Genomic DNA, 51,741 nt, shown 5'->3' with positions numbered 1-51,741 from the left:
GAAATGTTAATATAAGCCATGAGATGCTCTTGTTGTGATGAGAAAATTAAAGAAAAACTAAGATATTAAGAGAAAATAAAAGATAATAGAGGGAGGCGAGAATATGAAACTTATATATCAAATAGGGAGATTCGCAAAAGATTTTATGGAAATGAGGGAGTTTAACTTTAAAGACAAAAGTTATAAAGAATTACTTTCAAGTTTTGCTATAAAAAGAGCGTTTCAAGAAGAGGGCTTTCAAACTGAAACTGCAAAAGTTGTTTTAATCTATCCTACGAGTCTTTTGCTTAATGAAACGGTCATCGATTGGCTTTTGAAGGATAAAGAAGGCAACCAGTATAGGGAATTAAACAAATTTAAAGAAAAAATTAGTGGTATAACTTCGAACGCGTTGGAAGAATATCTTTCAAGTCCTTATGATTTTTTTAGAATGCATCCCTATTCCAAAATTGCGGAGGATTTTCTAGTTATTTACTCTATTGGAGAATATAAACTTTTTGGTAAACCTGTAAAGTTTAATTGTTCCTATGATGATATAGTTTTACAAATTTTTAGTGACATGGCTATAAGGTATTTAAATGAATACAACAAAGATAATGGAGCAATAGAGTTTTATATTGACATATCTAGCGGACAAAATATGTATATTTCAGCATTGTTGGAAGCAGTGAGGCATTTTTCAGTATTTTCTGGCCTTTTAAATTGGCTTAAAAAAGAAAAAAGACCCAAAATATTTTTAGCGTTTTCAGATCCCATTTTATCAGAGTTAGAAAAAACTTATAAAATACATATCGAGGAATTGCGCTTTAGAACTTTCTTTTCTTCTCCTATTAAGAAAAAAGAGATTGAAGATTTTAACTTAGCGCGAAGAATAGCAAATGGGGAAAAGGAATTAAAAAATATTCTTCAAAAGCTATTTGAAAATTTTCTTATTTGCTTTTCTGCTATTAAGAATAATACGCCGCTTGTTTTGTATTATCGCAATTTTGATGTTCGGGAAGATGTAATTTCGTTTTTAAAAAATTTTTTGGAAATGTTAAAGCAAAAACTTTCAAGGTCATGGAATAGTTCCCCAGGTCTTTCAAAAGCTGATTATTTAAATACGATTCTGTCTTTAGGATTTTATGCGGGAATTTTAGAGGTTTTAGAGGCTAGGGGCATATCAAAATATGACTATGAAAAAGGAGTTGCACTAGAGGAGATAAAGCAGCTCTTTGCCTCTGAAGAGAATTCTATTTATGAACTGTTTGAGCTGGGAACACATGTTTCAATTTTAGGAAAGGAAATTCGCAATTTATGTTACGGAGGAAAAGAGAAATCTATTTTAAATCAAGCTACAGAAGAGTGGAATAAAGTTTATAACTTTATAGATGAAGGGGAACCCAGCTCCTTTGAGGACAGAAATTTTTTGGCCCATGCAGGCTTTGAGAGAAATGTCACAGAAGTAAGGAAAAAAGAGGGGAAATTGTATCTAAGATATGATAAAAATCTCGAGAAAAAATTTTTAGATTGTTTAAAAAAACATGTGTAAGTTTTATGTGAGAAGGTGAAAATATGAGAAATTATGAGTGTAAATTGCAAATAGTGACGCCAATAATAATGGGTAGCGCAAGAAAAAATTCGCTTGAACTGAGAGAGCAATCTATTAACGGTATTCTGAGGTGGTGGTTCAGATTTTATGGAGGCTTAAAATATCAAGATCTTCAGGACCTGCAAAAAAGGGAAAGTGAAGTTTTTGGTTCCACGAACAGAGCCAAAAGATTTTATATAAGGATACTTCAAAAGCCCCAAAGTACTGAAAAAGCATATTTGTGTATGAATGATAGAAGAAAAAAAGGAGAAAATGGCGCTGTAGCAAATTACAATGAAAGGGTAAGAACTTCTTATGCTCCTAATCAAGAGTTTATTTTAAATTTTAGATTTATGCCACATTTTCTAAAAGAATATGAAAAAGATCTCAAAAATTCAATATTGTGCTTAAGTTTATTTGGTGGTATTGGTGCCAGGTGGAGAAGGGGATTTGGGAGTATAGTTGTTGAAGAGTTTATCCTTTGTGGTGAAGAATTAGAGGATATTAAAAAAGAGATAAACGAAAAATTGATGGAGTTGAATATACAAAGAGATGTTTCAAAAATAAAGCCTTTACAAGAATTTATTAATTTTACCAATACAAAGATATTTCTAATTAAACCCAAAAATAAATTTTGGGATTCTTATGAAAGTGCTATGAATGACTTGCGTGATAATTTCTATAGAGCTCTAAAACATGAGTTAAAAACTTCAGAGGTTTCTTATTCTCCTAAAGGAAGCAAAAGAAAAACTTCGCCTTTAATAATACAAATCAAGAAAAATGCAAAAAATCATTACTTTGGAGTAATTTTGGTATGGCAAGAGTGGCCTCAGAAGAAACCAGTGGAAGATTTTTTAACAAAGTTAAAAAAATACGAATTTATAGAAGTCAATCCCCCAGGAGTGTGAAAGTGTATGATAAAGTTTAAAATTACCCCTTACGATGTGTTTTTCTTTGGCTCAGGAAGGCCTTTTAATGTGGGCGATGTAGTGTACTCCATTTTTCCTCATCCTCACACGCTTGCAGGAGCTATTTGTGCAAAAATCCATGCACATACAAAAATTGACACATCGAAGATTTTGAGAAGTATTTATGGCCCTTTTATTGAAAAAGGCGGAAAGCTCTATTTCCCTAAACCCAGTAATATTTTGGGGGAGAGAAAAAAAGAAGAAATCGAAAATATATTTCATGCTCGCCCTTATGAATTAAACACTAAACTTTTTAGGAAAGAAAATACTAATGCTGAATCTAACATTAGAACATTTCCGGTGTATATGGGTAAAGAGGATATAGGAACTTTTCCGGCTTTTATTTCTATAGAAGGGCTTAGGAAGTGGCTTAAAGGAGAGAAAATAGAAATACATGAAATACTTCAGTATAAAGAAATTTTCACAAAAGAAGAAAGAGTTGGAATCAAAATGGATAGCACAGTGAATGCAGTAGGGGGAGAAGAAGACGCACTTTATAGAATAGAATTTATGAGATTAAAGGAAAATGTAAGTCTTGTTGTATGGATAGAATTTGATTTTGAAGCTGAAGAGATTAAGAAAACAGGTTTTTCAGATGAAAATAAATTGATGGAAATTTTTAATCAACCGCCAAGAGCTTTAAAAATAGGAGGTGAGATGAAAAACGCCTTCTATGAAGTGGGGAGAGAAAATTTTCTGGAATTTTTGAGAGAAAATTTAGGAGTTTCACAAATGGTAAAAGTAAGACCTGGAGATATTGTAAAGGTTTTATTTCTGACCCCTGGAGTTTTTCCTGATTTTAAATTTTCCGTGGAAGGATTTGAAGTGTTTTCACTGGCTCTAGATAAATACACAATTCTAGGGAGGTACTCACCCAAATTAAAAATAAGGAAGACTGTGAGGGCTTTCCCAAGTGGCACGGTGATGTGGTTAAAAGCAAAGAGGGATATGCTTTTGGTGAATCCAGCTTTCATATTACATGAAGATGGTGGTTACTCTTTTAAAATTCCGAATGGTGAGCAGGACTTTATTGGTTCCAATCTAATTCTAATTGGCAAGGAGGAGGTAAAAAATGTATAAAGAGAGCGCTTTAATAACGTTTTACGCTGAAACGCCTGTTCATATGGGCGCAGGGCAGAGCGTATCTTATGTGGACCTGCCAGTCCAGAGGGAAAGACATACTGCTTTCCCAATTTTCTGGTCCAGCGGAATCAAAGGAGTTATAAGGGATACTTGCTACAGGATTTGGAGGGATAGAGACAAAGTAAATCTTATTTTTGGTCCAGAGGAAGATTCCGATTTTTCTAGTTGTATAAGCATTACAGATGCAAAGATTTTACTCTATCCAGTTCGTTCTGTCAGAGGCGTGTTTGCATGGATTACCTGTCCTTTTGTATTGAAGAGATTTAAAGATGAATTGGAAAGTGCAGGAATAAATGAAGTTAATAAAAATTTCGAAGTGATTGATAATTTACACTTAAAAGATGGAGAGGCAGTGATTCCAAAAGAAAGTATTTCAGTTTTAGAGATAAATGATAAACAAGTGGCTTTTGAAGAATTTGTATTTTCTATAAAAAACACGTCGCAAAATATTTCAGAAGTTGTCAAGTTTATAAAGAATTTGCTTCCTAAAACTTTCCTTACAACAGATATTGAAAAACATTTTGCCATTGTGTCAGATGATACCTTCAGAGATTTTGTAAATTATGCCGTTGAGGTGAGGACAAGAGTGAGAATTGACCAAAAGACAGGGACGGTGAAGGAGGGAGCATTGTTTACTGAGGAACTCATACCCTCTGAGAGCGTATTTTATTCACTTTTATTTATTAGTGACCCTTATTTTGGAATAGATGATGAATTTTATAGCTGCCTTCTTGAAGTGAAAGAAAAGACCCAGGGAAAACTTAACTGGGAAGAAGCAAAGAATAAGATTGAGAAAAAAGAATGGCTGGAAAAGGTAAAAAATAAAGAATTTTATCTTAAAAAAGCTTGGGAAGGGAATTATTTTAACTCTGCAGAAGTTTTAGATAATTTGCATGAAATATTAAATGGAACTATTCTCCAGCTTGGGGGAGATGAAACTACGGGAAAAGGGTTTATGAGAGTAAAGATTTATCCATAAATCTCTAAAAGGGAGGATAAGAAAGATGGTTGAAGGTTTGAAAGTTAAAACCCTCGAGCAAGAAAGAGCGAATTTTTGCCTTGAAGAAGTAAAAAATTTACCCAAAGAAAAAGATAAAAGAGACAAATACAAGGCAAATGCCAGAAGGTTGCCAGCTTTTATCGTTTCAAATGGTTTGATTTCCACCCTTGCTTTTTACAAATCCAAAGAGGAAACTAAGCCAGTATATTATACGCTAAACAAGTGGTTGCAAAAAAGAGGATACATATCAAAGGATAAGGATGCTTTTGATGAACTTGTGAACAAAGATTTTCAAATTCTGCGATTAGCTACTACAGAAATTTTAGCCTTAGCAAATTGGCTAAAGAGAACGGTTGAAATTGAAATACAGGAAGAAAAAGCTAATTCGCTTGGAGAGAGGGAGGGACAATGATAAAAAGTTTTTCGGATTTGGTAGGAGTTGTGTACAAAGATGATTCTAAGATTGCTTGGGATAAGTGTGAAAATTTTTCTCTAGCATCTTCAAAGCTAATAAGAAGGGAATTAATCGAAAGCGGGAAAGAAGGAGCCAAAAATGCATTTCTAACTAGCCTTGCCAGCTACTCCATGAAGAGTTTAAATTTTGATGCTTATCTTTCCAAAGTTAATCTTCAAGTTGAAGACCTTTCTAAGCAAGGCTACCAACCAATTTTAAGACAATACAAGATTACAACTGCTTCCAGATTGGTAATAGGTTTAGGTGCAGAACATCCTTTAGAAACTTCTCTTACAATACATCATCTATTTGGAATACCTTATATTCCTGGTACTGCTTTAAAAGGTGTTTGTAGGATGGTAAGTTTTTGGGATATAGCAATAGAAGAAGCAAGGGGTGAAGAGATAGAAGAAGGAGAAATTGAGAATTTACAAAAGGAGCTTTATGAAGGTTTGATTTTTGATAGATCTTCTTCTGAAGATAAAGGGAAAGAAGATTCACCAAAAAGAGTTTTACATAAATTGCTTTTTGGTACCCAGGATTTTAAAGGATTGCTTCTTTTCCTTGATGCTTTTCCGGTTATCAATAATAATGCTTCGCTTTTCGATGTTGATGTAATAAATGTACATTATAAAAGTTATTACGGCGATGATACAGGGAAAACGGCACCAGGCGATTGGGAAAACCCTATTCCTATACCTTTTCTGACCGTGAAGGAGAATACTAGTTTTCAGTTTAGTGTGCTTTTTGACAGAGTCCGTTTTGAAGAACTCATAAAAGAAAAAATTCCACCGGAAGTGAAAGGGGCAATAGATTTTTTGAACGATTGCACCCGCTTACAAAAGTTGGTAGAAAACTGGATAAAGAAAGCTCTTACTGAATTTGGTATAGGTGCAAAGACAAGATTAGGATATGGATATTTCAAAATCCTCTGAAATATGCTAAATTATAAATAAAGGTGTCTTGTGTGAAAGGGCATACTAAGCTACTTTCAAACACACCTTTATACGCTGTAAATTATCTTTTAAAAACATAAAATTTCACACAAGGCAGGGATAGCTTATGCAGTCTAATAAAATAATAGTTCTAGAAGACAGACTAAAAAGATTTTATGAAGTCTTGCAGAAAAGGCAAAAAGACTTTGTCGTCTTTGTGGATGATGTGACGAACGAGCACAATTTTTCAGCCATATTAAGAACCTGTGATGCCGTAGGGGTAATGAGAGTGTATTACTTTTCTGAAGCAAAAAAGGGCATAGAAATAAATGAAGCGGTGTCAATGGCAGCAAACAGGTGGCTCTTTATTGAAAGGGTTTATGACAGAGAAAAGGCGATAAAGGAGCTAAAAGAAAGGGAAAATTTGCAGGTTGTTGTCACTTGGCTGGATGAGTCCTCAAAAGATTTCCGGGAAATAGATTATACAAAGCCTACTTTATTGGTGGTTGGGAATGAACTAAAAGGCGTGTCGGAGGATATATTAAATCTTGCGGATGAAAGAATTGTTATACCTATGATGGGTATGGTGCAAAGCCTGAATGTATCTGTGGCGACAGGCATAATACTTTATGAGGCTTTAAGGCAGAGGCTTGATAAAGGCATGTATTTAAAGCCAACCCTTTCAGAAAAGGAAATTGAAGAAATTATAATGAAGTGGAATAATGACATAATCGCTAGGAGAAAAGAAAGGAGAAAATAAGAGTGCGAAGAGGGGAAGTGCTTGCTCTTTCCGCAGGTGCCCTGTGGGGAACGACAGGTCTTTTTGTCAGGATGATAGTTAAATTGGGTTTTACTACCGCTGATGTGGCTTTTCTGCGCATGTTTTTTGGGGCCTTACTTGCTTTTTCTATTATTGCAGTATTGAGGCAATCTTTTTCATTACCTCTGTGGTCGTGGAAGTATTTGCTTGGGACGGGCATTTTGAGCCTTACTCTCTTTAACTGGTCTTATTTTCAAGCAATTAAGCTTACTACACTTCCTATAGCTGTAGCTCTTCTTTACACTGCTCCCGCTTTTGTAGTGGTCCTTGCGCGAATTTTTTACGGAGAAAGGATAACTTTAAGAAAAAGTATAGCCCTAATCCTTACTCTTACAGGAGTTTTACTGGTTTCAGGCGCTTTAAGGTCTTTCATTACCGGTGAAGAAATATCGTGGCTTGGCGTTTTGTACGGGCTTTTATCAGCAGTTGGCTATGGTTTGTACACTATTTTTGCAAAGCCACTTTCAGGGCATATACCACCAGAGAGGATTGCAGCCTTTACCTTTTTGATTGCAACTATTGCTCTTGTCCCGATTTCTTCTGTATTAGCAAAGCCTTCCATCTTTTTTAATACCCATGTGATTCTTCTAGGGTTTTTATTTGGTGCCTTTTCTACTGCACTTCCGTATTTTCTTTACACTCGAGCTCTTACTTTTATGGAGGCAGGAAGAGCAGCGATATTTACCACTATGGAGCCTGTTGTGGCAACTTTAATTGGAGTTTTTGTATTAAAAGAGCCTTTTAATTTATTTGAATTTTTAGGGATAACTTGTATTATAAGTGCTGTTATTTTGCTAAGTTTAAGTGATAAAGTCTCTACCCCAAACATTGATAATTAATCGCAAAAAGTAGTTGTTTAATTTTTTTAATATGCTATACTGAAGTCAAAGTAATCAAAACAAGGGGGAAGTGCCGTGAGGATGATAGACCTTTCCCACTTCATCGAAGAGGGTATGCCTCAATACCCTGGTCAGCCGGAAATTAAGGTAGAAAGACTTGTTGAAGTAGAAAAGGACGGGTACCAACTTACAGAGCTGAAATATGTCGTACATTTAGGAACTCATTGCGATGCGCCGGCTCACTTCATAGAAAAAGGAGACACAATTGAAAAACTTCCTGTTGACTTTTATTCAGGAGAAGCTGTTATAGTAGATGTGCCTCATTTGCCAGATAGATTGATGAGGCCAGAACTTTTGGAAGGTGTAGATTTAAAAGAGGGAGATATAGTCATTTTCCGCACAGGAATGAGCAAATACTGGAGAGAAGAGGCTTATATAAAAGAATTTCCATACCTCACAGAAGAGCTCGCCCATTTTTTGGTAGACAAAAAGGTAAAGGCAATAGGGCTAGATACTATATCTCCTGACCCTGTGGAAACAGAAGATTTCCCTGTTCACCACGTTCTATTAGGGAACAAAGTGGGAATAATAGAAAATCTGACAAATTTAGAAGCTATAGATAAAAAGAGATTTTTATTCATAGCGCTGCCTCTTAAAATAAAGGGTTCTGACGGTAGCCCTGTAAGGGCTGTAGCTATACTCGAATGAGCATTGGAGGGAATTGAATGGGGAAAGTGAAAGAAGTGATGCCTGTAAAACTTTTTTGCGGCTTTATATACAAAGAAGAGGATGTAGTAGAGGAAGCGATAAAGAGCTTAAAGGAAAAATGGGGAGAAATAGACCTCGAGGCCGGTCCTTTTCACTTTGACTTTACGGATTATTACGAAGAAGAGATGGGTAAAGATTTAAAAAAGCGCTTTGTATCCTTTGAAAAACTTCTTAGTCCAGATGAATCGTATGAATGGAAGCTATTCACAAATTCTGTAGAAGAAATTTTTTCTAAGGAGGGAAAAAGAAAAGTCAATATAGACCCTGGTTACATAGACATGGCCAAAGTAGTGCTTTTTTCGACGAAAAACTTCTACCACAGGATATACCTTGGGAAAGGCATCTTTGCAGAGGTGACCCTTTACTATACAAAAGGCAAATATGAATTTCTTCCCTGGACATATCCGGATTATAAGACAAAAGAGTACACAGAGTTTTTCTTAAAATTAAGAGAAATTTATTCCCTCCAAATAAAGAATGAGGGGAGATGATGATGAAAAGTAAAGACCTTTTTATAAGGTATGACAAAAATCCTATACTTACAAAGGATGATATTCCCTATGATGCAAATGCAGTGTTTAATCCAGGAGTAATAGAATTTGACGGCTATGTCTATCTTTTATGCCGAGTAGAGACCAAAGACGGATTTTCTCATCTTACACTTTGCAAAAGCAGGGACGGCCTTACAAATTGGGAGATACCAGATAAGCCCACTCTCTTGCCAGATGAAAATTACAGTGAGGAGATGTGGGGGCTTGAGGACCCTAGGATTGTGTACTTAGAGGACATGGGAAAGTACGCCATAACTTATGTTTCTTTTTCTCCAGGTGGTCCTGTAATATCATTAATGCTTACAGAGGACTTTAAAAGATTTGAAAGGAAAGGAGTTTTGGTGCCGCCAGAAGACAAAGACGGCTGCCTTTTCCCCAAAAAATTTAAAGACGGATATGCCCTTATACATAGGCCAATAATTAGAGGAGAGGGACACATCTGGATTTCCTTTTCTCATGACCTAACCTACTGGGGCAAGCACCAGATTTTGCTGCCAGCAAGGCCGGGAATGTGGGACTGCCACAGAGTAGGATTAGGAGCACCTCCTATTGAAACTGAAGAAGGATGGCTGATTATTTATCACGGAATAAGGTATACTGCTTCAACTGCCGTTTATAGAGTAGGGCTTGCACTTTTGGATCTAGAACAGCCTCAAAAGGTCATAAGAAGAAGTAGAGAATGGGTTTTTGCTCCCGAGGAAGAGTACGAGAGGATTGGAAATGCTGTAAATATTGTATTTCCGACAGGGGCGATATATAAAAAGGAAGAGGAAAAATTAATTGTTTATTATGGTGCAGCAGATACTAGTATAGGAGTAGCTTTTGGAAATATGAAAGAAATTCTTGATTTCTTAAAAAATGAAAAGAGCTAGTTTTTACTTATTGTTTTTTTAAGAAGACGCTGAAGGATTGTTACTGACTATATGAGCATATCTCTGGCTCTGGTGAGCTGGTAGGCCATATACCCTGTCGAAAAGAGAAGCAGGAGAGAGAGTAACGGTGGAACTGTTATAAAAAGGCGTGCAACCTCAGGAGATTTTCCTGTAGCCTTTATGGTTTCCAACAGCACAGTCTGGTAGTCGACCAGGACCCTGTATCCAAAGCGCAGCCACATGGTCGATACTGCGAAAGATACAGGTACTATTAGCATTGCCAGGCTGTAGCCTACAGCTCGCCTTTTTTTGAGGGCATTGAGGCCAAGGAGTATGGGCACCACAAAGACCAACGAAAAAGCTGCTCCCAGAAATGGAGGGGAAAGGGCTATGAACAAGGCTGATGTGAAGGTGAAAAACCGAATCCCAATATTCAGAGGAGTCAGGGCGTTCATGAAATCGAAGTAGGCGGCGTTGGCGTATCGCAGGTAGGAATAGACCTGATCCTTTATTTCGCTTTTTTTGAAGTTCAATTTTTTCTCCAGCTCTCTGCCTTTTTTTACCAGAGCCTCGTAGACTCTTTTCTGTTCGTCGCTTTTTATCCCACTCGGATCGAAATTCCGGTAGCGTTCTTTGGCCTTTTCAACTTCATTTTTTATCTTATCAAGGTGGTATGCAGGGATATCGGTGAGCTTTGTCCATTTTTCGATAGAAATGAGTGTTTCAAATACTTCGTTTGCCAAAGTATCTCCTCCCAATCTTCCAAATTTTTTATTGCAATTTATTATATCATAGAAAAATTTTGTTGGAAAGTATACTGATAATTTCCTATCTAAATGGTGAAGCAAAATACATGATAGATTTTATGAAAACGCCATTGGAAGGCTTAAATTCCAAATAAAAACCATAACAACGGATGTGATTCTTTAACTGAGATTTCAGAAAATTTCCAAATGAATATATTGACAAATATTTAACAATCATTGAAAAAAAGACAGAACTATGATATATTTATTATATCCAGATTTAAATTAATGAAAAGGAGGGGTGTTATGGCGGAAAATAGAGAGACTTGGGGAACTAAACTAGGACTTATACTTGCTATGGCCGGGAACGCCATAGGTCTCGGCAACTTTTGGAGATTCCCTTACCAGGCTGCCAAAAACGGCGGCGGCGCATTCATGCTACCCTATTTTGCTGCACTGTTAGTCCTTGGTATACCCCTCATGTATGTTGAGTGGATGCAGGGCCGCTACGGCGGTAAGTACGGGCATGGGACCGTTGGCTGCATGACCTACTTGCAGGCCAAAGAAAAGCTCGGGCATTCCTCTGCAGCAATAATAGGTGCCCTAGCTGGTATGCTGGTGTTTTCAGTGACGACCCTTGTAAACGCATACTATACCCAGATCATTGGGTGGACCCTTGGCTACAGCTACCTGTCCCTGACCGGCGGCTACATGGATGCGAGTAAATCTACCGGTGAGATCTTCGTGAACTATATCCAGAATCCAGTCATGTCGATTACATTTTGGGTGATAGCGCTCGCTCTTCTGGCGTTTGCTCTCAGTCGCGGTGTCCAGAAGGGTATCGAGGCATGGGCCAAGGTAATGATGCTGCTGCTCTACGTGCTCGGCTTCATTTTGATCATAAGGGCGCTGACCCTCGGTTCGCCTATAAATCCCGACTGGTCGCCGATTAAAGGCCTCGACTACCTCTGGACTCCGAAGTGGAACGAACTGAATTGGCAATCGGCTTTGGCTGCTGCAGGCCAGATATTCTTCACGCTGTCCCTTGGTATGGGCATCATCCAGAACTACGCTTCTTATCTCAAGCCTGATGAAGACATTGTTCTTTCCGCTACGACCACGGTATTCCTGAACGAATTTGCTGAAGTCATCCTGGGCGGCACCATAGCCATTCCGATAGCCTACACCTTCCTCGGCCCTGAAGGTATAGCAGCCGGTGTCGGGCTTTCCTTCATCGCTCTTCCCAACGTGTTCCGTATGATGGCGGGTGGCCAATTTTTCGGTGCCTTATGGTTCCTGGTACTGTTTTTCGCAGGCTTCACGTCGGCTATAGCGATGTACAACTACCTGATAGCCATGCTCGAAGAGGACTTAAATATACCGAGAAAGGTCGGGGCTATACTGGTATTCGGGTTCTATATCCTGGTAGGTCTGCCGTCGGCCTTAGAACCCATTTTAACCAAGACTAGTGAACTGGTCTTCCTCACCGAACTCGACAACTGGGTGGGTAGTTACTTCCTGGTAGTCGTGGGCCTTATTGAAGCTCTGGTGGTGGGCTGGTTGTTCGGCGAAAAGAACGCGCTCGAAGAGATGAACAGAGGCAGCTACTGGAAGGTGTCCTCAGGGTTTTTCAACCTGATGATCAAATTCGTTACGCCGCTTTCGATCGTGATACTGCTCATATTCTCCACGAAGAGCTATATACAGAACGGTTATTTCAAGTGGGTACCCAGCTTTGTCGAAAAAATGCCGGAGCTTGTTCCCTGGGTCCAGGGTGCGCGGGTACTGCTCCTGGCAATACTTGTCATAGGTTTTGCTGAAGCCTACTACACCATTCAGAGGAAATACGGCAGCGCTCAGACACAAAAAGGCGCGAAAGCCTAAAAGGAGGCGTAAGCATGTCCGGAAGCGCATTGTTTTTCATGGTCCTCGCCTGGGCCGTAATACTGGGAGGAGTATATTATACCCTGAGCAACCTTTTAAAACACCAAGCGAAATAAAAAAGGCTGCGGATTTTCCGCAGCCTCAGACTGTGGATAAAGTGTAAGGGATCCACTTATAATAAGAGGGTCCCTCAATTTTTATGGCATAGCGAATTAAACAAAAGAGAAGAGACAATAGCAAAACACAATTAAATTTTAAATTATCCACAAGTAGTTGTGAATATGTTGATAACTTGTTGTTGGAAATTAAAGAAGTAAGAGAAGTGAATTATATCTTCTATGTATATCTTCTATGAAAGAATTTACACACAAGAAGGATGTGGATAATTTTTGTGGTATAATTTAGGTGTACAGACTGGAGAAAGGGGGATACCCGCAATGCGGGTATATTGGCTATGAAGTTTTGTTCCTTGAGGTCAGGAAGTAGTGGAAACGCTATTTACATAAATCATAAAGATGTACATATACTTGTTGATGCGGGTTTAAGTGGCAGAACAATTGAAAAAGCTTTATTAAACATAGGGGTAAATCCAAGAAGTCTATCTGCCATTCTTATAACTCATGAACATAAAGACCATATTCTAGGAGCCGGTGTACTTTCTAGAAGATACAATATACCTATATATGCCAATAAGGCCACATGGGAAGCAATGGAGAAGGATATAAAAGAAGTTCCAGAAAAAAACAAGCTTTATTTTACTACAGGAGAAGAATTTGAAATTGGTTGTGTAAAGATAATGCCTTTTAAAAAACCCCATGATGCTGCAGAACCAGTGGGTTTTTCGTTTAAAGCAGGTAGCAAAAAAATTTCCATTGCAACTGATTTGGGCTATATGACAAGAGGTGTTGCAAGCAATCTTATAGATTCAGATATTGTGCTTTTAGAAGCAAATCATGACATACAAATGCTTATTAATGGTTCATATCCTTGGCCTCTTAAAGCAAGGATTTTATCTAATTTAGGACATCTTTCTAATGATGCTGCTGCAGATGCTCTCATGAAGCTGTTCAAAATGAAAGCTATAGGGATAGCTTTTTTAGGCCATTTGAGCCAAAATAATAATAGGCCTGAGCTTGCCTTTACTACTGTAACGAATATGCTTAAAAAATCGGGAGTTAAATTTGAAGTGCGTATGGCGTTAAGAAATATTGAAAGCGATGTAGTGGAAATATAAAAATGCGGCAAAGTACGAAACTTTGCCGCGTTTTTACTATTGTTGCTGTCCATGGTATACCTGGAGCTTTAAATTTTCGATATTAATTTTTTGTTTAGTAAACGTAAACCGCTCTTGATTTTTTGAATTTAATGTGATAAAATGTATTCTATACATGGATTGATGTCCATAAAACAAAGACATGGAGGTGGAATGATGGGAGAGGACGGGAAGCTCTACATAGTAAGGGAGGAAATTCTTTCTGATTCAATCAAAAAAACCATAAAGGTGAAAGAACTTTTGGAGTCAGGGAAAGCCAAGACAATAAATGAAGCGGTAAAACAGGTGGGCATATCAAGAAGTGCTTTTTACAAGTACAGGGATTATGTATTTCCCTTTTCTAAGTTCAGCAAAGGAAAAATTATAACTTTTTCCATGGTCTTGGAGCACATGCCTGGGGTGCTCTCTTCCATTCTCGATGTGGTTGCCAAAGAAAGGGGAAATGTGGTCACAATAAATCAGAGCATTCCTTCTATGGGAGTGGCGAGTGTCACAATCTCTATTGATACACAGTACATGGAAACAAGTATAGAGGATTTCATAGAAGAGCTTTCAAAACAGCCAGGAGTTAGAAAAATAGAAGTTTTGGGAGAATAAGGAGGAAGAATATGAAAATTGGACTGATGGGACTAGGTACTGTAGGAACAGGTGTAGTTCACTTGATAGATCAGAATGGAAGAAATATTGAAAAAAAGATAGGCGAAAAAATTGAGATAAAGAAAATACTTGTAAAAGACCCCAATAAAAAAAGAACTCCTCTTGCAAAAGGGAAGATAACTTTTAACGCAGAAGATATTTTGGAAGACGAGGAAATAGATGTTGTGGTAGAAGTGATGGGGAAAGAGCATCCCGCTTTAGAATATATAACAAAAGCATTACAAAAAGGCAAACATGTGGTAACTGCCAATAAAGAAGTCATAGCAAAGCACGGAAAAGACCTCATAAAGCTTGCTACAGAAAAGAAAGTGCACCTTCTTTATGAAGCCTCCGTAGGAGGCGGAATTCCCATCATAAGGCCTTTGAAGCAGTGCCTTGCTGCGAATAAAATATACGAGATAAAAGGAATTTTAAACGGTACTACCAATTACATTTTGACGGAAATGAAAGAAAAAGGCCTTGACTTCGATGATGTTTTAAAAGATGCGCAGCAAAAAGGGTATGCAGAGGCAGACCCCACAGACGATATAGAAGGTTTTGATGCGGCGAGAAAGCTTGCCATTTTGTGCATGCTGGCTTTTAACAAATTTGTTCTTCCAGAGAAAATCTACACAAAAGGGATAAGTTTTATTTCTAAATCAGATATACAGTATGCAGAAGAGATGGGTTATACCATAAAGCTTCTGGCCTATGCCAGAATTGACGAGAAAGAACGCTTAGAAGCCTGGGTTCATCCCGTCATGATAAGAAAGACCAACCCTTTAAACGGAGTCAATGGCGTTTTCAATGCAATACTTGTGGATGGAAATGCGGTAGGAGAAGTTATGTTTTACGGGCAGGGCGCCGGCATGATGCCTACTGCCAGCGCAGTGGTTGCCGACATAATGGATGTGAAAAATCACATAGTAATACAAAATGGATGTGAAGAGGTAGACTTAATACCTATTGAAGATACTTTTTCTAAATACTATATAAGGCTTATCGCTTTTGACAGGCCTGGTGTCATGAGCAAAATCACAGGAGTTTTGGGAAAAAAAGGGATAAGCCTTCTTTCAGTAGTTCAAAAAGGGTCTTTGGGAGAGACAGCGGAAATTGTATTGGTGACTCACATTGCAAATACAGGTAAGGTTTTGGAAGCTTTAAAGGAGATAGAGGAGCTAAAGGAAGTAGAAAAAATAGAAAGTGTGATAAAAGTGAGGGAAGATTAAAATGGCGTACGAAGGAATTATAAAAGCTTATAGAGAGTTTTTGCCTCCCATAAAGGATGAAAATATTGTCACGTTAAAAGAGGGCAACACACCTTTAATTGAAGCTTTTAACCTCCAAAGAAAATATTTGCCGGGTATAAGGGTGTATCTAAAATACGAAGGGCTAAATCCCACAGGTTCTTTTAAGGACAGGGGAATGACGGTAGCGGTATCTCAAGCAAAGCAAGAAGGGTCTAATGCAGTTGTTTGCGCCTCAACAGGCAACACTTCTGCTTCTGCAGCAGCCTATGCAGCAAAAGCAGGCCTTAAAAGTGTGGTATTAATTCCTGGCGGTAAAATTGCTCTGGGGAAACTCGCACAGGCAATTGCTTATGGGGCAGAAGTTATTGCAATAGATGGAAATTTTGATGATGCCCTGAGATTGGTAAGAGAAATTTCACAGAAATTTCCAATTACGCTGGTAAATTCTATAAACCCCTATCGCCTGGAAGGTCAAAAAACGGCAGCTTTTGAAATATGTGATGCTTTGGGAGAAGTACCAGACTATGTCTCTCTTCCTGTGGGCAACGCAGGAAATATAACTGCTTACTGGATGGGATTTAAAGAATACTACCGGAAAGGGAAGATAAAAAAGCTTCCCAAAATGTTTGGGTTTCAGGCGGCAGGAGCGGCTCCTATTGTGGAAGGAAGAGTAATAGAAAATCCCGAGACGATTGCCACGGCTATAAGAATTGGCAATCCTGCCAGCTGGCAGAAGGCAGTGGCTGCAAGGGATGAGTCGGGGGGGATAATTGACAAAGTTACGGATGAGGAAATACTTGAGGCTTATTCAATTTTGGCAAAAACAGAGGGGATTTTTGCAGAGCCAGCCTCTGCAGCCTCCATAGCGGGTGTGATAAAGAAGTACAAAGAAGGATTTTTTAAAGAAGGAGATTCTGTGGTGTGTATCCTTACTGGGAATGGTTTAAAAGACCCTGATACTGCTGTTAAACTAGGGGGAGAGGTAAAGAGGATACAGCCAAATCTAAAGGAATTGGAGGAAGTTTTGTATGGATAGTGACATGTCAGGCGGAATGGTAAAAGTGATGGTGCCGGCATCTACGGCTAATTTGGGCCCGGGTTTTGATGTGCTGGGTGTGGCTTTGAACCTTTATACAGAGGTTTCGATGGAGTTCATAAAAGATGGTCTGGAGATTTTTGTAGAAGGGGAAGGGGTAGAAGATATAGAAAATGACCAAAATAATCTGGTCTATAAATCGGCAGAAGTGATTTTTAAAAAAATAGGGGTTTTTAATAAAGGGTTGAGGATAAAAATAAAAAATGAAATTCCACTGGGAAGGGGATTAGGGAGCAGTGCAGCAGCCATTGTAGGCGGGCTACTAGCTGCAAACGAATTGACAGGAAGAGTATTGAAAAGAGAAGAAATACTCAATTTGGCGGCTTCAATAGAAGGACATGCGGACAATGTCACAGCCGCTTTAAATGGAGGGTTGAATGTATCTATTTTTGATAAAAATAAAGTTTATTATGCAAGAAAAGCCTTGGAGGATGACATAGATTTTTTAGCCTTTGTACCTCAGGAAATGGTAAGGACAGAAATTGCAAGAAAAGTCTTGCCTGAAAAAGTGGACTTTAAGGATGCTGTATTTAACACGGGAAGGACGGCTTTTTTAGTGAGCGTATTGATTGAGAAAAAGTATGAACTTTTAAAAATTGCCACCCAAGACATGCTTCACCAAAAGTATAGAGCTAAGCTCGTTCCTTTCATGGAGGAATGCTTTGAAAAAGCATTGTTGGCAGGTGCTTATGCTGCTTTTTTAAGCGGTGCAGGTCCGACCATTATGGCCATCTCTTCCCCGGAAAACTCTGAGAGGGTTTTAAAGGAAGTTGGAAAAGTATATGAAGAAAGAGGGCTTTTGTACAGGGCCTACAGGTTAAAATGCGAAAACAGTGGAGCACAAGTTTTAAAAGCGCCTTCATTTGTTTGAGGCGCTTATTTTTATATAATGTGCTATAATAAACTGAGAAGAATTTTGTTGAGAAATGGAGGTTTTGAAGGAATGAGAAAATTTTCTATTAGAATTTTTACACTTCTGCTCATCTTCTTCTTAGCATTTACATCCTACACTTATGCCGAAGTATCTACGCAAGACCAGGACTTTTACAACGAATTAGCAGATATTGGAGCTATAATGAAATACATAACTGATAACTACATTGACAATGTCACCTATGAACAATTGAAAGAGGCTGCTTTAAAAGGAATTTTTAGCAGTCTCGACGAATACAGTACATACTTTACAAAAGAAGAATTTTCTCAATTTGAAAGGGGCACTTCTGGAACTTTTAGCGGCACAGGGATGGTGCTTATTGAAAAAGATGGGAAAATTGTTGTAGATTCAGTGATTGAAGATTCTCCTGCTGCAAAGGCTGGTGTGAAGAGCGGTTACATCATAAAAGCAGTTGACGGCAAAAGCGTGGAAGGGATGAAATTGACAGATGTAGTAAACATGATACTGGGAGACCCCGGCACAAAGGTGAAAATCACTTTTGACGTAGGAGGTACTCTTAAAGAAATCGAACTTATAAGACAGGTCATTCACATCAACCCTGTCTCTTACAAACTCCTTGAAGAGGGAATCGGGTACATAAAAATAACAGAATTTAATGAAAATACTACAGCCAATTTGGCAAAAGCTTTACTTTTTATGGATAAAAACAACGTTAAAAAGCTTGTTCTCGATTTAAGAAACAATCCTGGAGGGCTTCTCACTGAAGTGGTGAGCGCTGCAAACTTTTTTGTGCCACAGGGCATTGTTGTTACAATAGAAAGGAGAAATGGAGAAAAAGATGATTATTACTCATACCTGACTAAGCCTAAATATAAACTAGCTGTTCTTGTCAATAAAGGCACTGCCTCTGCTGCGGAAATACTGGCGGGAGCAATACAGGACACAAAGGTAGGATTTTTGGTGGGAGAAAATACATATGGAAAAGGGACTGTTCAGTCAGTAGTACCTTTGGAGGACGGCAGTGGCTTCAAACTTACAATTGCCCGTTACAAACTTCCTTCAGGAAGGTATATTGGAAAAGAAGGTTTAACTCCTGATGTCTATGTGAAAAATGTGCAGTACACTGCTGATATAAAATTTGCCGGAGAATTGAAGATTGGCTCAAGGGGAAATGAAGTTAAAATATTGCAAAAATATCTCAATTTGCTCAAATTTAATGCCGGACCGGAAGATGGCATATTTGGACCTAAAACAGCAAATGCTGTAAAAGAACTTCAGAAAAAAGCAGGGCTTTCCCCAACAGGTGTATTTGACAAGAACACGTACAATGCCCTTTTAAAAATGATAGACAGCTTAAATAACAAAGATGCTGTCCTTGAAAAAGCTTTGGAGCTTTTGAGAAACATGTAGGAGTGATGCGCATTTGAAAATACTGCTTGCACCGGATTCTTTCAAAGGAAGTTTATCTTCAAAAGAAGTATGCCATGCTATGGAAAATGGCATAAAAAGAGTTATTGACGCAGAAATAATATCTATTCCAATTGCAGATGGAGGAGAAGGAACAGTTGAAGCACTAGTTTACGCTGTTGGAGGAGAGATAATAAGATCAGATGTCACTGGCCCTTTAGGGGAAAAGGTTGAGGCTTTTTACGGGATTTTGAAAGATGGCACAGCTGTCATTGAAATGGCTGCCTGTGCCGGTTTATACCTTGTTCCTGAAGAAAAGAGAAACCCCCTAAAGACGACAACTTACGGAGTGGGAGAGCTTATAAAACTTGCTTTAGATAAAGGATGCCGCAAATTTATAATAGGAATAGGTGGGAGTGCCACAAATGACAGCGGGGTTGGAATGGCTCAGGCACTGGGAGTAAAATTTTTAGATAAAGATGGCAATGAAATAGGCTTTGGAGGGGGGCAGCTTCACAAAATTGAAAAGATAGACATAAGCTCTATTGATAAAAGAATATATGAAAGTGAATTTATTGTGGCATCAGATGTTGACAATCCTTTATGCGGTGAAAAAGGGGCATCTTATGTTTATGGTCCTCAAAAAGGCGCAACGCCTGAGATGATAAAAATACTAGATGAAAACTTAAAGCACTTAGCTTATGAGGCTAAAAAAGTTATTGGTAAGGACTACTCAGAAGTGCCCGGAGCAGGAGCTGCAGGAGGATTGGGTTTTGGGTTGATGGCTTTTTTAAACGCCAAACTAAAAAGAGGGATTGAAATAATAATAGAGACTGCCAGACTGGAAGAAAAAATAAAAGAAGTAGACTTAGTCATAACAGGAGAAGGCAATACAGACTTTCAGACAGCCTTTGGGAAGGCTCCAGCAGGCATTGCCAAACTTGCGAAAAAATATAATAAGCCTGTGATTATCCTCTCGGGCGGTTTAGGGAAAGACTATAAAAGTTTGTACGACATAGGTGTAACTGCTCTTTTTAGTATAACTAATAGACCTATGTCTTTAGAAGAAGCTATGAAAAACGTTTATCAGCTTATATCAGACAGAATAGAAGATATTGTAAGGACTTTTCTTGCTTCAATAAAGAGGTAAAATGTATTATTAAAACTAAAATTTTTGCCTATCATCTAAAAAGGTCACAGTCAAAACCTGTGGCCTTTTTAATTTTTGTAAAATGCAGGAAATCCTGCACGCCAAAAAATTAATAAATAAAAAATTTTAATTTTCCAAAGAAGGAAAATCATGATTTATGTAGAATAATATTGAATGTAGAGTTACTGTTTACAGTACTTTCTCTGAATTTCAAACTTTAACAAAGGAAATACCAGGAACAAATGTCAGTTTATTCATTATAATATACATAAACATTTCTGAACGAGTTCCCTTAAAAAACCGATTAATAATATTAAAATTTAACTTTAAAACAAAAAAAGAAACACAAGATAAGCAATAAAACTTAGGAATGTGAAAAAAGGAGGTGGAAAAGAGGTAAAAAGCTTAAAGAAGTCTAATCATTTTAGGTTAATTAAAGAGGGAAAAGGGGGATTAGTGTGAAAAGGTTGATGGTATTTTTTATAGCTTTTGTACTATTATTTACTTTTGCTGCACCGCAATTTGGATTTGGTGATACATTGAAATCTGAAGAACTTCCTTTTACTGTTGTTTTTGTAGATGAAACATTGCCAAATAACGCTTCAGAGATTATTAGAGAACTTGGAGGGGAAGTTATTTACGAAATTCCGGAAATTGGAGTCATACAGGCAAAAGCTCCTGCATCTTTTGTGAAAAAGGCAGTAAAACATCCCTCAATTTTAGTAGTTACTCCTTCCCTGATAACAGAATTACCGGAAATAAAAAGTATTCCTTTAGAAATGGACGGTGTAAATCTAGAAAAAGCTGTGTATTACAATATGTATCAGTGGGATATAAAGCGTGTTACAAACAATGGAAAGAGTTTTGAATTGGGTACAGGCAATCATGAAGTAGTGGTAGGAATTATCGATTCTGGTATTGATTTAAATCATCCAGATATACAAGCTAATTTGCTTCCAGGGTCAAAAAATTTTGTACCAAAGGGCGGCATTTACGGAGTTGACCTCTCAGAAACAGGTAATTTGTATGATGTACAGGATAGAAATGGCCATGGAACTCATGTAGCCGGAACCATAGCCGGAAACGGAGTAATTTTGGGAGTGGCGCCTGATGTCGGAATCAGAGCTTATCGCGTTTTTGGTGCAGAAGGCGGGGCTTATAATGTTTGGATTATAAAGGCTTTAATTGCTGCAGCAAATGACGGGGTTAATGTGATTAATATGAGCCTTGGCGGAATATACATAAAAGGACAGGTTTGGTGGACTGACCCTGATACAGGTGAAAGGATAAAGCTTGGAAATGATGTAGCTGATTATGTTGCCTACATGAGGGCAGCCAAATATGCCGAAAAGAAAGGAGCATTGATTGTCGTTGCAGCAGGTAATGATGGATTAAATGCTACAAATAGAAAAGAAGTTATAGACTATGCAAATGAAAAATATGGTCCATATGGATATGAATTTAAAGGTGCGGGTTTTTATACGCCAGCTTCTCTGCCAAATGTTGTAACTGTATCTGCTACAGGGCCCAATGACGAATTGGCTATGTATTCCAACTATGGTGCTGGCTTTGTGGATGTAGCTGCGCCGGGAGGCAACTTGGAATTATATTACAAATATCTGAACGAAGGAAGATTTGATGAATATATAAACCAACGTTTATACACTAAGGAATTTAATTTAAGCTCTGTGCCAATTGTTCAGTATCAGTACAATGACAAAGGTCAAATAATAGGGTATACTTATGTAAGGCCCGGATACAGCTGGTATGTTGGTACTTCAATGGCAACTCCAAAAGCTTCTGCAGTGGCGGCGTTGCTTTTTGCTAAACATAAAGATGCGAGTCCTTCACAAGTAAAAGTTATGTTGCAAAATTCAGCTGAAAAGATTGGGAAACCAGGAAAAGATATATATTTTGGATATGGCCTTGTTAATGCCTATAGGGCACTGACAATGTATTAATTGAATAACAGTCTGGCGGCTCCTTAAGACAGTGTCTTAAGGAGCCGTTTATATTTAAAGCTTTTGTCCTCACTTCACGGACACATGTATTTTTCACTTGCATTTTTCACTTTATTGATTTATCATATTAAATATACACCGAGTGGTGGGGAGTGAGAAAATGGAAGATATGCTACTTATGACGCCAGGGCCGACAATGGTGCCAGAAGAAGTGAAGAGAATTGCAGGTATGCAGCCTTTTCATCACAGGACAGAAGAATTTTATCAATTGTTTTCTAGACTTAACGAAAATTTAAAGAAAATATTTCAAACAAAAAATGAAGTTATAACTTTAACTTCTTCAGGAACGGGCGGAATGGAAGCCGTTGTAGCTAATCTTTTCTCTGCAGGAGATAAAGTTTTAGTTGCAAGTATAGGATATTTTGGAGAAAGATTTTATGATATAGCAAAGGCGTATGGGCTTGACGCTGAAATTTATGACTTTGGCTGGGGAAATGAAGTAGATTTAAATATATTAGAAGATAAACTTAAAAGATGGAATTACAAAGCCCTTTTAGTTACACACAATGAGACCTCAACAGGAGTGACAAATGATATAGAAAATATAGCAAAAATTGCAAATAGGTACAATGTTCCCGTGATAGTAGATGCGGTAAGTTCATTGGGGGGAATACCACTTAAAATGGATGAATGGGGTATTGACGCTGTCATTACTTGCTCCCAGAAATGCTTAATGTCACCTCCTGGCTTGAGCTTCATCGCCTTAAGTGACAGGGCGTGGGAAATGACTAAAACATCCAATCTTCCAAAATACTATTTTGACCTTATAAAAGCGAGAGAAGGAGTATTAAAGCCTAAGCCTGATACGCCTGCAACTCCTGCTGTATCCACAATAATGGCTGTAGCAAAGGCGACAGATATGCTTTTAGAAAAAGGATTAGATAATGTATACAAAAAACAATCCGAGTATGGCAAAAAAGTTAGAAAATATGTAAAGGGATTGGGTTTAGAACTCCTTCCTAAAGAAGAAGTAGCTTCTGATTTAATTACTGCTATAAAAGTTCCAGAAAGGTACAAAGCATCAGATATAATAAACTATATAAAGGAAAAGCACAGGGTTTTAATCACAGGGGGACAGGGGCCTTTAAAAGGCAAGATTATTAGAATTGGCCACATGGGTTATCTGACAGATGAAATGTTAGATAAAGCATTATATGCCCTAAAAGATGCCATATCCTCACTGTGAATTGAAGAAAGGGGAGGGAAAGGATTTTGAAGATAATTGTCACAGAAAAAATTTCAGAAAATGGTATCGATTATCTTAAAAAATACGCTGATGTTGACGTAAAGACCAATATTTCTAGGGAAGAGCTTTTAGAGGTTATAAAAGATTACGACGCCATAATAGTTAGAAGTGCCACCAAAGTAGACAGAGAACTTATAGAAAAGGGAGAGAAGCTGAAAGTCATAGGCAGAGCTGGTAATGGTGTTGACAATATTGATGTTGACGCGGCAACAGAAAAAGGCATTCTAGTTGTAAATACTCCTGCAGGAAATACTATTGCCGCTGCTGAGCTCACTATTGGCCTTATGCTTGCCATTGCCAGAAATATACCACAGGCATACCATGCAGCTTTAAACGGAGATTTCAGAAGGGATAGGTTTAAAGGAGTAGAGCTAAACGGTAAAACGGTTGGTATAATAGGATTAGGTAGAATTGGTTCTTTGGTTGCATCTCGCCTTGCGGCCTTCAATATGAGAGTGATTGCCTATGACCCCTACATGCCAGATGAGAGATTTGAAAAGTGCGGTGTCAAGAGAGTTACATTGGATGAGCTATTAGAGCAATCGGATTTCATCACTATTCACATTCCCAAGACTGAAGAGACAAAAAAGATGATAGGAGAAAAAGAATTTAAAAAAATGAAAAAAGGTGTGAGAATAGTAAATGCTGCAAGAGGTGGCATTATAGACGAAAAAGCGCTTTACAACGCTATAAAAGAAGGTATAGTGGCAGCTGTGGGGCTGGATGTTTTAGAAGTAGAGCCAAAGTATAATGTGGAGCATCAGGATTTTCACAATCCTTTGTTAGAACTTCCCAATGTGGTTTTTACTCCTCATTTAGGGGCTTCTACTTATGAGGCGCAGGAAAATATCAGCATAGCAATTGCGCAGGAAGTCATATCAGCGTTAAATGGCAATCTCTATGGCAACATAGTAAATCTTCCCGGACTTAAATCAGATGAATTTTCTCAGTTAAAACCTTACATGAAATTGGCAGAAGTGCTGGGAGCCCTTTATTACCAGATAAATGAAACACCTGCAAAATTAATTGAAGTCATATACAGAGGAGAAGTTGCAAAAAGCAATACAGAAATTGTTACCTTGTATGCTATTAAAGGATTTTTAAAGCCTATATTAGAGGAAGATGTAAGTGTTGTGAATGCAAAGTTAAGAGCAAAAGAAATGGGCATAGAAATTGTAGAGGGAAAAATTGAAGAGATAGACCACTATTCAAGCCTTGTCATTTTAAAAATTACAGATACTAATGGCAAAAGGACACAATTTGCTGGAACAACATACGGAGAAGAATTGAGAATTGTGGAGTATATGGGGCACAAAGTGAATTTTGAGCCTACAGAGTACATGCTTTTTGTCAAGAATAAAGACGTGCCGGGAGTTATAGGCCACATAGGAAATGTATTAGGAGATTTTGGCATAAATATTTCTACTATGCAGGTAAGCCCCAATAAAAATGACGGTACAGCCCTTATGCTTGTAAGCACCGATAAAGAAATTCCAGAGGAGGCCGTGGAATCTTTAAACAAACTAAATAGCATAATTAAAGCAAAAGCGGTAAAAGGGTTGGTGTAAAATAATCTTGGGTTAGGGTGATATCAGTGAGCAATAGCTACATGGTAAAAAAACTTAATGAGGTAATTAAGTCATTAAATGAGCGTGAATTATCTGAGGTAATTGATTTTGCTGAATATCTTAAAAAAAAGAAAAAGGAACTTTTAAAAAGGTTCAATGAATGGGAAAAAGGACTTGATTTAGAAGAAATTGACATAGAGGAAGAAAAAATGTTAGAACAATTGAATGAGGATGAGGAAGATTATGTAACACTTGAGGAAACGAAAAGAATACTGGGAATAGATGACAATGAAGTTTGAGTACAGAATTATCGTAAATAAGAAAGTATTAAAAGAATTAGAAAACACAATAGAAAAACTGTCGAGAGAGTTATTAAAGCTATAGAAAAATTACCGTTTGAAGGTGATGTTAAAAAATTAAAAACTTCTAAAAAAGAAAAATTATACAGACTAAGGGTAGGAGATTATAGGATAATTTTTGAAATTGATAATTAAGGGGATGTGTACAAATAATAAAGGAGCAAGGTTATTCTTGCTCCTTTAAATATTGTAAGGTATTCTTTTTCTCCCCTCAAAATAATAAAGCCTCTTTATACCGAATTCTTTTACATAGTTATAGGCTTTTTCAAATTCATATCCCACATGTTCAGGATAGTGGGCATCGGAATTTACTACAACAGGGATATTGTATTTCTTAATCATCGCCATTATCTCTTTTGAAGGATAAATTTCTCCAACAGGTTTTCTCAATCCCGCAGTTGAAACCTCAATCACTATGCTAGTTTTAGAGATTTCTTCAATATTTCTTTCTATCTTTTCAAAAACTTTATAATTGGGTCTAAATCCAAAAATTTTCACGAGGTCAATGTGCCCTATTATGTCAAAAAGTCCTGTCTTGGCCATTTTCTCAATTATATTAAAATATTCCAAATATACTTCATCAACATTTCTCCTGTGCCATTCCTGTATTGATTCTTCAAGGTCTATTCCCCAATCGTCAATCCAGTGAACAGAGCCTATTATAAAGTCCCACGGGTAAGGAGGTAGGAAATCCCTTATTTCTTTTTCCTTTCCCGGAAAATAATCGGCTTCAATTCCCAGCTTGACTGGAAGCCCCATTTGTTTTGCTTCTTTGATAAGTTCCACGTAATCTTCAATGCTTTGGTCCATGTAAGTTTTTATCCACTCTGTTCTGAATCCATCGCTTTTGTAAGCCTTAAAACCTTCTTTAAACCTGTGACCGTGTTCAGAGATACCTATTTCTTTTAAACCTCTTTTTAAACCTTGATTTACAAATTCTTTGAGCCACTCAATAGTAAATGGTCCGTTTTCTATGTGTACATGGTAATCTGCTGCCATAAAACCACTTCCTTTCTTATCTCTTTAGTGCCATTATAATATTTTGAAAAAAGGAAATCAATTTGTGGTATAATAAAATAAATATTAAACGAATTTGTTTAAAAAAGTCTGTGTGAGAATTTTAAAGAAGTCTGTTTGGTAGAGTTACAATCATATTATACGTGAGGTGTGTACAATGAAAGAACAAAAAACTACTATAGAACTGGAAATTCCCAAGCAGCTTTTTGTCGAAATAGATGCTTTTTCCTCTTTTGTATCACTTGATAAAGTATTAAAAGAAGCTCTTGCAATTGGTTTATATGTAGAAAAGGTAATAAGTTTAGGTAAAGCTGCAGAATTAGCAGGTTATAGTCTAATAGATTTTATAGAGCTTTTAAAGAACAAAGGGATTCCAGTAAAAAATTACTCTAAAGAAGATTATGAATTGGATTTACGTATAATGGAAAAGTATGAAGGGAATGAAAAAAGTGAAAATAGTGTGTAACACTAGTCCTTTAATTTTTCTTAATAGCATAGATAAGTTAGACCTTTTAGAGAAGCTTTTTTCTGAAGTATACATTCCAAATTCTGTATATGATGAAATTAGAAAGAAAGGAGAAAAAGAAAAAATCCTTGTTAACATTAATCATTTATTGCAAAAAGGCAAATATAGATTGTATGTAGTAAAAAATCAAATGGCGGTGCTATCTATGTTAGGAAGACTCCACCGTGGAGAAGTGGAGGTGATGGTTTCTTATCTAGAATTAAATGCAGATTTTGCCTTATTAGATGATTTATTAGCAAGAAATAAAGCACAATCGATGGGAATAAATACAATTGGAACTTTAGGTCTTCTTCTTTTAGGATTTAAAAAAGGTTACGTCAACAATTTAATGAGCTTAATAGACCAATTGATATTAAAAGGATTTTGGATATCAGAAGATGTATATGGAAAAATAATGGAAACTGTTGAAAGACTTAAGTAGGGGCTTTACTTTTCCACCCAAATCCTATATAATGAGAGAGTATGTATGGGTTATGAGGTGTCTTTCAATGGATAAAGATAAAGTTTTAAAACAGAAAAGCACACCAAAAATTTTTTATTAAAGGGGTACAAGTCTCTATTTTTCTCAAAAATAGAGATTTTTTTATGTGTTAAAAGAGCTAAAAAATTATTATCAAAAAACGATATACTCATCAAGAGGTGAAAAAAGATGGCAAAGTATATTTTTGTAACAGGAGGAGTAGTCTCCTCTTTAGGTAAAGGCATAACTGCTGCATCATTAGGAAGGCTACTAAAAAGCCGCGGGCTGTCTGTTGCTATGCAGAAATTTGACCCGTATATAAACATAGACCCTGGGACAATGAGCCCTTATCAGCATGGAGAAGTATTTGTAACAGAGGACGGAGCAGAAACGGACTTGGACCTGGGACATTATGAAAGATTCATAGATGTGAATCTCACAAAAAACAGCAATGTCACTGCAGGCAAAGTATACTGGTCTGTTATCACAAAAGAGAGAAAAGGAGATTATCTCGGCGCTACTGTTCAGGTAATACCACACATTACTGATGAAATAAAAGAAAGAGTGTACAGAGTAGCAAAAGAAAAAAATGTAGATGTGGTTATAACAGAAATTGGTGGGACAGTGGGGGACATAGAAAGCCTTCCTTTCTTGGAGGCAATAAGGCAGGTGGCTATTGAACAGGGAAGAGAAAATGTTATGTTCATTCACGTAACCCTTGTTCCACATCTGGGTAACACTGGAGAGCTAAAGACAAAGCCTACACAGCACAGCGTAAAAGAATTAAGGTCCATAGGTATTCAGCCGGACATGATAGTCTGCAGAACTGAGCTTCCCCTTCCTCAAGAATTGAGAGAAAAAATTGCTCTATTCTGCAATGTAAGTGTAGAAGCAGTGATTGAGAATAGAGATGTAGAATCGATCTATCAAGTTCCTCTGGAACTTGAAAGGCAGAAAGTAGACGAATATGTGATAAAAAGGCTGAATTTACCCCTTGGGCAGTCTGATTTAAAAGAGTGGAGAGAATACGTTGAAAAAGAGAAAAATCCTGAACATCAGGTAGAGGTAGCACTTGTAGGCAAATATGTTGATTTACATGATGCATATATAAGCGTTGTAGAAGCTTTAAAACATGCAGGGGTTTATCACAAAACAGCTGTCAACATCCGATGGGTTAATGCAGAAAAAGTAAATGACAAAACAGTTGATGAACTTTTAAAAGGGGCAGATGGAATACTTGTTCCCGGCGGCTTTGGAGACAGAGGAATAGAAGGGAAGATAAGGGCTATTCAGTATGCAAGGGAAAATAAGATTCCCTATCTGGGGCTGTGTCTTGGAATGCAATGTGCGGTCATAGAATTTGCGAGGAATATGGCAGGGCTTAAAGGGGCCAATTCCACCGAATTTGACCCCAATACCCCTCATCCTGTAATTGACCTCATGCCCGAACAAAAAGACATAGATGAAAAAGGAGGTACAATGAGACTAGGGGTGTATCCTTGCAAAGTCATTGAAGGTACAAAGGCTTACGAGGCTTACAAAGATGAGCTTGTCTATGAAAGGCACAGGCACAGGTATGAATTTAACAACCAGTACAGAGAACTTTTAACCTCAAAAGGACTTGTCATCTCTGGCCTTTCTCCTGATGAAAGGCTTGTTGAAATAATAGAGCTAAAAGACCATCCTTATTTTGTAGCAACTCAATTCCATCCAGAGTTTAAATCAAGGCCTTTAAAACCCCACCCTCTTTTCAGAGATTTTGTAAAGGCAATGCTTAACTTAAAAATAAATAATGCAGAGTAAAGGCTGGACTCCCCAGCCTTTAAATTTTCCTTGAATAATCAAATCAAAAACGATATAATACATTTAGAGATTAATTTTAAGATTAATCTATGGGGTGATACAAATGGAAAAAGTTATTGGAATAGACAAATTAAGGCCCAAATTAGGGGAATATTTAAAAGAAGTCGAAAAAGGGGATGTAATAATTGTTTCTTCCCGATCTGAGCCAAAGGGAGTGCTAATTAGTTATTCTATGTACAATCAATTAAAAGAGTTTGAAAAAAAAGCAAAACAGCTGGAAATCATGCAAATCTTAAATGAATTTAGAGATAAAGCAGAAAAAGCAGGACTGTCTGAAGAGGACGTAGAAAAAGAGATAAAGGAAGTAAGAAAATGAGAGCAGTAATTGATACGAATGTATTAATTTCCGGTATTATCAGTAAAAAAAGCTATCCTGCAAAAATAATTAATTATTGGATTTTGAATAAATTTGACCCTGTAGTAAGCCCAGAAATTGTAGAAGAATACGCAGAAGTTTTAACAAGGGATAAATTTTCTGCCCTAGGGACTGTTTCAATGCGCCTTGATTTTTTAAATAAGTTCCTCTCTCTTGATTGGGTTTTGCTCGTTTATCCAAAAGAAAAATTTAACATAATAGAGGAAGATTCGAAGGACAATATTTTTCTAGAATGTGCTTTTGAAGGTAGATGCGACTTTATAGTCTCAGGAGACCACCATTTACTCAAACTGAAAGAGTATAAAGGCATAAAAATAATAACAGCGGAGGAATTTGTAAATCTACTCGCATAATGTAGAATTTTTTTAGTTTTTGTAACCATATTGTAATGCTTTTGAAATAAAGCTGTAACATAGGTAGCCTACAATGGAGTTAGAATAAAAAACAAAAGAGGAGGGGAGTAATTGAGAAGAAAAATAAAATATTTTTTTGGATTTATTCTGGGAAGCTTTTTTCTAATCCACAGCATAGCTTCTGTGTATGGCGCTGAAGTGTACAATGTTAACGGCAAAAATGTCTACTACAATTACCCGCCCATAACAATCGTGATAAACGGCGAGAAACAGAGCCCTCCAATGAAGCCTCTCATGTTTGATGACAGAGTATTTGTTCCCGTGAGATTCGTATCAGAAAAAATGGGTGCCAAAGTTGATTATGACAATACAAAAGTCACAATTACCTACATGGGAGACAAAATTACCCTCTACTTTTACAAAGACACGGCATATATAAATGATAAGCCCATTAAACTGGACGCTTCAGTCAAATTAATAAATTACGGCTATACATACGTACCTCTGAGGTTTATCGGGGAAGCTTTAAAAAATGACGTTAACTGGGATGGTAAGACAAAAACTGTATATATAACTTCAAAAGAGCAAAAAATTTCAATGGACGTGGTAGTAAATGGAGATAGAGTGAATGTGCGAACGGGTCCTGATACAAAGTATGATGTCATAACAACAGTAAGCAAAGGGGAAGTACTGAAAGCCTTAGCAAAATTAGGAGATTGGTATAAAGTTCAATTAAAAGACAATAAAGCGGGCTGGATTGCGGGGTGGCTGGTAATTCCAAAAGACCAGGCGCAGCAGTCTTCTCAGAATCCCCCCAAAGAAGAAAATAGTCCTAATACCACTTCTTCACAGCAGAAGGATGCTTCTTTGCCCAAATATTACACTGTTGAAGATATAAAATTTAACAAACAAGGCGATTTGAAACAGGTAGTCATCTCTACAAATTCTTCGGCTTACAAAGTGACAAAAGACTCAGCGAAAAGCGCTATTCTTGTAAATTTGGACAACACGGTTTTGAAAGAAAGTTTTCCAGCAATGACACTTGACGATGATGTAGTAAGAGGTATTATCCCAAGCCAGGTATCATCTACAGCTGTTCAAATAGCAATTACACTTAATAAAGATGCCAATTACGATTTAGTAACGCAAAATGGCAAATTGATAATAAACATAATTCCAAGTGTACAAAACGTTCAAAACCCTCTTCCACCTGCTGATACTCCAAAGCTTTCTCTACCGCCTCTGATGGTGAGTGGAAGCGTAGTAAACATAAGAACTGGTCCTGGAACTCAGTACGATATTATAACACAGGTAAATAGAGGAGAAATTTTAGAAGCATTAAATAAATCAGGAGACTGGTATAACGTTCGCCTTAAAGACGGTACAGTAGGTTGGATTTCAGCTCTATACGTTACGGTTTACGATAAAGCGGAAAAGAAAGATTACGTGGTAGGAGCAGACAGGCGTACAGGTACCACACCTTCTAGAGGAGATATAGGCCAGGCGCTTTCCATATTGCCTTATGCTGGAAAAGGCGTGTGGTACAGCATATACACTACTCCACCTACAGCGTCAGATATAAGCCTTTTTGCGGCTTCCAACATAACTCACATTTATCTTGAAGTTGCAACCTCCATATCAGGATTTCCTGATAAGTGGAAGGCATGGCTAGACAGTGTGCTTCCAGCAGCTCACAGAGCAGGCATAAAAGTTATAGCTTGGCTTTACACTGACCTAAAAAATCCCTCTTATGACGCTGACCTGACAGTACAGGTAGCGACATACGTTACCCCCAGCGGCCATACAGTGGATGCTGTTGCAGCAGATATTGAAGAGTTGCCTCAAAAAGACCCAGTAAAAGCTGCTCAGATAGTTGAGGACTATGCGAAAAAAGTGAGAAGTAAACTACCTTCAAATGTATCCTTTATAGCAATCACTTTCCCGCCTCAGTATAGGCCAAGTTATCCTTATGCCACAATGGCAAAATACTTTGATGCAATAGCTCTTATGGACTACTGGAACATATCGAACAGAACTTATACTTATGATGATGCAAAAAGCTTTGTAATGGACTCTGTAAATATTGTAAGGACATTGGCTGGAGATGATGTTCACATAGAAGTGATATTGCAGGGCTATGCAGAAAAAGGCTTAAGCCTTCCAACTTTAGAGGAGCTAAGAGGAGGAATTGACGGAGCAAGAGAAGCAAATGCAATAGGATATTCTGTCTACAAATGGAACACCCTCACTGATGAACACAAAAACTTATTTGCAAATTATTAAGGAGTAGCTTTTTGGCTACTCCTTAAATAATTTTATCCAGCAATACTGCTAACTCTTCTCTAGTCAATGTCTTTTCAGGCGATTTAAACATATTTTTATCAAGACTATTTAAATCAAAAAACTTCTTTATAACATCAAATGCTTCTTCCCAGGTGACAGGTTTTTGAGGCCTAAAAGTATTGTCCTCATATCCCTTCATAATTTCGTTATTCACTACATTTACTACAGCTTTGTAATACCACGCATTTTTAGGCACATCTTTAAAATACACTTCTCTTTCTAAAACTTTTTTCTCCTTCAAAAAGATTTTATTTATCAAAGAAGCAAATTCTGCCCTTGTGACAGGTTTCTCAGGTTTAAAAGACCCGTCTTCATATCCTGCGAAAATTCCCTTCACTATTGCGCTTAAAATATCTTTTTCAAACTGCCTTCCTTTAATATCCCAAAAAGGGATAAAATTTATGCCGTGACTTAATTTGTTAATTTTTTCCACTATATCCTGGCCTGTATCAGAATCCCGAACAGTGATTCTTTTAAGCTTCATTATGTTATCCCCGTAATAATTTACTCCTTCCTGTATTCTAAATGCCATCTCAAAGCCCACTTTTCTCGCTATTTCATCGCTTATCTTATTTCCTGCCCCAAAGGGATATGCCAGGCATATAGGTGCTCTTCCTATTTTTTCTTTAATTATCTCTCTTGAGCGCAAAAAGTCTGTATAAAGCCTTTGCTTATATTCTTCCATTGTTTCAAGATGTCCATTTATTATCACAGGTCCCATCACCTTAGGAATTTTCTTGAAGCCATTTGATCTGTAGTCGTGAAGGTCATAAGTATGGCTTTCAATCTCTATAACTCCACTATCTGCCATTTCTTTTGCCTGTTTCCACGTAAAATGGGGCACAGATACACTTGGCTTTTGTTTATTTACCTCATCTGGCACATAACTCACTATGATGTTTATAGCTGCTTTCATACCCAGCTTTTTAAGTACAGGATAAGCATAAGTATAATTACTCAAGTACCCGTCGTCAAAAGTTATTACAATAGGCTTAGGAGGTAAAGGCTTATTATAAAGCACAAAATCTCTTAGCTCTTCTAAAGTTATAGTATGATATCCCGCTGCTTTCAAATAAAGCATTTGCTTTTCAAATCTTTCAGGGTCAACTATCACTCCTCCGTATTTTTTTGAATCAAAAGTTCCTTCCTTTTGAAGGTGATGATACATCAAAACGGGTACAAAAGGCCTGTTTGACTGTGCTTTTAGCTCTATTGTTGGTACTGATACTGCAAGAACCAATGCAACTGCTACTACAAAAAAAATTAACCTTTTCCTCATACTCTTCAACCTCTCCACAAATTTATCACCAATATATCACAAGATTATCACAAATATGTTACAGAAATATTAAAAAAATATTAAATCGAATTTAGGAAAGAGGAAAAATTGACTAAATGGCGAATAATATATTATCAGTACCATCTGTTGACGAGGAAATAAATAATGTTAAACCAATATTACAGAAATATTACAAATTGGTAACAATTATTGACTCGCAGTAGGGGGGATGATATAATATAATCAGGTTGCGTATCCAGTAGCGTACCAATATCTCTAAAATGTACTTACATAGGTAAAAATTTTTGAAAGGCGCAAGCCTTTCAAAAACAAAAATAAAAAACCCTTTTCAAAATTAAAGTACAAGGAGGAGGATTAACTGTATGAAGAGCCTCAAAAAGTTAATAGCGTTCGCCGTAAGCTTCGCATTGGTGTTCAGCGCTATGGCAGTAGGCTTCGCAGCAACAACGCCGTTCACCGATGTGAAGGATGATGCGTCTTACGCATCAGCAGTGGCTCGACTGGTGGCTCTTGATATTACAAAGGGTGTTGGGGATGGCAAATTTGGAGTAGACCAACCAGTTACAAGAGCCCAAATGGTAACATTCGTCAACAGAATGCTGGGCTATGAAGGCTTGGCAGAAATGGCAAAAGCAGAAAAATCAGTATTCAAAGATGTACCACAGAATTACTGGGCAGTAGGTCACATCAATCTCGCTTACAAGATGGGATTAGCTAAAGGTGTAGGCGATGGCAAATTCGATCCAAATGGACAATTAACTTATGCACAAGCATTAGCATTTGTGTTGAGAGCTTTAAATTACAAGAATCTTGAATGGCCTTACGGATATATTGCTCAGGCACAAAAATTAGGATTAACAGCAGGTATAAATGTAGGATACAATGACATAATTAAGCGTGGAGACTTGGCAATAGTATTAGATAGAGCTTTGGATTGCACAGTTGTAAGTTATGATGCAAGCGGGAACATTGTAGTAGATCCTAATACAGGATTGCCAAAGGGACAAACATTGTTGGCATCAGGTTTAACATATCTTGGATATACCCAAATAACAGGTGTAGTTACAAATGTAACTGCAACACAGGCTACAGTGGGTTCAACGACTGTTAATGTTGGTTCTGTTGACTTTAAGTCATTAATAGGACAAAATGTAACGGTCTATGTGAAAAACGGTACTGCACTTATAGCGGTTCCAACTGGCAATACAATAATCACAACAACACAAATTACTAATGATACAGTAGCGGGAACGATATACTATGTTGCATCTGATAATACAGTAAAAACAATACCTGTAGCAGATAATAATGTAGTGATATACAATGGCCAAACTCTTACGACAAAGCTTTCTGATTCTACTACATTGGAATATGTAAAAGGTTCATCAGCAACCTTAATTGACAATAACAATGATGGCAAGGTTGAGTATATCATTGCAACTAAATATGCTGCTCCTGAAAAGATTAGATTTATTGACGCGACAAATAAAGTAGTATATGCTAATGGCACATATAATTTAGGTGCAGCAAATGTAACTTATACAATAACAAAGAATGGTAAGGCAGCTACTTTTGCTGACTTAGCAGTTGGAGATGTAATCCAAGTAGCAGCATCACCTAACAATTTAATATACAATATATTAGCTTCCAGCAACACAGTAACAGGGAAAGTAGTAGAAGTAAAACCATTAACTCAGACTATTAAGTTGGATAATGGTGCAGAATATGGATTTGCTACAGGTGCCCAAGTAAACACCAGCAATTTTACTCCCGGTAACACCTATACATTATACCTTGATCCTAATGGCAAGATATATGATGCAAAAGCCGTTACAACAACATATGCAGCTAATTATGCATATGTAGTTGCTAAAGGTTCTACAACAGACGCATTTGGTAATACAACATATAAATTCAAGATTGTAAAACCAGATGGGACAACAGCAGTATATGATTTAGTAAATAATGTAACAGCATATGATGGTACTGTACAAACTGATGTATACCAAAACATTTATAGTGTAGTAGATATAAACTCTCCGATAATCTATGATGTAAATGCAAATGGTCAATTTACAAATATAAAGAAAATAGACTTAACTGTAACAGGTACTGCTGCTGTGAATCAGACTAACAAAACATTAACAATCAATAATACAACTTACTATGTAACAGATAGTACAGTAATTTATCAAGTATATGACACTACTGTAAAACCGATCAAATTTGCTGACATTGGTACAGGTGATAAAAAAGTTAAACTTTCCACAACAGGCTTATTCAACCAAGTACAGTATTTGGAAGTCAATGATGTAATAACTCCGATAACAACTGCAACAGTTGGTGTGTACAAAGGATATGCATTAGTTGCTGGTGGTTACAAACTCTATGTAAATGTCAATGGAACAGATACTGCTTATACTGTATTGACCACTACAACACCTACATTTGTATACGGCGATATTATCACCTTTAGTGTTGATTCTCAAGGAAATGCCTATAATATAGCTCTTGCTCCTGCTGCAAATACAGTAAGTGGCGAAGTATATGCAATAAGCAATGCATTTATTAACATTGCCGGAACTGTAAAACCAATAGATCCAGCAGTTAAGGTATTTAAGCTTGTGAAAGATACAAGTGGCAATGTAACGGGTGTAACAGCAGCAAGCTTCGGTGAAATAGTACCACAACAGACAGATATAACAGGTGCAGTTGTTATAAATGGTTCAAATGTAAAAGCATACGCGGATCCAACAAGCGGAAAAGTTACTATTATAGTAATTCAATAAGTAGTTTAAAAAGAGTCCTCCTCCTTGGAGGACTCTTTTATTGCTCTAACAGGCTTTACGCCTGTTTTTATTTTTGGTTCTTTGTCAATAGTTGGGGTGGGTATTTTTTCTGAATGCCCACCTATAAATTTTCTTACGTTATATGATAATATTTGTAATTATTGGTTGCAATGAAAGATATAGCTAGAAATGTGAGCAGGTATTTACCTATGCTTTTTTGTCGAAGCTCTATAATATCCTTAAATATTCTCGTTGCTAAAAACACTGTTATATCAAGCATTGCAATATAATATCCTTTTCCTGAATCGGTAAAAATTTCTATAGCCGTATGCAAGTCTTTTTAGTACTTTAATTTTATTGTTATAGCCTTCTGTTACAGAATTGGTGTAAGGTATATCAAAGGCATTTGTTATTTCTTCAAACCAACGGTTAAATACCTGTATGCATCTTTTAAATTCATCAATTCTGCTTTCTTTAGTTAATTGCATCCATCTTTTTAGTTCTATTTTTGCTTCCTTTGAATTTTTGCATTTTAACACTCTATTACTAAATTCTTCTTTTAAAAAGTGTGCCATTCTTAAGTCGTCACTGTACCAAAACATTATTTCCAGCTTTTCTTTTTGTTCGGGCGTTAAGGTATCATATTTTGCAAGAAGCAGCTTACGGCTTCTTTTAAAATATCTCCTTTTATCTCTTGCTAGCTCTTTTTGCACTCTTTTCCTTACATTTTCTATCGCCCAATATACGTACCTTGTAAAGTGAAATTTGTCTATTGCTATCTTAGCTCCTTTGAAATATGTTTTTACTGTTAATAAAAAAGGTTTCCACATGTCTATAATAACCCACTTCACTTTCTTCCTGTCTTTAAATCTTTTGAAATATTCACTTAGATCTTCTTGTTTTCTGTCTTTTAAAATATCTAGTATTTTTCCTCCTTTTGGATCGACAATAATACAATGATATTTCCTGCCTCCAGAGTTTCCTTTAAATTCATCTATACTGATAACTTCAGGCAATATCTTATAATCAGGTTCCACTCCTACTGTATCTAAAAGTCTCATCACTGTCGTGATTGATACTCCTGTAACTTCAGATATCTCTTTCATGCTTTGTTGTTTTTTCAGTTGTTGTAGTATGTAAATAGATAGTCTGTTGGTCATTCTATGGTAACGTGGTAAATAGTCTAAATGTTCATAGAATCTTTTACCACAGTGTTTACAAACATATCTCCTCTTCTTTAGTACTATCACTGTTGGTTTCCCGAATAATGGCACATCTTTTATTCTTTGTACTCTATAATCAATGAATCTTAGACGTTGTTGCCCCGCACCTTGGACAAATATGTGGTTTCTGTTTCATCTTAATATGTAGCTCTATTCTGTTGTCATTCTCTATTATATCTTCCCAAATTATATCTTCAGATTTTAAGAAATTTGTGATATAATTACCTTGCACTTATTCTGATGCCTCCTTTTGTTGGGTTGTTTTTAACCACTTCTATTATAGCAGGCATTCAGAATAAGTGCTCTCTTTTTTATAGATTTCTTTTTCCCCACCCCAACATTTATTATAGAACCTTATTTTTTGCCTATTGACAAATCAAAATCGGTAGTATATAATCAAAATTAAGCAAAATCATTCATATTTGAGCGGAAATAAATTGAACGGATGTGAATGAATATGAGTGTATCTGATAAGATGTTTGGAGAGGAAAGGCGTCTTAAAATTGCGGAGATTATAAGTAAGGATAAAAGTATAAGCGTGGCAGAGCTCAGTAAAATCTTTAACGTTTCTGAGTCTACAATAAGAAGAGATTTGCATGTGCTGGAGGAAAAGGGTTTCATACAGAGGACTCACGGTGGAGCTATTTTAAAAACTGGTACTCACTATGAGCCAGCCTTTTTTGAAAAGGAAGAGGTGGAGCTTGAAGCAAAGAGAAAAATAGGAAAAATTGCTGCATCCCTCATTGAAGAAGGGGATACTATTCTTTTAGATTCAGGGACAACCACCTTGGAGATTGCGAGAAACTTAAAAAATATGAGGCTTACTGTTGTCACCAATTCTCCTTTAATTGCAATAGAGCTTTCAAAATATGAAGATATTGAGCTAATCGTTACAGGTGGCATACAGAGGTGGAGGACTAGGGCTTTAGTTGGTCCCATTGCAGAGATGGTAATAAGGCAGTTTAAAGTAGACAAGGCTTTTATAGGTACAAATGCTATATCTTTTGAGGATGGGCTTATGACTCCAGATTTGATTGAAGCAAATACTAAAAAAGCGATGATTGAAGTTTCAAGTTTAGTTTATGTAGTGGCAGACCACACTAAGTTTGGCAAAAAGTCTTTTGTAAAATTTGCAGATCTTAAAGATATCACGGCAATAATAACTGATGATGAGATAGATTATGAGGTTGTGAAAAAGTATGAACAGGCAAATGTAGAGATACTAAATTTTGAAAGGGATGAAGATGATGATAACAACAGTGACAGCAAACCCAGCAATTGATAGGACAGTGATTGTGGAAAATTTAAAGCCTGGCAGTGTGAACAGGGTGATTCGCTCAAGAGTTGACGCTGGAGGGAAGGGGATAAATGTAGCAAAAAACTTAAAAAACCTCGGGGATGAGGTAGTTGCCTTGGGCTTTTTAGGTCCCAATGCTAATTATATAATTGACTGTCTTGAAGAGGAAGGAATAAAGAGCGATTTTGTGAGGATAAAAAATGATACGAGGACGAATATAAAGATTTCCGATATTTCAAGAGGAGAAGTGACTGATTTAAATGAGTATGGTCCTGAGGTAAGTGAAGAAGAGATAAAGCTTCTTAAGGAAAGCATATTTAAATATGCAGAAAAATCTAAAGTGCTTGTACTATCGGGAAGCCTACCACTGGGAGTACCTAAGACTTTTTATAAGGAAATAATTAAAGAATTAAAAAACAGCAATTTAAAAATTATTCTTGATGCTGACAATCAAGCTCTTTTGTATGGCATAGAAGAAAGGCCTTTTATGATAAAACCTAATGTGCATGAGTTGGAGGATGTGGTAAGAAAAAGGCTTGAGACTCTAGAAGAAATTATTGAAGAGGGGAAAAAACTAAACAAATTGGGCATAAAAATAGTTGCAATTTCTATGGGAAGCAAGGGAAGCATTGTTATAACTAATGATGCTGTATTTAGAGTGAAACCTCTAAAAGTTGAAGTGAAAGGAACTGTCGGGGCAGGGGACGCATACGTTGCAGGCTTTGCCCATGGGATATATAGAGGACTTTCTCTTGAGGAGACAATAAAAATAGCTGCAGCGTTGTCAACTTCTGTTGTCATGAAAGAGGGTACAAGAGCAGGTACTATTGAAGAAGTAAATGCATTAAAAGACAAGATTGAGATTGAGAGGATAGAAAGGTGAGGAAAATGGAGATAAAAGATGTTTTAGATGAAAAGATGATGGTTTTTGATTTAAAGGCAAAGACAAAGGGAGAAGTACTAGAAGAGCTGGTTAAGGTTTTAAAGGAAAATGATGTAGTAGATGATGAAAAAGGTTTTTTAGAGGTTGTTAAGAAAAGAGAAGAGGAATTTTCTACAGGAATAGGCTATGGAGTAGCAATACCTCATGGGAAGAGTAATCTTGTAAAAAAGCCAGCAATAGTATTTGGGAAGTCTCGCCAAGGAATAGACTATAACTCAATGGATGGCAAACCTGCCCATTTATTTTTCTTGATTGCTGTGCCAGACAATTCAAATGAGCTACACCTTAAAGTTTTGGCTGAGCTTTCAAGGGCTTTGATGCATAAGGAGGTGAGAGAAGCGCTGGAGAAAGCTTCTACACCGGAAGAAGTCATAAAAGCTTTTGAAAATTAAAACTGAAAGAGGGGAGTAAACATGAAGAAAATTGTTGCGGTAACGGCTTGTCCTACAGGTATTGCCCATACCTATATGGCGGCTGAAAACCTTCAAATGGCAGCAAAAGAGATGGGAGTTGACATAAAAGTAGAGACTCAAGGGTCAATAGGTGCAGAAAATGCTCTTACAGAAGAGGACATAAGAGAAGCGGATGCTGTTATAATTGCTGCTTCCACTAAGGTGGACAAATCAAGATTTGCTGGGAAACCTGTTTTAGAAGTTGGCGTGGAAGATGCTATAAAAGATGCAAAAGGGCTTATTGAAAAAGCTTTAAAGATGGAGAAACCTACTGACTATGTGGAGAAAGTACAGGAGATTCACAGAGAAAGAGCTGCTCAGAGAACAGGAGCTTACAAGCACCTCATGACAGGCGTTTCCTACATGATACCTTTTGTAGTTGCAGGCGGTATTTTAATTGCGCTTTCTTTCTTCTGGGGATACAAGGCTTTTGAAGTGGAAGGAACTCTTCCTTGGGCCTTGATGAAGATTGGCGGTGGTTCAGCATTTGCGCTGATGGTACCAATTTTGTCAGGGTATATAGCATTTTCTATAGCAGATAGACCTGGCCTCGTTCCTGGTATGGTAGGTGGTATGCTGGCAGTATCAACAGGTGCCGGATTTTTAGGCGGTATCATTTCGGGATTTTTAGCAGGATATACGGTAGACTATTTGAAGAAGTTAATAAAACTGCCTAGGACTTTAGAAGGTTTAATGCCAGTATTGATATTGCCGGTATTGTCTACTTTAATAGTAGGACTTTTAATGATATATGTGATTGGTTCACCAATGAAAGCTATTATGACATCTTTGACTAACTGGCTTACAGGGATGAGCTCTACAAATGCGGTTATTTTCGGAGCAATATTAGGACTTATGATGGCTTTTGATATGGGTGGTCCTGTTAACAAGACAGCTTATACCTTTGCAACAGGACTTTTGGCCTCCAATGTTTTTACTCCAATGGCAGCAGTTATGGCAGCTGGTATGACACCGCCACTTGGGCTTGCACTTGCAACAGTCTTGTTTAAAGATAGATTTACAAAGGAAGAGATAGAGGCAGGTAAAGCAGCTTGGGTATTGGGAGCATCTTTTATAACAGAAGGTGCTATACCTTTTGCAGCAGCAGACCCATTTAGAGTAATACCTTCTATAATGGTGGGTTCTGCAGTAACAGGTGCACTTTCAATGCTTTTCCACATTGAATTAAGAGCTCCTCACGGAGGCATATTTGTGATACCTATAACTGTTTCAAATCCACTTCTTTATATTGGTGTGATAGCAGTCGGTACAGTTGTAACTGCCTTAATGGTTGCACTTCTTAAAAAGAAAGTAGAATAAAAATTAGGGCAAGCTCTTGTTTGCCCTCATTTTTTTATTTGTTAAAAGGATTTTGCACTCTTACTTTACCAAAATACTGCCCTGAATTTAAATCCTCGCTCCATATTATTTCACAATCAAGATTAACTGCACTGACAATTATCAACGAATCCCAAAAAGAAATCACATAGCGTTGGGAAACTCTAATTGCTTCCAGGATATCTTTAATATCTATCACACTCAATTTCCAACTTCTAAGGTCCGAAATAATTTCTGCAGCTTCTAGTCATAAAAATTGACAAACGGATTTAAATATGTTAGAATTTTCGATAGAATATATACTTTTTTAATTCAAGGGACGATGAACTTATACACAAAGGTTGAAAGCCCCTTGGTGGGATTCGCTCACTGCAAGACTAAAATCAGTCTTGCATAGTTAGACGCCGAAACAATGGTGTGTATAAGTGAGTTAACCAATCAAGAATTAAAAAGTATTCCCCAAAGCATTAGCAGAGGGGATAGAGGGTGTGGGGTTACACCCAGTTAGGCTGAATATAGCCTAACAAAGAATAGTGTTTAATAAAATTTTGAACAGTTTTTAATACTTTAAATACTATTCATAACCTAAATCATCTCTGCTCCACGTGATTTTGCCTTCTGTACCCAGGTCAAAACCTTTTTCTAATATGCTTATATGACGCAGCTTAGCTCTCTCATACAAATCTTCTTTTCTTACTATTTCTTCTAGTGTTTCTGTTAAAAGGCCGGATACTGATGTTTGTCTGTCTATGGCTATATGTTTTATCTTTTGCAATAAATCCTTAGGTAAAGATAGTGTGATATTTTGCATTTCCTTTTTTCGTTTACTTTTTTTCATAAAATTCCCTCCTTCCACGTAATCTAGTATATCACATTTTTACGTGTAACTCAATTGACAAATTGTATTTTCCCTAGCGTATAGATTTTCTTTACTACTGACGGAGTACTACTATATGCATAGTATACATGGTATAATATCTATAAAGTAAATTTGTTGTATGAGTTGAGGAGAGTTGAAAGCATGAAATTTATTAGGAAGGTTGCAAATAGTGATATATTGGCAGATATAATGGAGATTCCGGAAGAATTAAGAGGGAAAAAGGTTGAAATAATTGTCCTACCATACGAAAATATGGAGGATGTAGATTCAAAAGAGCAAAAAAGACGACTGCGAGGAGCATTATCAAAATATAAAAATGAAAAGCTTATAGAAAAAGAGAATGAAGCTTGGGCAAGTGCGGTGATGTAAAACAGTAAAAGTAAAAGAGGCAAGCAGTAACTTGCCTCTTTTACTCTATATCAATTCTTCTTTTTTTTGGCTTGCTCGGATGGAGTTTTGGCATTGTGATTTTGAGTATTCCATTTTCAAATTTAGCTGTGGTCCTTTCAGGGTCCACTTCTGCGGGTAACTCAATTCTCCTCGCGAAGCTTCCATAATATCTTTCTCTGATGTAATAGTTTTTGTCCTCTTTTTCTTCGTCTACTGAAGTCTGCCCTTTTATTTCCAATATGTTGTCGTAAACATTTATTTCTATATCTTTTTTGTCAACTCCGGGAAGTTCAGCGGTTGCGATTATTTCTGTTTCTGATTCTACTATGTCTACTCTTGGCCTTGAAAACAGACCGGATAGGGAAGGGAAATTTATGTCAAAGATGCTGGGCAGGTTTCTTATATTGATGTCAAAGGGCCAGTCCCACCAGTCTCTTCCTCTTCTCATTAAGCTCATTTTACATCACCTCCATATTTTTCTATTATTTATTATAGCACATTGATAAATTTTTGCAATTATTAGGATTCACAAAAACTTCACATTTAATTCTTATTTTTATATTCTTTTTGTGGTAAAATTTATGAGGGCATGTAGAAAAGATATGAGGAAGTGGTGGAATGAGGCCGGATGAAAAAGAGGTAGGCAAGTTGTACTTTTCTGTTATGGTTCTTTTCATAACTTTGGGATATCTGGTTCAAAAAGCGTCATTGTACATAGGGATATTGATTACTGAAATTCTATTTGTGTTAATTCCTGTAATTGCTTATCTCTTAATTAAGCGCTATGATGTAAAATATGTGCTAAGGTTAAATCCTTTAAAAAGTGAATTTGTCCTCCTTCTTGTACTCATTGCTGTTGCTTCCTGGGGTGTGTCAGGATTTCTGGCAGTTCTGACAAATTATTTTCTTTCAAAGCTGGGGAAAGTTCCTGTGATGCAGATTCCTCCTGCTCAGGACCTTAATGAACTTATTATTCAATTAATAATTTTTGGGCTGGTGGCAGCCTGCTGTGAGGAAATTTTTATGAGAGGCCTTGTAATGAGAAGCTTTGAAATGAGAGGATCCATAAAGAGCGTTGTTATTACAGCAATTTTATTTGCCATGCTTCATTTGAATGTGCAAAATTTTTTAAGCATATTGTTTTTGGGAACTATACTGGGGTATGTGGTTTACAGGACGGATTCTATATTTGCTGGAATGATAGTGCATTTTACAAATAATGCTATTTCAACTATTTTGTCTTACTTTATTTCTCAGTCAGGTATGGCTAATGTATCAGGTGTGGAAAGAATAAGCATACCTTTTTCGGCGGTTTTATTCTACGGTGTCATTGCAGTTTTTTCAGGGATGATTCTTTATGCTCTTTTGAGAAGACTTACTGCTATGACTACACCGTATGTGATAAGAGGAGGTACAGGGGTAAAAGAGGATGTAAAAGTCTTTTTATACTGGCCTTTTTTCTTTTCTATTTTAATATTTGTGTATAGAGTCACGTGGCAAATGGTAAAAATAGCCCAATAAAAGGTGTTGACCTTTGTGAGATAATAGGGTAGAATATAAGTAAATACGGATGCAATCGGTTTCATATAGGTGGTGATGAGAATGAATGTTACAATTAAGGATGTAGCGAAAAGAGCTAATGTAGCGCCTTCTACGGTTTCCAGGGTTATTGCGGACAGCCCTCGCATTAGCAAGGAGACAAAGGAAAGAGTCTGGAAGGCAATGGAAGAACTGGGGTACTACCCAAATGCCATTGCCAGAAGCCTTGCCAGCAAGGTGACAAATACTCTAGGGCTTATTATGCCCCGTTCAACAGAAGAAGCTTTTTCCAACCCCTTTTTCCCTGAGGTCATGAGGGGTATAAGTGTTGTAGCTCACAGGGAAAAATATGATTTGCTTTTGTCAACCTCCGGGAATAAAGAAGAGGAAAAAGAAGCGGTTATCAGGATGGTAAAAGGGAAAAGGGTGGATGGGATAATTCTTTTGTCCTCAAGAACTACAGATGAGCTGATACCGTGGTTAAGGGATGAAAAATTTCCTTTTGTGGTGATAGGCAAACCTCTTGATGCTAGAGGTGTTTACTGGGTTGACAATGACAATATAGGTGCTTCCAAGCTTGCCACAAATTACTTGATAAAGCATGGGCACAGGGAAATTGCTTTTATAAGCGGTTCGCTGGAGTATGTGGTGAGTTTGGATAGGTTGGATGGTTATAAGCTGGCTCTTGAAGAAAATGGGTTGACTTTTAAGAGGGAGCTGGTGGAGCAGGAGGAATTTTCTGAAGACGGCGGATACAGGGCTATGATGAAAATACTTGAGAGGGCAAAGCCCACAGGAGTAGTTGTCACAGACGATGTGATGGCTTTTGGCGTGATAAGAGCTGCTATTGACAAGGGATTTAGAGTGCCGGAGGATATTTCTATAGTAGGCTTTAACAATATTCCTTTGTCTGCTTTTGCCAATCCACCTCTCACGACGATAGATATATCCACTTTTGAGCTGGGGATAAAATCAGCAGAACTTCTAATTGCAAGGTTAAAGCAAAAGGAGATTGAATCGGACCATATAATTGTGCCAGTAAAGCTTATAGAGAGAAAATCTTGTGTTTCCAGATAGAGGTGAAATTTTATGAGTAAAAAGCTGGCTGAAAATCTAGATATATATGAGAAAGAAATAGAAAAATTGAAAAATGAAATTGTAAAGAGGTTTAGCCCGGAAAGAATAATTTTATTTGGATCTTGCGCTGAAGGAGAAGAAAATTTAGAAAGTGATATAGATTTGTGTATTATTATAAGTACAGAAAATAAAAGGGAAATGAAAATGAAGATATATGAAATAGAGCACGATATTCCAATAGATGTAGTAGTTTATACCCCTGAAGAGTGGGAAGAACACGTGCAACACAAACAAAGTTTTGCCCACCTTATTAACACTAAAGGGGTTGTATTATATGACAGAGGAAAAATATTATCAAGAATGGTTTAAGAAAGCAGAGCAAGACTTAAAAGCAGCAAAGATTCTTTTAGAATTTGATGATATGTATGATACGGTAGCTTTTCATTGCCAACAGGCAGCAGAGAAGTATTTAAAAGGCTACTTAATATATCAAGGAACGTCTATTAGAAAAACACACGATTTGACTGTTTTATGTAAAATGTGTGCCGTGTATGATGAGGGCTTCATGAATTTTTTTGATGATTGCAAATTTTTAACTGTTTTTTATAACGAGGTCAGATATCCATTATATGAAGTGAATGAAAAAATAACAAAAAATGAAGCAGAAAAGGCTTTTAGTGCGGCAAATAAAATTAAAGAATTTATTTTGGATCAAGTTAAATGAAAAAGGAGAAGACTTATACAAAGAAGTAAATCTTCTCCTTTATTTTTTGTTTTCTTCTAGAAATTTTTCTCCTACCTCGTATATGTTGCCAGCTCCTATTGTGAGGACTAAGTCACCTTCTTCTGTGTTTTCTTTTAGATATTCTACAATTGAGTCAAAATCCTTTATATAAAGGACGTCCTTTCCTCTTTTGAAGATCAAATCTACTAAATCTTTTGAAGATACTTCTCCTGTGTCTTTTTCTCTTGCGGCATATATGTCGGTTATTATTATTTTGTCAGCAGCATCAAAAGATTCTGCAAAGTCAGAGAGCAAAGCTTTTGTCCTTGAATAGGTGTGGGGCTGGAATATGGCTATTATCCTTTTGTGAGGATAATTTTTCGCGGTTTCAAGGGTTGCACGTATTTCTGCAGGGTGATGAGCGTAATCATCTACAACTGTAACCCCTTTTACTACTCCTTTGACTTCAAATCTTCTGTGGGTGCCTTTAAATTCTTTTATATATTCTTTAGCCTTTTCTGTGTCAACTCCTAGAAGGTAAGTTACAGCAAGAGAAGCGAGGGCATTGTATATATTGTGCTTGCCAGGAATGGAGAGCTTAAAATGCCCCATAAATTTTCCTCTGTAGTAAGCATTAAAACTTGCACAGCCTTTTTCATCGTAAATTATATCTTTTGCCTGCCAGTCGCTTTCTTCGTTAATGCCGTATGTTACGATGTTTTTGTCTAAGCCTTTTATCACATGCATTGTATTTGCATCGTCTTTGCAGGCTACTACAAAGCCATCTAGAGGAACAAGGCTTGCAAATTGTCTGAAGGATTGTTTTATATTGTCAATGTTTTTGAAGTAGTCCAAGTGGTCTGAGTCTACGTTTAGTATTACAGCTATGTAGGGATAAAACTTGAGGAAGCTATCTGTGTACTCACAGGCTTCTGTGACGAAATATTCGCTTTTTCCTACCCTCACATTTCCGCCTATTGCATCTATTTCTCCTCCAACCAAGACCGTTGGGTCATAGCCTGCTCTGTCAAGTATTACTGAAATGAGAGAGGTTGTGGTGGTTTTTCCATGGCTTCCTGCAACAGCAACACCAAATTTGTATTTTTTCATTATAAGGCCTAGAAGTGTGGCTCTGTCTATGATAGGAATGCCCAGTTCTCTTGCTTTTTGGTATTCTACATTGTCATCGTGTATTGCAGCTGTGTAAACCACCAAGTCGGATCCTATTACACTCTCTGCCATGTGCGGGATGTTTATCCTGGCACCTTCTTTTTTTAGCCTTTCAATCAGGTGGGAGTTTTTTATGTCTGAACCTGTTACTATATGCCCTTCGTTTAATAATATGTGGGCTAACCCGCTCATGCTTATACCGCCAATTCCAATAAAATGAATTCTTTTAAATTTTTCAAGATCTATTTCCATAAAATGCACCTCTCGTTTCTACTTCATATTATTGCCATCGTATGGTTAGAATATGCTGGAGACCTTTTTGCTGTCACTGTTTTATAAAAAAATTATACCACATGTTGCAGAAAAGTGAACTTTTAAATATAATTTTAGTATAAAAGTTTGTGAATTGGAGGTAAGTTGATGGAAAAGTATAAAAGGTATGAGAGGCTTGTGGCTCTTCTCAAATTTTTTACTGACAATCCCAACAAATTGGTAAACCTCGAGCAGTTTATGGATATGTTTAATATAGCTAAGTCTTCGGCTTCAGAAGATATAGATATTTTAGAAGAGATATTAGAAAAATTTGATATGGGGAAATTGATGACTTTTCCGGGGGCTGGCGGAGGAGTCAAGTATATCCCTGTTTCAAGTTTAAAAAGCTATGTACCTTTTGTGAAAGAGGTATGTGAAAAGCTTAAAGACCCTTCAAGGATAATTCCAGGGGGTTTTCTGTACACAGCTGATTTGATTTATTCTCCCCCCATTGTGAGTAAAATTGCTGAGGTTTTAGTGTATCCCTTTATTGAAAAAGAGATTGACGCTGTTGTTACTGTGGAGACAAAAGGGATACCTATTGCCCTCATGTGCGCAAGGGTTTTGAATGTGCCACTGGTGATAGTGAGGAAAGACAGCCGTGTGACAGAGGGATCATTTGTGTCCATAAATTATGTGTCAGGCTCTCAAAGGCATATAAGGTCTATGTCGTTGGCAAGAAGGGCTCTTGACAAGGGAGCAAAAGTCCTTTTGGTGGACGATTTTATGAAGGCAGGAGGCACTTTAAAGGGGATGACAGAGCTTATGGAAGAATTTGATGCTCATGTTGTGGGGGCAGGAGTGATGATTGCGACAGAGGAACCTAGGGAGAAGTTGATAGACAATTACATCTCTATTTTTGTGTTAAAAAATGTGGAGGAAGATAAGAATACTGTAGAGATAGAGATAAGCGACTGGATTTTAAAATAAAAATTTTTTATTTCATGAAGGAAATTTTAAGTTTTTGGCGAATATATTAAAGAGAGGAATAAGCCTGGTTCTTGCGGAGATTGCAAGAAAAAGATAGCAGTCAATGAAGCGAGCAGGGCAGTTCCTAATTCAACATAGGTGCATGCTTCAGGAAGGTGGTGAACTCAATGAAGATTACAGACGTAAGGGTGAGGAAATTAAACGACGAAGGCAGGATGAAAGCAGTTGTTTCTGTGACCTTTGACAACGAATTTGTGGTGCACGACATCAAAGTTATAGAAGGGCAAAATGGCTTGTTTATTGCTATGCCTAGCCGTAAAACTCCTGAAGGGGAGTTTAAAGATATCGCTCACCCTATAAACTCAGATACGAGGAATAAGTTGCAGAAGGCTATCCTTGAAGAATACGAGAAAGCAAAAGGAAACAATTCTAACAAGGAATAAAAAGGAGCTTGTCTCCTTTTTATTTTTTTGTTGAACTTTGCGGGAATTATAGTTAAAATAGTATAGGGTGGAATAGTAGATTTTTTATAGAAGGTGGGTAAAGTGGAAGAGCTAGTAAGTGTGATTCTGGCGGCTGGGTTAGGGAAACGAATGAAGTCAAAGTATCCAAAGGTTGTTCACAAAGTGTGTGGCAAGCCAATGGTAAAATGGGTAGTGGAGGCTAGTAAGAAAGCAGGCAGCAAGGAAGTAATCGTTGTAGTGGGGCACGGCCGGGAAATGGTAGAGGAAGTGCTTGGGGATGAGGTGAAGTACGCATACCAGAAAGTTCAGCTTGGAACAGGTCATGCTGTGATGATGGCAGAAGAGTTTTTGCCTCTTGAGGGAATGGTTTTAATACTCACAGGGGATACTCCTCTTATCACTTCTGACACCTTGAGAAAGCTTGTAGAGTATCACATCAGCGAAGGAAATGATGTTACTATTTTATCTTCTATTTTTGACGACCCTACAGGCTATGGAAGGATAATAAGGGATGAAAGTGGAAACGTTGTAAAGATTGTGGAAGAAAAGGACGCAAGCGAAGAAGAAAAAAGAGTAAAAGAGATAAATTCGGGGATGTACGTTGTGGATATCGCGAAATTGAGAGCTGCTTTAAAGGAGATAACTAATGATAACGCTCAAGGAGAATACTATTTGACAGATGCTGTAGAGATTATAAGGAATATGGGAGGAAAAATTGGTGCTGTAGTTGGGGAGTCAGAAGAGATAATAGGAGTAAATTCCCGAGTTCAGCTCTCTGTTGCGGAAAAGGTGATGAGAAGGAGAATAAATGAAAAGCACATGGAAAATGGAGTAACGATAATAGACCCAGACAGCACTTATATAGATGCAGAAGTTGAAATTGGACGGGATACAGTTATCTTGCCTGGAACTATTCTGCAGGGTAAGACTAAGATAGGGGAAGACTGTGAAATAGGGCCTAATTCGAGGATTGTGGACTCTACCATTGGAAATGGATGTAGTGTCACGTATTCGGTAGTGCTCTCATCAAGTGTGGGCAACAATGTTAAAATAGGGCCTTTCGCCCACATAAGGCCTGAATCTGTTATAAAAAATAATGTCAAGATTGGCGATTTTGTTGAGATAAAGAAGTCTGTGATTGATGAGGGGAGCAAAGTGCCTCACCTCACTTATGTAGGAGATGCAGAGCTTGGGAAGAATGTCAACATGGGTTGCGGTTCGATCACTGTAAATTATGACGGAAAGCAGAAGCACAAGACCATTATAGGAGACAATGTGTTTGTGGGTTGCAATGTCAACCTTGTAGCACCTGTGAAAATTGGCAATAATGCGTATATTGCTGCGGGGTCTACTATTACAGAAGATGTGCCTGAAGGAGCCCTCGCCATTGCGAGGAGCAGACAGACCAATAAAGAGGGCTGGGTAGAGGAAAGAATAAAAAAAGGGAGGCTTTAGTGTAAAAATGGCGAGGTATACTAACTCACTTAAGATTTTTACGGGAAATTCAAATCCTAAGCTGGCCAGTGAAATAGCTGAACACTTGGGTCTTAAACTGGCAGATTCAGAAGTTGGCACATTTAGCGATGGAGAAATAAGTGTGAGAATAGGGGAGAGCGTAAGGGGAGCAAGCGTTTTTGTGATTCAGTCGACTTGTGCTCCTGTGAACAACAATTTGATGGAGCTTCTCATAATGATTGACGCTTTCAAAAGAGCTTCAGCTGCTGAGATTAACGCAGTCATACCTTATTACGGATACGCAAGGCAGGACAGGAAGGCAAAAGCTAGAGACCCTATAACTGCTAAACTGGTAGCTGACCTCATCACAGCAGCAGGAGCCCACAGAGTAGTCACGATGGACTTGCACGCTCCTCAGATTCAAGGGTATTTTAACATTCCTGTAGACCATCTATTAGGTGGGCCTATTCTTGCCAAGTACTTCATGGATAAGGAATTGGGAGATGATGTGGTGGTTGTGTCTCCTGACCATGGAAGTGTGACAAGGGCCAGGTATTTTGCAGAAAAATTAAATGCTCCTCTGGCCATCATTGACAAGAGAAGGCCAAAAGCAAATGTAGCCGAGGTTATGAATATAATTGGCGATGTCAAGGGTAAAAAAGCGATACTTGTAGACGACCTAATTGACACTGCAGGAACGCTTGTACAGGCGGCAGAAGCCCTTTTAGACCACGGAGCAGTGGAGATTTACGCCTGTGCAACACATGGTGTGCTTTCAGGTCCTGCCATTGAAAGGCTTAAAGAATCTCCTATCAAGGAAGTTGTCATAACCGATACCATTCCTCTCCCTGAAGAGAAGAAAATTGACAAGATAAAAGTAAGGTCAGTTGCGCCGCTTTTTGCAGAGGCAATTTTGAGAATACACGAAGGGATGTCTGTCAGCAAGCTTTTCACTTAAGGCACTTTATGTGCCTTTCAGACTGTTGACAAAATATCGGGAACCCGTTATTATGAGAAGGGTTCCTTGTTTTTTATGAAGCAAAAGAGGAGAGGAGAAGGAAGATGTTAT

The 51,741-nt window shown here is 37.4% G+C and carries 52 protein-coding genes and 1 pseudogene; 45 read left to right on the top strand and 8 right to left on the bottom strand.

Annotated features, from left to right (window positions below):
- Nucleotides 1–103: 103 nt before the first annotated feature.
- From csx1 to EV203_RS09310, 11 genes are all read left to right on the top strand, one after another.
- Nucleotides 104–1,531, top strand: coding sequence for a CRISPR-associated CARF protein Csx1 (gene csx1, locus EV203_RS09360; protein WP_132040240.1), 1,428 nt, complete (start codon nt 104–106; stop codon nt 1,529–1,531).
- A gap of 23 nt (nt 1,532–1,554) precedes the next feature.
- Entirely contained in the window at nt 1,555–2,478 is a 924-nt protein-coding gene (cmr1, locus tag EV203_RS09355) for a type III-B CRISPR module RAMP protein Cmr1 (RefSeq protein WP_132040238.1), read from the top strand.
- A gap of 6 nt (nt 2,479–2,484) precedes the next feature.
- Nucleotides 2,485–3,618, top strand: coding sequence for a type III-B CRISPR module-associated protein Cmr3 (gene cmr3 / locus EV203_RS09350; protein WP_132040236.1), 1,134 nt, complete (start codon nt 2,485–2,487; stop codon nt 3,616–3,618).
- A complete protein-coding gene (cmr4, locus tag EV203_RS09345; protein WP_009609733.1) occupies nt 3,611–4,660 on the top strand; it encodes a type III-B CRISPR module RAMP protein Cmr4 in 1,050 nt (349 codons plus the stop codon). The genes cmr3 and cmr4 overlap by 8 nt, the downstream gene beginning before the upstream one ends.
- A 25-nt stretch (nt 4,661–4,685) precedes the next feature.
- Nucleotides 4,686–5,093: a type III-B CRISPR module-associated protein Cmr5 gene (cmr5, locus tag EV203_RS09340; protein WP_132040234.1), complete on the top strand. Its 408-nt coding sequence runs from the start codon at nt 4,686–4,688 to the stop codon at nt 5,091–5,093.
- Nucleotides 5,090–6,070, top strand: a complete 981-nt coding sequence (cmr6, locus tag EV203_RS09335; protein WP_009609692.1) for a type III-B CRISPR module RAMP protein Cmr6 — start codon at nt 5,090–5,092, stop codon at nt 6,068–6,070. The genes cmr5 and cmr6 overlap by 4 nt, the downstream gene beginning before the upstream one ends.
- Before the next feature lie 127 nt (nt 6,071–6,197).
- Nucleotides 6,198–6,830 carry a TrmH family RNA methyltransferase gene (locus tag EV203_RS09330; protein ID WP_043883746.1) on the top strand — a complete coding sequence of 211 codons (633 nt, stop codon included), beginning with the start codon at nt 6,198–6,200 and terminating at the stop codon, nt 6,828–6,830.
- A 2-nt stretch (nt 6,831–6,832) separates the two neighbouring features.
- Nucleotides 6,833–7,729 (top strand): DMT family transporter, encoded by an 897-nt coding sequence (locus EV203_RS09325; RefSeq protein WP_011026624.1) that lies wholly within the window; start codon nt 6,833–6,835, stop codon nt 7,727–7,729.
- A gap of 81 nt (nt 7,730–7,810) precedes the next feature.
- Complete coding sequence (locus tag EV203_RS09320; protein ID WP_102008974.1) at nt 7,811–8,437, top strand: cyclase family protein; 627 nt, start codon at nt 7,811–7,813, stop codon at nt 8,435–8,437.
- Nucleotides 8,438–8,454: 17 nt separating this feature from the next.
- Nucleotides 8,455–8,988 (top strand): DUF4416 family protein, encoded by a 534-nt coding sequence (locus EV203_RS09315; protein ID WP_132040232.1) that lies wholly within the window; start codon nt 8,455–8,457, stop codon nt 8,986–8,988.
- 2 nt (nt 8,989–8,990) lie between these two features.
- Nucleotides 8,991–9,920: a glycoside hydrolase family 130 protein gene (locus EV203_RS09310; protein WP_132040230.1), complete on the top strand. Its 930-nt coding sequence runs from the start codon at nt 8,991–8,993 to the stop codon at nt 9,918–9,920.
- 47 nt (nt 9,921–9,967) lie between these two features.
- Here EV203_RS09310 and EV203_RS09305 read toward each other — a convergent pair whose 3' ends face one another.
- On the bottom strand, nt 9,968–10,663 hold the full coding sequence (locus EV203_RS09305; RefSeq protein ID WP_132040228.1) for a hypothetical protein: 696 nt from the start codon (nt 10,661–10,663) through the stop codon (nt 9,968–9,970).
- A gap of 309 nt (nt 10,664–10,972) precedes the next feature.
- On the opposite strand from EV203_RS09305, the gene EV203_RS09300 reads away from it, so the two are divergent.
- From EV203_RS09300 to EV203_RS13890, 14 genes are all read left to right on the top strand, one after another.
- Nucleotides 10,973–12,550 (top strand): sodium:neurotransmitter symporter family protein, encoded by a 1,578-nt coding sequence (locus EV203_RS09300; RefSeq protein WP_132040226.1) that lies wholly within the window; start codon nt 10,973–10,975, stop codon nt 12,548–12,550.
- 14 nt (nt 12,551–12,564) lie between these two features.
- Nucleotides 12,565–12,666, top strand: coding sequence for a MetS family NSS transporter small subunit (locus EV203_RS09295; RefSeq protein WP_132040224.1), 102 nt, complete (start codon nt 12,565–12,567; stop codon nt 12,664–12,666).
- A 338-nt stretch (nt 12,667–13,004) separates the two neighbouring features.
- A complete protein-coding gene (locus EV203_RS09290) occupies nt 13,005–13,784 on the top strand; it encodes an MBL fold metallo-hydrolase (protein ID WP_132040222.1) in 780 nt (259 codons plus the stop codon).
- Between the two features lie 195 nt (nt 13,785–13,979).
- Nucleotides 13,980–14,420, top strand: coding sequence for an ACT domain-containing protein (locus EV203_RS09285; protein WP_132040220.1), 441 nt, complete (start codon nt 13,980–13,982; stop codon nt 14,418–14,420).
- Nucleotides 14,421–14,431: 11 nt separating this feature from the next.
- Nucleotides 14,432–15,688 carry a homoserine dehydrogenase gene (locus EV203_RS09280; RefSeq protein ID WP_009609731.1) on the top strand — a complete coding sequence of 419 codons (1,257 nt, stop codon included), beginning with the start codon at nt 14,432–14,434 and terminating at the stop codon, nt 15,686–15,688.
- Nucleotide 15,689: 1 nt separating this feature from the next.
- Nucleotides 15,690–16,745 carry a threonine synthase gene (gene thrC, locus EV203_RS09275; RefSeq protein ID WP_132040218.1) on the top strand — a complete coding sequence of 352 codons (1,056 nt, stop codon included), beginning with the start codon at nt 15,690–15,692 and terminating at the stop codon, nt 16,743–16,745.
- Between the two features lie 4 nt (nt 16,746–16,749).
- Nucleotides 16,750–17,676: a homoserine kinase gene (gene thrB, locus EV203_RS09270; RefSeq protein WP_481752969.1), complete on the top strand. Its 927-nt coding sequence runs from the start codon at nt 16,750–16,752 to the stop codon at nt 17,674–17,676.
- A gap of 72 nt (nt 17,677–17,748) precedes the next feature.
- Nucleotides 17,749–19,110, top strand: coding sequence for a S41 family peptidase (locus EV203_RS09265; protein ID WP_132040214.1), 1,362 nt, complete (start codon nt 17,749–17,751; stop codon nt 19,108–19,110).
- A 13-nt stretch (nt 19,111–19,123) separates the two neighbouring features.
- Nucleotides 19,124–20,257: a glycerate kinase gene (locus EV203_RS09260; RefSeq protein WP_132040212.1), complete on the top strand. Its 1,134-nt coding sequence runs from the start codon at nt 19,124–19,126 to the stop codon at nt 20,255–20,257.
- Nucleotides 20,258–20,715: 458 nt separating this feature from the next.
- On the top strand, nt 20,716–22,218 hold the full coding sequence (locus tag EV203_RS09255; protein ID WP_132040210.1) for a S8 family peptidase: 1,503 nt from the start codon (nt 20,716–20,718) through the stop codon (nt 22,216–22,218).
- A gap of 160 nt (nt 22,219–22,378) precedes the next feature.
- Nucleotides 22,379–23,464 carry a pyridoxal-phosphate-dependent aminotransferase family protein gene (locus tag EV203_RS09250; protein ID WP_132040208.1) on the top strand — a complete coding sequence of 362 codons (1,086 nt, stop codon included), beginning with the start codon at nt 22,379–22,381 and terminating at the stop codon, nt 23,462–23,464.
- A 26-nt stretch (nt 23,465–23,490) separates the two neighbouring features.
- On the top strand, nt 23,491–25,092 hold the full coding sequence (gene serA / locus EV203_RS09245; protein WP_132040206.1) for a phosphoglycerate dehydrogenase: 1,602 nt from the start codon (nt 23,491–23,493) through the stop codon (nt 25,090–25,092).
- 26 nt (nt 25,093–25,118) lie between these two features.
- Nucleotides 25,119–25,391: a hypothetical protein gene (locus tag EV203_RS09240; protein ID WP_132040204.1), complete on the top strand. Its 273-nt coding sequence runs from the start codon at nt 25,119–25,121 to the stop codon at nt 25,389–25,391.
- A gap of 27 nt (nt 25,392–25,418) precedes the next feature.
- The gene (locus EV203_RS13890; protein WP_341765406.1) at nt 25,419–25,586 is read left to right on the top strand and encodes a type II toxin-antitoxin system RelE family toxin; all 168 of its coding nucleotides are present in this window, start codon (nt 25,419–25,421) and stop codon (nt 25,584–25,586) included.
- Nucleotides 25,587–25,631: 45 nt separating this feature from the next.
- Here EV203_RS13890 and EV203_RS09230 read toward each other — a convergent pair whose 3' ends face one another.
- On the bottom strand, nt 25,632–26,450 hold the full coding sequence (locus EV203_RS09230; RefSeq protein WP_132040202.1) for a histidinol-phosphatase: 819 nt from the start codon (nt 26,448–26,450) through the stop codon (nt 25,632–25,634).
- A 175-nt stretch (nt 26,451–26,625) separates the two neighbouring features.
- Between EV203_RS09230 and EV203_RS09225 the strand changes: the two genes are divergently transcribed.
- From EV203_RS09225 to EV203_RS09200, 6 genes are all read left to right on the top strand, one after another.
- Nucleotides 26,626–26,934, top strand: coding sequence for a UPF0175 family protein (locus EV203_RS09225; protein WP_132040200.1), 309 nt, complete (start codon nt 26,626–26,628; stop codon nt 26,932–26,934).
- A complete protein-coding gene (locus EV203_RS09220) occupies nt 26,918–27,415 on the top strand; it encodes a PIN domain-containing protein (RefSeq protein WP_207910879.1) in 498 nt (165 codons plus the stop codon). Before EV203_RS09225 ends, EV203_RS09220 begins: the two co-directional genes overlap by 17 nt.
- 228 nt (nt 27,416–27,643) lie before the next feature.
- Nucleotides 27,644–29,257, top strand: a complete 1,614-nt coding sequence (locus EV203_RS09215) for a CTP synthase (RefSeq protein WP_132040196.1) — start codon at nt 27,644–27,646, stop codon at nt 29,255–29,257.
- 103 nt (nt 29,258–29,360) lie between these two features.
- A complete protein-coding gene (locus EV203_RS09210; RefSeq protein WP_132040195.1) occupies nt 29,361–29,633 on the top strand; it encodes a type II toxin-antitoxin system Phd/YefM family antitoxin in 273 nt (90 codons plus the stop codon).
- Complete coding sequence (locus EV203_RS09205) at nt 29,630–30,046, top strand: putative toxin-antitoxin system toxin component, PIN family (RefSeq protein WP_132040193.1); 417 nt, start codon at nt 29,630–29,632, stop codon at nt 30,044–30,046. Before EV203_RS09210 ends, EV203_RS09205 begins: the two co-directional genes overlap by 4 nt.
- 111 nt (nt 30,047–30,157) lie before the next feature.
- Complete coding sequence (locus EV203_RS09200) at nt 30,158–32,329, top strand: stalk domain-containing protein (RefSeq protein WP_132040191.1); 2,172 nt, start codon at nt 30,158–30,160, stop codon at nt 32,327–32,329.
- A gap of 22 nt (nt 32,330–32,351) precedes the next feature.
- Here EV203_RS09200 and EV203_RS09195 read toward each other — a convergent pair whose 3' ends face one another.
- Entirely contained in the window at nt 32,352–33,668 is a 1,317-nt protein-coding gene (locus tag EV203_RS09195) for an S-layer homology domain-containing protein (RefSeq protein ID WP_132040189.1), read from the bottom strand.
- A gap of 383 nt (nt 33,669–34,051) precedes the next feature.
- Between EV203_RS09195 and EV203_RS09190 the strand changes: the two genes are divergently transcribed.
- Nucleotides 34,052–36,478 (top strand): S-layer homology domain-containing protein, encoded by a 2,427-nt coding sequence (locus EV203_RS09190; protein ID WP_132040187.1) that lies wholly within the window; start codon nt 34,052–34,054, stop codon nt 36,476–36,478.
- 272 nt (nt 36,479–36,750) lie between these two features.
- Here EV203_RS09190 and EV203_RS09185 read toward each other — a convergent pair.
- A pseudogene (locus EV203_RS09185) lies at nt 36,751–37,933 on the bottom strand (ISL3 family transposase).
- Between the two features lie 219 nt (nt 37,934–38,152).
- On the opposite strand from EV203_RS09185, the gene EV203_RS09180 reads away from it, so the two are divergent.
- From EV203_RS09180 to EV203_RS09165, 4 genes are read left to right on the top strand one after another with little or no spacing between them, the layout of a single operon-like run.
- Nucleotides 38,153–38,983 (top strand): DeoR/GlpR family DNA-binding transcription regulator, encoded by an 831-nt coding sequence (locus EV203_RS09180; protein ID WP_132040185.1) that lies wholly within the window; start codon nt 38,153–38,155, stop codon nt 38,981–38,983.
- Complete coding sequence (gene pfkB / locus EV203_RS09175) at nt 38,949–39,881, top strand: 1-phosphofructokinase (protein WP_132040242.1); 933 nt, start codon at nt 38,949–38,951, stop codon at nt 39,879–39,881. Before EV203_RS09180 ends, pfkB begins: the two co-directional genes overlap by 35 nt.
- A 5-nt stretch (nt 39,882–39,886) precedes the next feature.
- Nucleotides 39,887–40,333, top strand: a complete 447-nt coding sequence (locus EV203_RS09170; RefSeq protein WP_165911602.1) for a PTS sugar transporter subunit IIA — start codon at nt 39,887–39,889, stop codon at nt 40,331–40,333.
- Nucleotides 40,334–40,354: 21 nt separating this feature from the next.
- Nucleotides 40,355–41,713 carry a PTS fructose transporter subunit IIC gene (locus tag EV203_RS09165; protein WP_132040182.1) on the top strand — a complete coding sequence of 453 codons (1,359 nt, stop codon included), beginning with the start codon at nt 40,355–40,357 and terminating at the stop codon, nt 41,711–41,713.
- A gap of 34 nt (nt 41,714–41,747) precedes the next feature.
- On the opposite strand, the gene EV203_RS09160 is transcribed toward EV203_RS09165, so the two are convergent.
- On the bottom strand, nt 41,748–41,936 hold the full coding sequence (locus EV203_RS09160; protein ID WP_341765405.1) for a PIN domain-containing protein: 189 nt from the start codon (nt 41,934–41,936) through the stop codon (nt 41,748–41,750).
- A 369-nt stretch (nt 41,937–42,305) separates the two neighbouring features.
- Nucleotides 42,306–42,569, bottom strand: coding sequence for a CopG family transcriptional regulator (locus EV203_RS09150; protein ID WP_132040180.1), 264 nt, complete (start codon nt 42,567–42,569; stop codon nt 42,306–42,308).
- Between the two features lie 183 nt (nt 42,570–42,752).
- On the opposite strand from EV203_RS09150, the gene EV203_RS09145 reads away from it, so the two are divergent.
- On the top strand, nt 42,753–42,980 hold the full coding sequence (locus tag EV203_RS09145) for a hypothetical protein (RefSeq protein WP_132040178.1): 228 nt from the start codon (nt 42,753–42,755) through the stop codon (nt 42,978–42,980).
- Nucleotides 42,981–43,020: 40 nt separating this feature from the next.
- Here the strand turns inward: EV203_RS09145 and EV203_RS09140 are convergent, their stop codons facing one another.
- A complete protein-coding gene (locus EV203_RS09140; protein ID WP_132040176.1) occupies nt 43,021–43,458 on the bottom strand; it encodes an Hsp20/alpha crystallin family protein in 438 nt (145 codons plus the stop codon).
- 161 nt (nt 43,459–43,619) lie between these two features.
- Between EV203_RS09140 and EV203_RS09135 the strand changes: the two genes are divergently transcribed.
- From EV203_RS09135 to EV203_RS09120, 4 genes are all read left to right on the top strand, one after another.
- On the top strand, nt 43,620–44,522 hold the full coding sequence (locus EV203_RS09135) for a CPBP family intramembrane glutamic endopeptidase (RefSeq protein WP_132040173.1): 903 nt from the start codon (nt 43,620–43,622) through the stop codon (nt 44,520–44,522).
- Between the two features lie 81 nt (nt 44,523–44,603).
- Entirely contained in the window at nt 44,604–45,617 is a 1,014-nt protein-coding gene (locus EV203_RS09130) for a LacI family DNA-binding transcriptional regulator (RefSeq protein WP_046159957.1), read from the top strand.
- Between the two features lie 12 nt (nt 45,618–45,629).
- On the top strand, nt 45,630–45,986 hold the full coding sequence (locus EV203_RS09125; RefSeq protein ID WP_132040171.1) for a nucleotidyltransferase domain-containing protein: 357 nt from the start codon (nt 45,630–45,632) through the stop codon (nt 45,984–45,986).
- On the top strand, nt 45,952–46,341 hold the full coding sequence (locus tag EV203_RS09120; protein WP_132040169.1) for a HEPN domain-containing protein: 390 nt from the start codon (nt 45,952–45,954) through the stop codon (nt 46,339–46,341). Before EV203_RS09125 ends, EV203_RS09120 begins: the two co-directional genes overlap by 35 nt.
- 39 nt (nt 46,342–46,380) lie before the next feature.
- Here the strand turns inward: EV203_RS09120 and murC are convergent, their stop codons facing one another.
- The gene (murC, locus tag EV203_RS09115) at nt 46,381–47,763 is read right to left on the bottom strand and encodes a UDP-N-acetylmuramate--L-alanine ligase (RefSeq protein WP_132040167.1); all 1,383 of its coding nucleotides are present in this window, start codon (nt 47,761–47,763) and stop codon (nt 46,381–46,383) included.
- Between the two features lie 168 nt (nt 47,764–47,931).
- Here murC and purR point away from each other — a divergent pair, with 168 nt between their 5' ends.
- The 4 genes from purR to EV203_RS09095 all read left to right on the top strand — a co-directional run bounded on the left by purR (nt 47,932) and on the right by EV203_RS09095 (nt 51,630).
- The gene (gene purR / locus EV203_RS09110; RefSeq protein WP_031314287.1) at nt 47,932–48,753 is read left to right on the top strand and encodes a pur operon repressor; all 822 of its coding nucleotides are present in this window, start codon (nt 47,932–47,934) and stop codon (nt 48,751–48,753) included.
- A 167-nt stretch (nt 48,754–48,920) separates the two neighbouring features.
- The gene (gene spoVG / locus EV203_RS09105) at nt 48,921–49,196 is read left to right on the top strand and encodes a septation regulator SpoVG (RefSeq protein ID WP_132040165.1); all 276 of its coding nucleotides are present in this window, start codon (nt 48,921–48,923) and stop codon (nt 49,194–49,196) included.
- A gap of 102 nt (nt 49,197–49,298) precedes the next feature.
- Entirely contained in the window at nt 49,299–50,672 is a 1,374-nt protein-coding gene (gene glmU, locus EV203_RS09100) for a bifunctional UDP-N-acetylglucosamine diphosphorylase/glucosamine-1-phosphate N-acetyltransferase GlmU (protein WP_132040163.1), read from the top strand.
- Between the two features lie 7 nt (nt 50,673–50,679).
- Entirely contained in the window at nt 50,680–51,630 is a 951-nt protein-coding gene (locus tag EV203_RS09095; RefSeq protein ID WP_011026572.1) for a ribose-phosphate diphosphokinase, read from the top strand.
- Nucleotides 51,631–51,741: the final 111 nt, after the last annotated feature.

Source organism: Caldanaerobacter subterraneus, from assembly GCF_004345675.1.
In the GTDB taxonomy this organism is placed as follows: Bacteria; Bacillota; Thermoanaerobacteria; order Thermoanaerobacterales; family Thermoanaerobacteraceae; genus Thermoanaerobacter; species Thermoanaerobacter subterraneus.
The sequence above is the reverse complement of the archived record's forward strand: the minus strand, read 5'-3'. Positions and strand labels throughout refer to the sequence as shown.

Bases quoted from the DNA above. Each gene is read 5' to 3' on its own strand.
- csx1 (WP_132040240.1), top strand. From the start codon at position 104: ATGAAACTTATATATCAAATAGGGAGATTCGCAAAAGATTTTATGGAA.
- cmr1 (WP_132040238.1), top strand. From the start codon at position 1,555: ATGAGAAATTATGAGTGTAAATTGCAAATAGTGACGCCAATAATAATG.
- cmr3 (WP_132040236.1), top strand. From the start codon at position 2,485: ATGATAAAGTTTAAAATTACCCCTTACGATGTGTTTTTCTTTGGCTCA.
- cmr4 (WP_009609733.1), top strand. From the start codon at position 3,611: ATGTATAAAGAGAGCGCTTTAATAACGTTTTACGCTGAAACGCCTGTT.
- cmr5 (WP_132040234.1), top strand. From the start codon at position 4,686: ATGGTTGAAGGTTTGAAAGTTAAAACCCTCGAGCAAGAAAGAGCGAAT.
- cmr6 (WP_009609692.1), top strand. From the start codon at position 5,090: ATGATAAAAAGTTTTTCGGATTTGGTAGGAGTTGTGTACAAAGATGAT.
- EV203_RS09330 (WP_043883746.1), top strand. From the start codon at position 6,198: ATGCAGTCTAATAAAATAATAGTTCTAGAAGACAGACTAAAAAGATTT.
- EV203_RS09320 (WP_102008974.1), top strand. From the start codon at position 7,811: ATGATAGACCTTTCCCACTTCATCGAAGAGGGTATGCCTCAATACCCT.
- EV203_RS09315 (WP_132040232.1), top strand. From the start codon at position 8,455: ATGGGGAAAGTGAAAGAAGTGATGCCTGTAAAACTTTTTTGCGGCTTT.
- EV203_RS09310 (WP_132040230.1), top strand. From the start codon at position 8,991: ATGAAAAGTAAAGACCTTTTTATAAGGTATGACAAAAATCCTATACTT.
- EV203_RS09300 (WP_132040226.1), top strand. From the start codon at position 10,973: ATGGCGGAAAATAGAGAGACTTGGGGAACTAAACTAGGACTTATACTT.
- EV203_RS09295 (WP_132040224.1), top strand. From the start codon at position 12,565: ATGTCCGGAAGCGCATTGTTTTTCATGGTCCTCGCCTGGGCCGTAATA.
- EV203_RS09290 (WP_132040222.1), top strand. From the start codon at position 13,005: ATGAAGTTTTGTTCCTTGAGGTCAGGAAGTAGTGGAAACGCTATTTAC.
- EV203_RS09285 (WP_132040220.1), top strand. From the start codon at position 13,980: ATGGGAGAGGACGGGAAGCTCTACATAGTAAGGGAGGAAATTCTTTCT.
- EV203_RS09280 (WP_009609731.1), top strand. From the start codon at position 14,432: ATGAAAATTGGACTGATGGGACTAGGTACTGTAGGAACAGGTGTAGTT.
- thrC (WP_132040218.1), top strand. From the start codon at position 15,690: ATGGCGTACGAAGGAATTATAAAAGCTTATAGAGAGTTTTTGCCTCCC.
- thrB (WP_481752969.1), top strand. From the start codon at position 16,750: ATGTCAGGCGGAATGGTAAAAGTGATGGTGCCGGCATCTACGGCTAAT.
- EV203_RS09265 (WP_132040214.1), top strand. From the start codon at position 17,749: ATGAGAAAATTTTCTATTAGAATTTTTACACTTCTGCTCATCTTCTTC.
- EV203_RS09250 (WP_132040208.1), top strand. From the start codon at position 22,379: ATGGAAGATATGCTACTTATGACGCCAGGGCCGACAATGGTGCCAGAA.
- EV203_RS09230 (WP_132040202.1), bottom strand. From the start codon at position 26,450: ATGGCAGCAGATTACCATGTACACATAGAAAACGGACCATTTACTATT.
- EV203_RS09225 (WP_132040200.1), top strand. From the start codon at position 26,626: ATGAAAGAACAAAAAACTACTATAGAACTGGAAATTCCCAAGCAGCTT.
- EV203_RS09215 (WP_132040196.1), top strand. From the start codon at position 27,644: ATGGCAAAGTATATTTTTGTAACAGGAGGAGTAGTCTCCTCTTTAGGT.
- EV203_RS09210 (WP_132040195.1), top strand. From the start codon at position 29,361: ATGGAAAAAGTTATTGGAATAGACAAATTAAGGCCCAAATTAGGGGAA.
- EV203_RS09205 (WP_132040193.1), top strand. From the start codon at position 29,630: ATGAGAGCAGTAATTGATACGAATGTATTAATTTCCGGTATTATCAGT.
- EV203_RS09195 (WP_132040189.1), bottom strand. From the start codon at position 33,668: ATGAGGAAAAGGTTAATTTTTTTTGTAGTAGCAGTTGCATTGGTTCTT.
- EV203_RS09190 (WP_132040187.1), top strand. From the start codon at position 34,052: ATGAAGAGCCTCAAAAAGTTAATAGCGTTCGCCGTAAGCTTCGCATTG.
- EV203_RS09180 (WP_132040185.1), top strand. From the start codon at position 38,153: ATGAATATGAGTGTATCTGATAAGATGTTTGGAGAGGAAAGGCGTCTT.
- pfkB (WP_132040242.1), top strand. From the start codon at position 38,949: ATGATAACAACAGTGACAGCAAACCCAGCAATTGATAGGACAGTGATT.
- EV203_RS09170 (WP_165911602.1), top strand. From the start codon at position 39,887: ATGGAGATAAAAGATGTTTTAGATGAAAAGATGATGGTTTTTGATTTA.
- EV203_RS09165 (WP_132040182.1), top strand. From the start codon at position 40,355: ATGAAGAAAATTGTTGCGGTAACGGCTTGTCCTACAGGTATTGCCCAT.
- EV203_RS09150 (WP_132040180.1), bottom strand. From the start codon at position 42,569: ATGAAAAAAAGTAAACGAAAAAAGGAAATGCAAAATATCACACTATCT.
- EV203_RS09145 (WP_132040178.1), top strand. From the start codon at position 42,753: ATGAAATTTATTAGGAAGGTTGCAAATAGTGATATATTGGCAGATATA.
- EV203_RS09140 (WP_132040176.1), bottom strand. From the start codon at position 43,458: ATGAGCTTAATGAGAAGAGGAAGAGACTGGTGGGACTGGCCCTTTGAC.
- EV203_RS09135 (WP_132040173.1), top strand. From the start codon at position 43,620: ATGAGGCCGGATGAAAAAGAGGTAGGCAAGTTGTACTTTTCTGTTATG.
- EV203_RS09130 (WP_046159957.1), top strand. From the start codon at position 44,604: ATGAATGTTACAATTAAGGATGTAGCGAAAAGAGCTAATGTAGCGCCT.
- EV203_RS09125 (WP_132040171.1), top strand. From the start codon at position 45,630: ATGAGTAAAAAGCTGGCTGAAAATCTAGATATATATGAGAAAGAAATA.
- EV203_RS09120 (WP_132040169.1), top strand. From the start codon at position 45,952: ATGACAGAGGAAAAATATTATCAAGAATGGTTTAAGAAAGCAGAGCAA.
- murC (WP_132040167.1), bottom strand. From the start codon at position 47,763: ATGGAAATAGATCTTGAAAAATTTAAAAGAATTCATTTTATTGGAATT.
- purR (WP_031314287.1), top strand. From the start codon at position 47,932: ATGGAAAAGTATAAAAGGTATGAGAGGCTTGTGGCTCTTCTCAAATTT.
- spoVG (WP_132040165.1), top strand. From the start codon at position 48,921: ATGAAGATTACAGACGTAAGGGTGAGGAAATTAAACGACGAAGGCAGG.
- EV203_RS09095 (WP_011026572.1), top strand. From the start codon at position 50,680: ATGGCGAGGTATACTAACTCACTTAAGATTTTTACGGGAAATTCAAAT.